The organism is uncultured Pseudophaeobacter sp. (genome assembly GCA_905479575.1).
Taxonomy (GTDB): Bacteria; Pseudomonadota; Alphaproteobacteria; order Rhodobacterales; family Rhodobacteraceae; genus Pseudophaeobacter.
Map to the genome: position 1 here is coordinate 1 of CAJQNB010000019.1, position 55,255 is coordinate 55,255.

56 protein-coding genes are annotated in these 55,255 nt (G+C 60.3%); 32 read left to right on the forward strand and 24 right to left on the reverse strand.

Annotated elements, in window-relative coordinates:
- Positions 1-128: 128 nt before the first annotated feature.
- The 4 genes from QZ268_RS07190 (at position 129) to QZ268_RS07205 (ending at position 4,599) form a co-directional block, all read left to right on the forward strand.
- A complete protein-coding gene (locus tag QZ268_RS07190) occupies positions 129-1,565 on the forward strand; it encodes a hypothetical protein (protein ID WP_295450249.1) in 1,437 nt (478 codons plus the stop codon).
- A 71-nt stretch (positions 1,566-1,636) separates the two neighbouring features.
- Positions 1,637-3,538: a PAS-domain containing protein gene (locus QZ268_RS07195; protein ID WP_295450252.1), complete on the forward strand. Its 1,902-nt coding sequence runs from the start codon at positions 1,637-1,639 to the stop codon at positions 3,536-3,538.
- Positions 3,535-4,239: a response regulator transcription factor gene (locus QZ268_RS07200; RefSeq protein WP_295450257.1), complete on the forward strand. Its 705-nt coding sequence runs from the start codon at positions 3,535-3,537 to the stop codon at positions 4,237-4,239. The genes QZ268_RS07195 and QZ268_RS07200 overlap by 4 nt, the downstream gene beginning before the upstream one ends.
- A 132-nt stretch (positions 4,240-4,371) precedes the next feature.
- Complete coding sequence (locus tag QZ268_RS07205) at positions 4,372-4,599, forward strand: WGR domain-containing protein (RefSeq protein ID WP_295450259.1); 228 nt, start codon at positions 4,372-4,374, stop codon at positions 4,597-4,599.
- 19 nt (positions 4,600-4,618) lie between these two features.
- On the opposite strand, the gene QZ268_RS07210 is transcribed toward QZ268_RS07205, so the two are convergent.
- Positions 4,619-5,812, reverse strand: a complete 1,194-nt coding sequence (locus QZ268_RS07210; protein ID WP_295450261.1) for a hydantoinase/carbamoylase family amidase — start codon at positions 5,810-5,812, stop codon at positions 4,619-4,621.
- Positions 5,813-6,110: 298 nt separating this feature from the next.
- Here QZ268_RS07210 and QZ268_RS07215 point away from each other — a divergent pair, with 298 nt between their 5' ends.
- The 8 genes from QZ268_RS07215 to QZ268_RS07250 all read left to right on the forward strand — a co-directional run bounded on the left by QZ268_RS07215 (position 6,111) and on the right by QZ268_RS07250 (position 12,768).
- A complete protein-coding gene (locus QZ268_RS07215; RefSeq protein WP_295450263.1) occupies positions 6,111-6,761 on the forward strand; it encodes a histidine phosphatase family protein in 651 nt (216 codons plus the stop codon).
- Between the two features lie 48 nt (positions 6,762-6,809).
- Positions 6,810-7,424: a glutathione S-transferase family protein gene (locus QZ268_RS07220; protein ID WP_295450265.1), complete on the forward strand. Its 615-nt coding sequence runs from the start codon at positions 6,810-6,812 to the stop codon at positions 7,422-7,424.
- A gap of 11 nt (positions 7,425-7,435) precedes the next feature.
- Positions 7,436-8,488, forward strand: coding sequence for a saccharopine dehydrogenase (locus tag QZ268_RS07225; RefSeq protein WP_295450267.1), 1,053 nt, complete (start codon positions 7,436-7,438; stop codon positions 8,486-8,488).
- The gene (locus tag QZ268_RS07230; protein WP_295450269.1) at positions 8,488-8,736 is read left to right on the forward strand and encodes a SemiSWEET transporter; all 249 of its coding nucleotides are present in this window, start codon (positions 8,488-8,490) and stop codon (positions 8,734-8,736) included. Before QZ268_RS07225 ends, QZ268_RS07230 begins: the two co-directional genes overlap by 1 nt.
- Positions 8,737-8,748: 12 nt before the next feature.
- Positions 8,749-9,891: a saccharopine dehydrogenase family protein gene (locus QZ268_RS07235; protein WP_295450271.1), complete on the forward strand. Its 1,143-nt coding sequence runs from the start codon at positions 8,749-8,751 to the stop codon at positions 9,889-9,891.
- Between the two features lie 163 nt (positions 9,892-10,054).
- Positions 10,055-10,648, forward strand: a complete 594-nt coding sequence (locus tag QZ268_RS07240) for a Crp/Fnr family transcriptional regulator (protein WP_295450274.1) — start codon at positions 10,055-10,057, stop codon at positions 10,646-10,648.
- Between the two features lie 89 nt (positions 10,649-10,737).
- Positions 10,738-10,929: a DUF2892 domain-containing protein gene (locus tag QZ268_RS07245; RefSeq protein ID WP_295450277.1), complete on the forward strand. Its 192-nt coding sequence runs from the start codon at positions 10,738-10,740 to the stop codon at positions 10,927-10,929.
- Positions 10,930-11,091: 162 nt separating this feature from the next.
- A complete protein-coding gene (locus QZ268_RS07250) occupies positions 11,092-12,768 on the forward strand; it encodes a U32 family peptidase C-terminal domain-containing protein (protein WP_295450280.1) in 1,677 nt (558 codons plus the stop codon).
- Between the two features lie 114 nt (positions 12,769-12,882).
- On the opposite strand, the gene QZ268_RS07255 is transcribed toward QZ268_RS07250, so the two are convergent.
- From QZ268_RS07255 to QZ268_RS07290, 8 genes are all read right to left on the reverse strand, one after another.
- Complete coding sequence (locus tag QZ268_RS07255) at positions 12,883-13,206, reverse strand: DUF3775 domain-containing protein (RefSeq protein WP_295450283.1); 324 nt, start codon at positions 13,204-13,206, stop codon at positions 12,883-12,885.
- Positions 13,207-13,312: 106 nt separating this feature from the next.
- Positions 13,313-14,599, reverse strand: coding sequence for an adenylate/guanylate cyclase domain-containing protein (locus QZ268_RS07260; RefSeq protein ID WP_295450286.1), 1,287 nt, complete (start codon positions 14,597-14,599; stop codon positions 13,313-13,315).
- Positions 14,599-15,810, reverse strand: coding sequence for a DNA recombination protein RmuC (gene rmuC / locus QZ268_RS07265; RefSeq protein ID WP_295450289.1), 1,212 nt, complete (start codon positions 15,808-15,810; stop codon positions 14,599-14,601). Before rmuC ends, QZ268_RS07260 begins: the two co-directional genes overlap by 1 nt.
- Positions 15,810-17,729 carry a DNA mismatch repair endonuclease MutL gene (mutL, locus tag QZ268_RS07270; protein WP_295450292.1) on the reverse strand — a complete coding sequence of 640 codons (1,920 nt, stop codon included), beginning with the start codon at positions 17,727-17,729 and terminating at the stop codon, positions 15,810-15,812. Before mutL ends, rmuC begins: the two co-directional genes overlap by 1 nt.
- 122 nt (positions 17,730-17,851) lie before the next feature.
- Positions 17,852-18,781, reverse strand: coding sequence for a metal ABC transporter permease (locus tag QZ268_RS07275; protein ID WP_295450295.1), 930 nt, complete (start codon positions 18,779-18,781; stop codon positions 17,852-17,854).
- The gene (locus tag QZ268_RS07280) at positions 18,778-19,983 is read right to left on the reverse strand and encodes a metal ABC transporter permease (protein ID WP_295450298.1); all 1,206 of its coding nucleotides are present in this window, start codon (positions 19,981-19,983) and stop codon (positions 18,778-18,780) included. The genes QZ268_RS07275 and QZ268_RS07280 overlap by 4 nt, the downstream gene beginning before the upstream one ends.
- A 13-nt stretch (positions 19,984-19,996) precedes the next feature.
- Positions 19,997-20,776 (reverse strand): metal ABC transporter ATP-binding protein, encoded by a 780-nt coding sequence (locus tag QZ268_RS07285; protein ID WP_295450396.1) that lies wholly within the window; start codon positions 20,774-20,776, stop codon positions 19,997-19,999.
- Positions 20,777-20,817: 41 nt separating this feature from the next.
- Positions 20,818-21,753 (reverse strand): zinc ABC transporter substrate-binding protein, encoded by a 936-nt coding sequence (locus QZ268_RS07290; protein WP_295450398.1) that lies wholly within the window; start codon positions 21,751-21,753, stop codon positions 20,818-20,820.
- Between the two features lie 236 nt (positions 21,754-21,989).
- Here QZ268_RS07290 and deoC point away from each other — a divergent pair, with 236 nt between their 5' ends.
- From deoC to QZ268_RS07305, 3 genes are read left to right on the forward strand one after another with little or no spacing between them, the layout of a single operon-like run.
- The gene (gene deoC, locus QZ268_RS07295; protein WP_295450301.1) at positions 21,990-22,979 is read left to right on the forward strand and encodes a deoxyribose-phosphate aldolase; all 990 of its coding nucleotides are present in this window, start codon (positions 21,990-21,992) and stop codon (positions 22,977-22,979) included.
- Between the two features lie 4 nt (positions 22,980-22,983).
- Complete coding sequence (locus QZ268_RS07300) at positions 22,984-23,241, forward strand: DUF1272 domain-containing protein (protein ID WP_295450303.1); 258 nt, start codon at positions 22,984-22,986, stop codon at positions 23,239-23,241.
- Positions 23,238-25,580 carry an aldehyde dehydrogenase family protein gene (locus tag QZ268_RS07305; protein WP_295450305.1) on the forward strand — a complete coding sequence of 781 codons (2,343 nt, stop codon included), beginning with the start codon at positions 23,238-23,240 and terminating at the stop codon, positions 25,578-25,580. The genes QZ268_RS07300 and QZ268_RS07305 overlap by 4 nt, the downstream gene beginning before the upstream one ends.
- A 125-nt stretch (positions 25,581-25,705) precedes the next feature.
- On the opposite strand, the gene QZ268_RS07310 is transcribed toward QZ268_RS07305, so the two are convergent.
- The 7 genes from QZ268_RS07310 to QZ268_RS07340 all read right to left on the reverse strand — a co-directional run bounded on the left by QZ268_RS07310 (position 25,706) and on the right by QZ268_RS07340 (position 34,550).
- Positions 25,706-27,031, reverse strand: coding sequence for a pitrilysin family protein (locus QZ268_RS07310; RefSeq protein ID WP_295450307.1), 1,326 nt, complete (start codon positions 27,029-27,031; stop codon positions 25,706-25,708).
- Positions 27,028-28,392, reverse strand: coding sequence for a pitrilysin family protein (locus QZ268_RS07315; protein WP_295450309.1), 1,365 nt, complete (start codon positions 28,390-28,392; stop codon positions 27,028-27,030). The genes QZ268_RS07310 and QZ268_RS07315 overlap by 4 nt, the downstream gene beginning before the upstream one ends.
- A 332-nt stretch (positions 28,393-28,724) precedes the next feature.
- On the reverse strand, positions 28,725-29,246 hold the full coding sequence (locus tag QZ268_RS07320) for a DUF3035 domain-containing protein (protein WP_295450311.1): 522 nt from the start codon (positions 29,244-29,246) through the stop codon (positions 28,725-28,727).
- A 55-nt stretch (positions 29,247-29,301) separates the two neighbouring features.
- The gene (gene lspA, locus QZ268_RS07325; protein WP_295450314.1) at positions 29,302-29,787 is read right to left on the reverse strand and encodes a signal peptidase II; all 486 of its coding nucleotides are present in this window, start codon (positions 29,785-29,787) and stop codon (positions 29,302-29,304) included.
- An 18-nt stretch (positions 29,788-29,805) separates the two neighbouring features.
- Positions 29,806-31,395 carry a bifunctional phosphoribosylaminoimidazolecarboxamide formyltransferase/IMP cyclohydrolase gene (gene purH / locus QZ268_RS07330; RefSeq protein ID WP_295450316.1) on the reverse strand — a complete coding sequence of 530 codons (1,590 nt, stop codon included), beginning with the start codon at positions 31,393-31,395 and terminating at the stop codon, positions 29,806-29,808.
- 31 nt (positions 31,396-31,426) lie between these two features.
- Positions 31,427-33,181: a heparinase II/III family protein gene (locus tag QZ268_RS07335; RefSeq protein ID WP_295450318.1), complete on the reverse strand. Its 1,755-nt coding sequence runs from the start codon at positions 33,179-33,181 to the stop codon at positions 31,427-31,429.
- 106 nt (positions 33,182-33,287) lie between these two features.
- On the reverse strand, positions 33,288-34,550 hold the full coding sequence (locus tag QZ268_RS07340; RefSeq protein ID WP_295450320.1) for a transcription antitermination factor NusB: 1,263 nt from the start codon (positions 34,548-34,550) through the stop codon (positions 33,288-33,290).
- A gap of 115 nt (positions 34,551-34,665) precedes the next feature.
- Between QZ268_RS07340 and QZ268_RS07345 the strand changes: the two genes are divergently transcribed.
- Both QZ268_RS07345 and QZ268_RS07350 read left to right on the forward strand, forming a co-directional pair.
- The gene (locus QZ268_RS07345) at positions 34,666-34,878 is read left to right on the forward strand and encodes a DUF1674 domain-containing protein (protein WP_295450322.1); all 213 of its coding nucleotides are present in this window, start codon (positions 34,666-34,668) and stop codon (positions 34,876-34,878) included.
- A gap of 28 nt (positions 34,879-34,906) precedes the next feature.
- Entirely contained in the window at positions 34,907-35,239 is a 333-nt protein-coding gene (locus tag QZ268_RS07350; RefSeq protein WP_295450324.1) for an antibiotic biosynthesis monooxygenase, read from the forward strand.
- Between the two features lie 110 nt (positions 35,240-35,349).
- Here QZ268_RS07350 and dapB read toward each other — a convergent pair whose 3' ends face one another.
- Entirely contained in the window at positions 35,350-36,159 is an 810-nt protein-coding gene (gene dapB / locus QZ268_RS07355) for a 4-hydroxy-tetrahydrodipicolinate reductase (protein WP_295450327.1), read from the reverse strand.
- A 111-nt stretch (positions 36,160-36,270) separates the two neighbouring features.
- Between dapB and rbfA the strand changes: the two genes are divergently transcribed.
- The 8 genes from rbfA (at position 36,271) to QZ268_RS07395 (ending at position 41,604) form a co-directional block, all read left to right on the forward strand.
- Positions 36,271-36,666, forward strand: coding sequence for a 30S ribosome-binding factor RbfA (gene rbfA, locus QZ268_RS07360; protein ID WP_295450330.1), 396 nt, complete (start codon positions 36,271-36,273; stop codon positions 36,664-36,666).
- Positions 36,667-36,710: 44 nt separating this feature from the next.
- The gene (locus QZ268_RS07365) at positions 36,711-37,430 is read left to right on the forward strand and encodes a phosphodiester glycosidase family protein (RefSeq protein ID WP_295450333.1); all 720 of its coding nucleotides are present in this window, start codon (positions 36,711-36,713) and stop codon (positions 37,428-37,430) included.
- Between the two features lie 105 nt (positions 37,431-37,535).
- Positions 37,536-38,450 carry a tRNA pseudouridine(55) synthase TruB gene (truB, locus tag QZ268_RS07370; protein WP_295450336.1) on the forward strand — a complete coding sequence of 305 codons (915 nt, stop codon included), beginning with the start codon at positions 37,536-37,538 and terminating at the stop codon, positions 38,448-38,450.
- A 71-nt stretch (positions 38,451-38,521) separates the two neighbouring features.
- Positions 38,522-39,028: a DUF1643 domain-containing protein gene (locus QZ268_RS07375; RefSeq protein WP_295450339.1), complete on the forward strand. Its 507-nt coding sequence runs from the start codon at positions 38,522-38,524 to the stop codon at positions 39,026-39,028.
- Positions 39,029-39,204: 176 nt separating this feature from the next.
- The gene (locus QZ268_RS07380) at positions 39,205-40,320 is read left to right on the forward strand and encodes a calcium-binding protein (RefSeq protein ID WP_295450342.1); all 1,116 of its coding nucleotides are present in this window, start codon (positions 39,205-39,207) and stop codon (positions 40,318-40,320) included.
- A gap of 227 nt (positions 40,321-40,547) precedes the next feature.
- Positions 40,548-40,817 carry a 30S ribosomal protein S15 gene (rpsO, locus tag QZ268_RS07385; RefSeq protein ID WP_009810119.1) on the forward strand — a complete coding sequence of 90 codons (270 nt, stop codon included), beginning with the start codon at positions 40,548-40,550 and terminating at the stop codon, positions 40,815-40,817.
- Between the two features lie 170 nt (positions 40,818-40,987).
- Positions 40,988-41,269 (forward strand): DUF6525 family protein, encoded by a 282-nt coding sequence (locus QZ268_RS07390; RefSeq protein ID WP_295450348.1) that lies wholly within the window; start codon positions 40,988-40,990, stop codon positions 41,267-41,269.
- Between the two features lie 167 nt (positions 41,270-41,436).
- Positions 41,437-41,604 (forward strand): hypothetical protein, encoded by a 168-nt coding sequence (locus QZ268_RS07395; protein WP_295450351.1) that lies wholly within the window; start codon positions 41,437-41,439, stop codon positions 41,602-41,604.
- Positions 41,605-41,635: 31 nt separating this feature from the next.
- On the opposite strand, the gene QZ268_RS07400 is transcribed toward QZ268_RS07395, so the two are convergent.
- A complete protein-coding gene (locus QZ268_RS07400) occupies positions 41,636-42,991 on the reverse strand; it encodes a pyridoxal-dependent decarboxylase (protein ID WP_295450353.1) in 1,356 nt (451 codons plus the stop codon).
- Positions 42,992-43,049: 58 nt separating this feature from the next.
- On the opposite strand from QZ268_RS07400, the gene QZ268_RS07405 reads away from it, so the two are divergent.
- A complete protein-coding gene (locus tag QZ268_RS07405) occupies positions 43,050-43,376 on the forward strand; it encodes a metalloregulator ArsR/SmtB family transcription factor (RefSeq protein ID WP_295450356.1) in 327 nt (108 codons plus the stop codon).
- Here the strand turns inward: QZ268_RS07405 and QZ268_RS07410 are convergent.
- Positions 43,373-43,801: a PACE efflux transporter gene (locus tag QZ268_RS07410; protein WP_295450358.1), complete on the reverse strand. Its 429-nt coding sequence runs from the start codon at positions 43,799-43,801 to the stop codon at positions 43,373-43,375. The two genes, QZ268_RS07405 and QZ268_RS07410, sit on opposite strands and share 4 nt — an antisense overlap.
- 307 nt (positions 43,802-44,108) lie before the next feature.
- Between QZ268_RS07410 and pnp the strand changes: the two genes are divergently transcribed.
- Together pnp and QZ268_RS07420 are read left to right on the forward strand one after the other, a co-directional pair.
- Entirely contained in the window at positions 44,109-46,241 is a 2,133-nt protein-coding gene (gene pnp / locus QZ268_RS07415; RefSeq protein ID WP_295450361.1) for a polyribonucleotide nucleotidyltransferase, read from the forward strand.
- Between the two features lie 164 nt (positions 46,242-46,405).
- Positions 46,406-47,119, forward strand: a complete 714-nt coding sequence (locus QZ268_RS07420) for a glycosyltransferase family 25 protein (RefSeq protein WP_295450364.1) — start codon at positions 46,406-46,408, stop codon at positions 47,117-47,119.
- A 50-nt stretch (positions 47,120-47,169) separates the two neighbouring features.
- Here QZ268_RS07420 and QZ268_RS07425 read toward each other — a convergent pair whose 3' ends face one another.
- On the reverse strand, positions 47,170-47,829 hold the full coding sequence (locus QZ268_RS07425; RefSeq protein ID WP_295450367.1) for an FkbM family methyltransferase: 660 nt from the start codon (positions 47,827-47,829) through the stop codon (positions 47,170-47,172).
- A gap of 215 nt (positions 47,830-48,044) precedes the next feature.
- A complete protein-coding gene (locus QZ268_RS07430) occupies positions 48,045-48,698 on the reverse strand; it encodes a peroxiredoxin (protein ID WP_295450370.1) in 654 nt (217 codons plus the stop codon).
- A 276-nt stretch (positions 48,699-48,974) separates the two neighbouring features.
- Here QZ268_RS07430 and QZ268_RS07435 point away from each other — a divergent pair, with 276 nt between their 5' ends.
- Positions 48,975-50,414 (forward strand): aldehyde dehydrogenase family protein, encoded by a 1,440-nt coding sequence (locus tag QZ268_RS07435; RefSeq protein WP_295450373.1) that lies wholly within the window; start codon positions 48,975-48,977, stop codon positions 50,412-50,414.
- Between the two features lie 331 nt (positions 50,415-50,745).
- On the opposite strand, the gene QZ268_RS07440 is transcribed toward QZ268_RS07435, so the two are convergent.
- Positions 50,746-51,183 (reverse strand): glyoxalase superfamily protein, encoded by a 438-nt coding sequence (locus tag QZ268_RS07440; protein WP_295450376.1) that lies wholly within the window; start codon positions 51,181-51,183, stop codon positions 50,746-50,748.
- A gap of 275 nt (positions 51,184-51,458) precedes the next feature.
- Between QZ268_RS07440 and QZ268_RS07445 the strand changes: the two genes are divergently transcribed.
- Together QZ268_RS07445 and QZ268_RS07450 are read left to right on the forward strand one after the other, a co-directional pair.
- Positions 51,459-51,995 carry a VOC family protein gene (locus tag QZ268_RS07445; protein WP_295450379.1) on the forward strand — a complete coding sequence of 179 codons (537 nt, stop codon included), beginning with the start codon at positions 51,459-51,461 and terminating at the stop codon, positions 51,993-51,995.
- Positions 51,996-52,104: 109 nt separating this feature from the next.
- Positions 52,105-52,953 carry an alpha-1,2-fucosyltransferase gene (locus QZ268_RS07450; protein WP_295450382.1) on the forward strand — a complete coding sequence of 283 codons (849 nt, stop codon included), beginning with the start codon at positions 52,105-52,107 and terminating at the stop codon, positions 52,951-52,953.
- Between the two features lie 34 nt (positions 52,954-52,987).
- On the opposite strand, the gene QZ268_RS07455 is transcribed toward QZ268_RS07450, so the two are convergent.
- Positions 52,988-53,641, reverse strand: a complete 654-nt coding sequence (locus tag QZ268_RS07455) for an RluA family pseudouridine synthase (RefSeq protein WP_295450386.1) — start codon at positions 53,639-53,641, stop codon at positions 52,988-52,990.
- Positions 53,642-53,776: 135 nt separating this feature from the next.
- On the opposite strand from QZ268_RS07455, the gene QZ268_RS07460 reads away from it, so the two are divergent.
- Positions 53,777-54,187: a nuclear transport factor 2 family protein gene (locus QZ268_RS07460; RefSeq protein ID WP_295450389.1), complete on the forward strand. Its 411-nt coding sequence runs from the start codon at positions 53,777-53,779 to the stop codon at positions 54,185-54,187.
- A gap of 83 nt (positions 54,188-54,270) precedes the next feature.
- On the opposite strand, the gene rarD is transcribed toward QZ268_RS07460, so the two are convergent.
- Positions 54,271-55,176 carry an EamA family transporter RarD gene (rarD, locus tag QZ268_RS07465; RefSeq protein ID WP_295450392.1) on the reverse strand — a complete coding sequence of 302 codons (906 nt, stop codon included), beginning with the start codon at positions 55,174-55,176 and terminating at the stop codon, positions 54,271-54,273.
- Positions 55,177-55,255: the final 79 nt, after the last annotated feature.

Consider the following 55,255-nt stretch of genomic DNA (forward strand, 5'->3'; position numbering starts at 1 on the left):
CCACCGCCTCAACGAAACGCCGCGCAAGTGCCTTGGCTACCGGACGCCCGCTGAGGTCTTTGAAAGCAACCTGATGGAAATTCAGAACCGGTTGGAGTAAAACGAGATATCAAGAACTGCACTTCACCGTGAGTTCACAGACCACTTGTTCGGATCATGTCTTTGCGCCCATCGCCGAGGCCTATTTGCGACTGCGCTGTGACCCCGCAGCGGTCTCTCCCTCGACCACTACGCAAACCCGAGCGCAGACATCCCCAGCCCCCCAGCCCCCCGCGGCGGTGACACCCGCGCAGCCAGATCCTGCGGCAGAGGCCCCCAGCCAGGTGGACCAATCGGCAGCAAACCCGGCTGCAGATCAGTTTGCGGCGCTGCTGTCCAAAGGAAAGGGCAATCGACCAGAGGTCGCAGTCCCCCCCCCTGCCTCTGCAGCCGCATCTGTTGCGCCCAGTTCGCCCTCGCCTGCTGCACTCTCACCAGCAGTGGCGACGCCGGCGTTCTCGGCCCAGCAGGCAGCCCTGCGGTCCTGCGCCGATGCCGCCGGGCATCCGCGCCACCCGCAGCTGATCAGCCAGCGCATCCAGTCTTCTGGGGTGGACTGGAAAGAACTGAACGCATTCTCTGCGATCCCGGCCTGCAAACGGGCGGCAAATCTCAACCCTGACACCCCTGCGGTGCAGGCGTTTTTGGCCCGGGCCTATGACAAGGCCGAAGATCTGCAGCAGGCCCTGTCCCATTACCGCACTGCAGCGGCGGCGCAGGATCCTATGGCGCAAACCAATCTGGCACTGATGTACCGCAAGGGTCAGGGCGTGACCCAGGACGATCAGATCGCCGTAAGCCTGCTTAAACGCGCCGCAGACCAAGGCTACCCCATTGCCGAAACCCAGCTTGGCTGGATGTATGAAAAAGGCCGCGCCGTGCCACAGGATGATGCCCTGGCCCTGTCCTGGTATCGTAGGGCCGCCAACAGGGATCACCCCCGCGCCCAGTATAATCTGGCCTGGATGTATGAAAAGGGTCGCGGCGTCAGCCAAAGCTATTCTCGCGCCTTCAGCTGGTATCAAAAGGCGGCGCAGGCGGAGCATCTGAACGCATTGTACAAGCTAGGCATCTTTTACCGCGAAGGGCATGGCGTGTCCCAGAACGACGTCGAAGCGGTGCGCTGGTTCCGCAGGGCTGCCAATCGTGACCTGGCAAAGGCCCAGACCTCGCTGGGGTGGATGTATGAAAAGGGCCGGGGCGTGCAGAAAAGCTACAGCCAGGCCCTGGAGTGGTACCACAAGGCGGCGGCGCAGGGACATGCAACCGCGACCGTCAACATCGGTGTCCAGTATGAGCTGGGGCGTGGGGTTTCGCAAAACGACCAGCGCGCGGTGTCCTATTACATCGACGGTCTGAAACTGGGCAGCGAGACCCCGTTGGGCTGGTCCAGCGATTCCTGGCGCCAAAGCACCCTGATGGCGATGCAACGCAGGCTGCGCGATATGGGGCTGTATTCGGGGGCGATTGACGGCAAGGTCGGCCCCGGCACCCGCTCTGCCATGCGCGCGCTCATAAACGGGTAACTCTTCCCCGCGTCAGCGCGCCGCCCTTGCTCTTTTGGGTCAGGATGGTACCCCATGCCCGGGGAGGCACCATGAATACATCCGACAAAACACGCGCCGCGATGACCACTGCCGGGCTGAACCTGATTGCCCAGGCGATCTCGATCTATGACAGTGAGCTGCGGCTGGCGGTTTGTAACAACCGGTTTCAGGAAATGTTCAACCTCCCCAATGATCTGGTCAGCCCCGGAGCGCATTTTGAAGACACCATTCGCCATATCGCCGCCAGCGGTGAATATGGGCCAATGGAGGATATCGAGGAATTTGTCAGCGCCCGGGTGGAACAGGCGTTGGATTTTGAACCCCACTATATCGAACGCACCCGCGCCAATGGTCAGATGATCTCGATCGAAGGCGCACCGCTGCCCCAGGGCGGTTGGGTTGCGGTCTACACCGATATCAGCCGCACCAAACGGGTGGAGCAGTTGTTGCGGGCCAAATCTGAGGAAATGTCAGACCGGTTGATCTCTCACACCGAAGAGCTCTCGGCGACCAACCGCAAGCTGGCCGCCACCATCACCGCCCTGGAAGAGGCAAAACGCCAGCTCACCGAAATCGAAGGCCGCACCCGGCTCACCACCGAGATGATGCCAGCCCATATCGCCCATGTCGACGGCGATGGCTATTACACCTATACCAACAGGCGGCTAAGCTCGGTGTTTCCCAGCCGCCCCTCTGAAATTCTGGAAATGCATATCTCCGAGGCGCTGGGGCCACAGGCATTTGCCAAGATCGAGCCACATCTGATGGCGGCCTACAAGGGCGGCAGTCCGGTGTTTGAATTCACCGAGGCCCATGACAGCCGCCGCATCCGGGTGGCCTTTACCCCCGACAAAAGCGGCGGCGTTTATATTCTGTCGATGGATGTCACCGAGGAAACCCAGGCCCGCGTTGCCCTGCAACAGGCGCGCAGGCGCGAAATGGCAGCGCAGATGACTTCGGGGCTGGCGCATGATTTCTCCAATCTCCTGACCATCATCCTTGGCATGCAGGGCAAGCTCGACAAGATGCAGCTGCCGCCCCAGGCCCAGGACATGATACGCGGCACCCTGGCCGCGGCGCGGCGCGGTGGCCGGTTGCTGAACCGGATCGCCGAGATGACCGGCCAACGCAGCCTGCGCCCACAGGCCACCAATATGCACGCGCTACTGTCCGAGCTGAAAATCCTCGCCACCCCTTCGTTGCCGCAGGGCATGGGGTTGAGCGTGCTGGACAATACCCCCGATGTCTTGTTGCTGCTGGATGCCGGCAAGCTGCAGGACGCGCTTCTGAACCTGATCCTCAACGCCCGTGACGCCTGCGGCATCAACGGGCAGATCACCGTAAGCGCCCATGTGGTGGGTCAAATCTGGCTGGAAATCAGCGTCACGGACACCGGCCCTGGCTTCTCCAGCGAGGCGCTCAAAAACGCTCTCAACCCGTTTTTCACCACCAAGGGCAGTGAAGGGTCAGGCCTGGGTCTGCCCATGGTCTATGACATGGCAAAATCGGCAGGCGGCGACATGCGGGTGGGCAACACGGTGTCCGGGGCCAGCATCACCCTGCGCTTGCCCTATCGGGTGGCCCCCGATGCCAAAGGCGGCCTGGCGCTTTTGGTCGAAGACAGCGAAGAGCTGCGCGCCACCTTCCGCGATATGCTGATTGATCTTGGCTATTCAGTGATCGAGGCCACCAGCGTCGACGAGGCCTCAGCTCTGGCCGCCGACCTGCCGGATATCGCATTGGTGCTGTCAGATGTGCGGCTAGAGGGGGAGGCAACCGGCATTGATCTGGCGCAACGCCTGAAAGGCACCCACCTGCCTATTGTATTGATGACCTCTTTACCGCCCAGTGATCCGCAGTACCGCATGGCTCTCAAGGCTGGACCGGTGCTGCAAAAACCCTTTACGACCCAGCAACTGTCGGCCCTCATCACTCCGGAGACACCAGCATGACCGCGCCCCTCGTCACCATTCTGGACGATGAACCCGAAATTCGTCAGATTCTCACCGATTGCCTGCAGGACGCCGGGTTCCGCACCCAAAGCTTTGCCCGCGCCCGCGAGTTTGAGGCCTCCCTCAAACGGGTGACACCGGATGTCTGCCTGGTTGACCTGTCGCTGCCGGATGTGGATGGGCTCGCCCTGGTGCATCGCCTGGCGCTGGAACAGGGCGCTGCCGTCATCATCATTTCGGGCCGCGCCCAGGTGCAGGATCGCGTCACCGGGCTGGAACTGGGAGCCGATGACTATATCACCAAGCCCTTTGATCCCGCCGAGGTGGTTGCCCGCATTCGCGCCCGCCTGCGCGCTGGCCCCCGCAGCCAGCCAGTCAGTGGCAACGCCGCCGAGTTTGCCGGCTGGACCGCATATTTTGACCGCTATCTGCTCGAAGATGACAAAGGCGTCGAAGTGCCGTTCTCCCATGCCGAAGGAGAGGTACTGCGGCTGTTTCTCGACAGTCCAAAGCGGCTGATTTCGCGGGCGCAGATGCAAGAAAGCCTTGGCGGTGGTGCTGGTGACAGCTTTGACCGGGCCATGGATGTGCGGGTGTCCCGCCTGCGGACCAAACTGCGTGAAGATCCCAAAAACCCGCGCCTGATCAAAACCATCTACGGGGCGGGTTATATTTTCCTTGGGGATGTGACCTGGCGCTAACAGGCATTAAGCCAGAACTGGCCCGGGGACAAACAACCAAGGGTGACGCGGTGCCAGCCTCTCACGGGTGCGGCGGGAAATCCTGACAGACCGCTCTTGCCGCAACGATTCGCTCTGGTATAGAATCACCCTATGGCCACCTGTCTGCTTTATTGCCAAACCCAAAACCGCCGTTCCCGGTTCTACAGGATCGAGCTGGCGTTGAACCTGTTTTCCGAGGTTTCGGTCCTCCGGGAGTGGGGCGTTGCAGGCCGCAATGGCCAAAGCACCATCAACATCTATGACAACCTGCGCGAGGCCTCGCTGGCGGCGGACAAACACCGCAACCGCATGCTGAAACGGGGCTACGCCCGCGACTGACCACGGCCAAAAGCTTAGCTCACAAAGACAATGCCGCCTGGTTCAGAACTTCCAGCCCCTTTACCAGGTCCGCCTCTTTGGTGTCCTCATCAAACGCGTGGCTGATGCCACCAATCGAGGGCACAAAGAGCATTGCACTGGGCATTACCTGAGACACATTGGCCGCGTCATGCAACGCCCCTGACGGCAGGTCCAGCCATTTTCCTGGCGCCAGATCCTCTGCTGCGGTGCGCAGCGCCTGTTTGAGGCGCGAATCCATCGCCGCGGGTTCAATACCGCCAACCTCCCCCAGTTCGATCTTGACCCTTTGCTCGCGGGCAACCTCTGCCGCCACCTCACGCATGATCTGTTCCATTTGGATCAAACGTTCCCGATCGCCATCGCGCCACTGCAATGCGAACCGCGCCAGACCTGGAACAACAGAGGAGGCATTCGGGCTCAGCTCCGCATGGCCCAGCGTCCAGACGGTTTCAGGCGTCGCCACCGCCGAGAACCGCTCGTTGATCCGCTGGTTAAAAGTGGACAGCGCCTGAAACGCATCCTGACGCAGCGCCATCGGCGTGGTGCCTGCGTGGTTCTGGCGACCCGTTATTGTGACCCGAACCTCGCGAATGCCAACAATGTCGCTGACCACGCCAATCTGATCCCCCGAGACATCCATGCCCGGCCCCTGTTCGATATGCATCTCGATAAAGCCGGTGAACATGTCATGGGGCAAAAACTCGCGGTTCCGACCGGCCATACGCGAGCGGGCCACGCTCAGCGTCAGGCCATCTGTGTCGGTCAGGGCATCCGCCTCTGCCAGCGAGATTTTTCCAGTCCAGACATCAGAGCCGGTAAGAATGCCAAACCGCCCCTCTTCGTCCTGAAAATTCACCACGGAAATAGGCGGGCCACCTGCTTCTTTGGCAGCGCGGGCGATTTCCAGCCCTGCCACCACCCCCAGCGCCCCATCGAGCCAGCCACCTTCAGGCTGACTGTCACTGTGAGAGCCGATCAACAGAGATTTTTCTCCGTTCAACCCGAAGAGATTGCCAACGGGATCAAGATGGGTTTTCAGACCTGCCTCCTGCATCCGAGAGGCCAACCAGCGGCGCGCCGCGATCTCCACTGCGGTAAAGGCCGGGCGGACAACGCCCTTTCCCTGTCCCGAAGCACCAAAGGACCGCAACCGGTGCAGATCCTCGAGAAAGCGATCAGGGTTCAGGGTCATGGGCGTACCTCTGTTGGGGATTGTCAGGCGTCGAGCGCCGGGCATCAGTCTTGTCGCATTCTGCGATACCTTGACTAATTCATGGCTTTGCCCCCAGTGCAATGGTCAAGACGTGGATCTGCAACATTTACATCTAATTGCGGCGAAATAGCCAAATCGAACATTTTCAGGCTCAAACCGGCCTAACAGGGGTGAACTTTTTCCATCCCATCAAAAAGCTGCACCCATCCCAAACACGCTCTTCCATGTCGCTGCTGGCTCACCTATGAAATTGAGGAACAGAAATAGGATCCGTCGCATGACACATATCACCCTGGTCCGCCACGGGCAGGCCAACACCGAGGCCCGCGATGAAGTCAGCTATGACCGGCTGAGCGAGCTGGGGCACCAGCAGGCGGCCTGGTTGGGGCGCTATCTGGATGCCAGCGGCAGCCATCACCCCCGCGTCTATTGCGGCACCCTGACCCGCCATATTGAAACTGCTGCGGGCATGGGCTGCGCCGAGGTCATTCAGGATGCCCGCCTCAACGAGATGGAGTATTTCACCATGGCCCAGGCCATGGAGGTCCAGCAAGGGCTGGCCGTTCCGCAGGAACGCGAAGGCTTTATCGCGCATCTGCCAAAGGTGTTCAAAGCCTGGTCAGCCGGAGAAATCAAAAATCCTCCCGAAAGCTGGGAAGACTTTGAAAACCGGACCCAATCAGTCCTGACCGAGATTGCTGACGGGGATGGTCCCGCCCTGGTGGTCACCTCGGGTGGCTTTATCTCAATGGCGATGCGTCAGGCCATGGGGCTTGATACCGACGGGATGGCCCGTATGGCCCTGGCGATCATGAATACCTCGATGCACCGGCTGTTTCCCATCGGCGGTCATCTGAGCCCGGTCCTGTTCAACGCGGTGCCGCATCTGGACACTGCGGATCGGCTCTACGCGCAGACCCACCTTTGATGCCCGGCCCACGCTCTGCCCCACCCTAGCCCCAACAGGAGATCTGACATGCAACTCTATTACGCCCCCGGGACAATTTCGGTTGCTGTCGCAATCGCGCTGGAAGAGGCTGGTCTCGACTATGAGGCTATCAAGATTGATTTTGCCAGCAAGGAACAGACCAGCCCCGCCTATGCCCAGATCAACCCCAAATCGCGGGTGCCTGCCCTGGCGGTGGACGGCGGCATCCTGACCGAAACCGGTGCCCTGCTGGACTATATTGCCGATATTGCCCCTGATGCAGACCTGCGCCCCACTGATCCGGTTCTTTTGGCCCGAATGCGGGAGGTGATGTATTATCTCGCCTCGACCATGCATGTGAACCACGCTCACAAGATGCGCGGCAGCCGCTGGGCCAGCAAGACCTCCAGCTACAAGGACATGCAGGCCAAGGTGCCACAGACCATGGCCGACAGCTGCGCTCACCTGAGCCAATACGGGCTGCGCGGTCCCTTTGTTCTGGGGGACAGGCTCAGCCTTGCCGATTGCTATCTCTACGTGGTCTGCACCTGGCTGCAAGGCGATGGCGTGACCCTTGCAGATTTTCCCAAAATACAGTCCTTCATGGCGGCAATGGAACAGCGCGACTCCGTGCGCGCAGTCACTGCCAAGGACATGCTCTAAAGGATCCCACAATGACACATCTCTGGGTACGGGCCGAACAGCGCCCCAATGAAGACCGCGTTGGCCTGACGCCCGAAGGCGCCAAGGCGCTCATGTCAGGCGGCATCAAGGTCACGGTGGAGGAGAGCGCGGTACGCGCAATCCCCCTGCAGGGCTACATCGATGCCGGCTGTGAGATCGCAGCCGAAAACTCCTGGCCCAGTGCCCCGGCGGATGCCATCATCTTTGGCCTCAAGGAACTGCCCGAGGATGGCACCCCGCTGCCCCATCGCCACATCATGTTTGGTCATGCCTTCAAAGGCCAGCATTCGGGCAAGGCGCTGCTGGACCGGTTTGCCGCTGGCGGCGGCACGCTGTATGATCTGGAATATCTGGTGGACGAGGCAGGCCGACGGGTTGCCGCCTTTGGCTATTGGGCCGGCTATGCGGGCGCTGCCGTCACCCTGAAAAGCTGGTGTGCCCAGCAGCGCGGCGACATCTGCGGCCCCGTGGGTGTCTACCCCGGCAAGGATGCCCTGCTGGCGGAATTGAACGCCGAGTTGAAAGCTGTGCAGGCAGATGTGCCCACCGCCATTGTCATCGGCGCCATGGGTCGCGTCGGCACCGGCGCTGCGGATCTATGCGAGGCAATGGGGATCACCGTCACCAAATGGGACATGGCAGAGACTGCAAGCGGCGGCCCCTTCCCCGAGATCCTGCAGCACGATCTGTTTCTCAACTGCATCTTTGCCCGCCCCGGCACCCCTGTCTTTGTGCCTGCCGAGGCGCTCTCGGCGGCGCGTAAACTGACGGCGATTGGCGATGTCGCCTGCGATCCCGACAGCGATTACAATCCGGTGCCGATCTATGATCAGGCCACCAGCTGGGAGGCCCCGGCGCTGCGCGTTGCCAGTGATCCGGTGATGGATGTGATGGCGATCGACAACCTGCCGTCAATGCTGCCGGTCGAAAGCTCCCATGACTACGCCGGACAGCTGCTGCCCTCGCTGCTGACGCTGGCTGATCTGAAATCCGGCGTCTGGGGTCGAGCCGAGGCCACATTCCGCGAATTTGTACCCGCCTGATGGAGCTGTATGTGGGATATCTCGCGGCCTTTATGGGGACCATCTGCTGGCTGCCTCAGGCCTGGAAGGCCTGGGCCAGCCGGGATACATCTGGTCTGTCTCTGGCTGCAAACTTGATGTTTCTGCTCACCGTCAGCCTGTGGTTTTTATATGGGATCATGGTCAACGACTGGCCGATCATGATTGCCAATATCTGTGCCATTCTCATTGTGGTGAGCATTGTCGCCGCCAAACTGCGTTATAAATAAGGGAGAACTCTCATGACTATTCATTGGTGCGGCACCGGCCTCTCCGCCATTCCCGGCCTGCGTCGCCTGCTTGAGGCGGGCCATGATGTTGCCGTCTGGAACCGCACGGCCGACAAGGCCCGCGCGGCGGTCGGCGATCTGACCTCCAATATCCATGCCTTTGACATCAACAACCTGGGCGAGATGCTGAGCCCCGCAGACGTTGTTGTCTCGATGCTGCCCGGCGACTGGCATGTAGCGCTGGCGGAGCTGGCGATCTCAAAAGGCGCCCATTTTGTTTCGTCCTCCTACATCGCGCCTGAAATGCGCGCGTTGGATGGCAAGGCCAAAGACGCCGGTGTGGCGCTGGTCAACGAGGTGGGGCTTGACCCTGGCATCGACCACCTGATGGCCCATGCGCTGGTGGATGAGTACAAGGCCTCAGCCGCCTTTGATCCGGCCAATGAGGTGAGCTTTCTGTCCTATTGCGGCGGCATCCCAAAGACCCCCAACCCCTTCCGCTACAAATTCAGCTGGTCGCCCCTGGGCGTGCTGAAAGCGCTGCGCTCACCCTCGAAATCAATTCGTGATTTCAAAGAGCTGGACGTCGCCCGCCCCTGGGACGCGATCTCTACCTTTGACGCGCCCCTGCCCACACCAGAGAGCTTTGAAGTTTACCCCAACCGCGATTCCCTGCCCTTTATCGGCCAGTATGAGTTTGGCGCTGACTGGAAAGTAAAAGAGTTCGTCCGCGGCACCCTGCGTCTAAATGGCTGGGCGCAGGCCTGGGACGCTGTGTTCAAAGAGGTAGAAACCCTGGAAGGCGAAGCCGGAGATGCCCGACTGAAGGAAATGTCAGATCAGTTCTGGGAAGAAAACTCCTATGATGAGGGCGAGCCCGACCGGGTTGTGCTCTGCGTCGATCTGAAGGCAGAAAAAGCAGGCGAGACCGTCTGGCACAAAACCTATGTGATGGATGCCTGGGGGGACGAACGTGGCACCGCCATGGCGCGTCTGGTCTCTTATCCGGTGTCCTATGCTATTGAGGCGGTGATGAACGGTAAGATCGACCCCGGCGTACACGCCGCCCCCAGCGATGCCGGGCTGGTCGCAGACTGGATGGGCAAGATCGGCACATTGGCGCAGCACTTGGAGGTCACCGACCGCCTCGCCTGAGACCTCGGATAATCGACATTTAAAGGGCCTGCGCAAGCGGGCCCTTTTTTGGTTCTCCCCTTTTTGATACGTCCCAAGTCTCGCTGGACTGCGGCTTGGATGTCGCTTGCACTTGCCAGCCTGCTGGTGTCGGGTAGACCCAGTTCTGTTAGGAGTGGCCCTGATGAAGATCGGTAGAAAATTCTCGGCGCCAAAGGGCACCACGCTGTTCAGCCCTGGACAGGAGTGCCCCGGATTTCTGGTCCTGAAACAGGGCTGTATCAAGGTCACCCTGACTGGCAGCAGCGGCCGCGAGGTGGTACTGTACCGGGTGCACCCCGGTGAGGTCTGCCTGCAGACCTTTACCTGCCTGATCGAGGATCAAACCTATGCCGCGGAGGGTGTAGTCGAAGAAGATCTGCACGGAGATCTGATCCCGGCAGGCCAGTTTCGACAGGTGATCGAACAGGATGAGGCCTTTCGCAATGACGTGCTGACCTCCGTTGCGCTGCGGTTCAGCGAATACCAGCAACTGATCGAAGACGTCGCGCTGACAGGGTTTGACGCCCGCCTTGCCAAGGTGCTGCTGCGTCTTGTCGATGCTACCGGGATCGTGCCTGTCACCCACACCGCGCTGGCGGCTGAAACTGCCTCGGGGCGCGCATATGTGTCGCGTCGCCTGGCGGAATTTGCCCGCCGTGGCCTGGTCGAACAGCTCTCGGACGGTATTCACATCTGCAATGCACCTGAGCTGGCGCAGATTGCCGAACAAAAATAGATTTCTTGGCCAATCTGGTGACTCTGTCACCGTCTGTCACATCTTGGTTTTGCTATACTATTCGCAGCACCGCAAAAGGAGATCTTCCCATGACCAAGAACGAAGGCAAAATCGACCGCATCCTGCGCGTCATCGCCGGTATCGTCCTGCTCTCGCTTGTCTTTATCGGCCCCCAGTCGCTTTGGGGCTTGATCGGGATCGTGCCTCTGGCCACTGGCCTGCTGGGCAACTGCCCGCTCTACACAATCCTTGGTATCAACACCTGCCCGCTGAAAAGCTGACGGCAGAAGGCGTATAATTTGGCGGAATTCTGCGCCCTTTGGCCAGCCTGTTTCACTGGGCTGGCCTTTGCAGATGCGCACCTCTTTGCGCTAGATCATATCTTTCTGTCCCGGCCCGTTCTATAGGCGCGCTTCCCCATTCCTGGTGAAGAGACCCAGCCTATGACCCGCGCCGCAACATCACCTATGAAACGCTCCGAGCTTTTGATGCCCGCAGGCAACCTGCGCAAGCTCAAGCTGGCCATTTTATACGGGGCTGATGCGGTCTATCTCGGCACCCCGGATATGTCCCTGCGCACCAAATCCGAGTTCTCGCTGGAGGAGGTGATCGAGGGTGTAGCCTTCTGTCACGCCCATGGGCGGCGCGCCTATCTGACCCTGAACCTGTTTTCCCACAACAAAGACATCGAAAAGCTGGACGAATATATCGACACCGTCCGCAAGGTGCGCCCCGATGGTTTGATCATCGCAGACCCCGGCGTCTTTCAATACGTCAAGGACCGCGCCCCCGAGCTGCCGCTGCATATTTCAACCCAAAGCAATATCTGCTCCTGGCTGTCGGTCAAATTCTGGCAGGATCAGGGGGCTGAGCTCTGCGTTCTGGCCCGCGAAGTTTCGTTTTCTGAGCTGAAAGAGATCCGCGAAAAATGCCCGGATATCAAGCTGGAGGCCTTTGTACATGGGGCCATGTGCATGACCTATTCCGGCCGCTGCCTGCTGTCGAACTTTATGGCCGAACGCGGTGCCAATCAGGGCAATTGCGCCAATTCCTGCCGCTGGAACTATAGCTTCCGCATGCGCCTGAAGGACGGCACCGTGCAGGATCTTCAGATCACCGATGACAACGCCGATATGTTCGAATTCCTGCTGGAAGAGGGCTGCCGCCCCGGTGAGCTGATGCCGATTGAGGAAGACGCGCGCGGCTCCTACATCCTCAATTCCAAAGATCTCTGCATCATGCCAAAGCTGAACGAATACCTGGAGATCGGCGTTGACAGTCTCAAGGTTGAGGGACGCGGCAAGTCTGAATACTACTGCGCCATCGTCGCCCGTGCCTACCGCATGGCGATTGATGACTACTACGCAGACCCGGAAAACTGGGACCCCAAACCCTATATGCGCGAGCTGGAGGCGGTGGGCAATCGCGGCTACACCCTGGCCTTCCATGAGGGCCGGTTGACCAATTACGCCCATAATTACGAACACACCGCCTCTCTAGCGCAGTGGGAGTATGCCGGTGTCGTCACCGAGGTGACAGAGGATGCCTTTCTGGTGGAGGTGAAGAACAAGCTGGTCGCCGGCGAGGTGCTGGAGTTTGTCTCTCCCATCGCGCGCGAGACTGTGCTGTTGCGGGTCTACGACTTTGAAAACGCCACCACTGGGCAAAGAACAGAGGTCGTGCAGGGTAGCACCAAGACGGTGATCCGCCTGCCCTTCACCCTGTTCGACCACGAAGACATCGACGCGCTAAAGCTGCGGTTCCCGCAGTATTCGGTGATGCGCAAGGAACGCGCCCTGACCGAGGAACAATGGAACCGGGTGCGGTTTGACAAGCTCACCCAGGGGTTGGAGATCAGCGGCAAGGAAAACCCCGCCGCCTATGCCAAGCGTCGCGATGCCCTAGCCAACAGCATCGAGGAAGACGGCAATACCCGCCGTTTTAAAACCAATCGTATTGGTGTCGAGGGCTGTTGCGGCAAAGGCTGCAACGGCTGCATGATCTTCTGGCAGGATGACCAATACGCCCGCGCCCGCGACGTGCTGCTCAAGCGCAAACAGGGCCAGCAGCTCAGCCGGGCCGAGGCCGCTGAGCTGAAACAGGCAGTCCCGCAGCTGTAGATGATCTGCCCGCCAATGCCCCAACTTCAGGGGCACAGGGTCCGGGGCCTCAGGTTACGCGACCTCGGATTTCGGGGGCTTAGTCCACTGGGTTCTGGCCCTCATCAGATCGGCCTAACGGCCGATCACATCATCCTCGACATCCTGCACATCGACGCCCAGCGCATCCAGACCAGCCTCTATGTTGTCGGCCAGATGTGGGGTGCCAATCAGATAGTCAGCCGTCGGGGTAGAGGCCTCAGATTTGGCTGTTGCAATGGCTTCGGCCAGTTCTTCCGGCTCAAAACTGCCCCGGCCAACCCACATGATTGCGGTGAGTTCCGCCTGCTCATCTATGCCCAGGCGGTCGATAAAGGCGCGCAGTTCGCCCTCTGCCCGTCCCAGCTCCCGTGCCATCAGGGCCACCTGTGCAATCTTGCGTGTGGAAATCTCCAGCATTTTCCGTCTCCCTCTGTTCGCCGTTAGGACCATCAGACAGCAGCACAACCCGAGGGTCTTTGATCTGGGGCAAGAAACCAGCGATGGAGCAAATGGCCCGGCGCGCTTAGCCCTCCAGTGCCCCACGTCCGAAGATTTCGACCCAGCTGCTGCGCCCGCGCAAATGCTCCGTCGGCAGCGCAGACCAACCCTCGCGCGCGGGCTCGCTTCCTGCCGCCTGCAGCACCGCCGCCGAGGCAATCACATCCACGCCTGCCGATTTGGTCAACTCTTCCAGACGCGCCGCCGTATTCACCGTATCGCCAAAAACCGAATACTCCAAACGCTGGGCATCGCCGACCACACCGGAAAAAACCTCGCCCAGATGCAGACCAATCCCCACACGCACCGGTTTGCGCCCCTCAGCCTGACGCTCCCTGCCCCAGTCCTTCAGCTCCGCCAGCAGATCATCGACACAGGCTAGGGACCGGGCCGCAGCGCTCTCGCCTTCAAACAGGATCATTGCAGCATCGCCGATGAACTTGTCGATCATACCCTGGTTCTGTCCCACCGCACGCTGCACGCGGCGGCGAAACTCGCTGATATAGGCGCCGACTTCTTCCGGTGCCCGGCCCTCGGACCACTGGGTAAAGCCGCGAATATCGACAAACATCACCACCATTTCCTGCTGGCGCCCTTTGCGCAGCTCGCTCAGCTCACCCGCCGCCAGCCGGTCCGCCATCTGCGCCGGTAGATAACGGGTAAGATTGGCGCGGGCGCGGGCATCCGTAATCGAACTATGCAACAGCTGCCGCGCCCGGTAGGCGGCCACAATCAACACCAACCCGCCCAGGGCAATCATCACAATCCGCACCATATTTGGGGGCAACAGCAGCATGAACTCGGCACGCGCAGCCAGGTCAGGTGTGATTTCTTCGGGCTGCCAGAGCGTCAGATAGAACAGACCTCCCACCGTCAGCACCACACAATAGGCCTGCAAATAAGGATTAAACCGCAACACTGCAAAGGCCAGAATAACCGGCACCAGCCAGGTGGGTGGCAACAAAAAGGTCAGCTCCCCGGGAAAGCCAGTATTGCTCAGTCCCGCCCATGTGTTCACCAGCATAAACAGACAATCCAGCGTCACCGCTGGCCAGACCATCCAGCGCCGAAACCGCCCCGAGGTGGCCAGCCAATAAGAGATCGCCCCCAGGACAAAATACGACAGCAGCGTGAGCAGCGCTAATAGCCACTGGATCCTCAGATAAGACTGGTCTGCGCCCTCTCCCTTTACCAGGATCAAGAAGGCGGCCAATAAACAACCAGCCACGGCGACACGCAGAACGGCCACCATCCGCTCAACCTTCACCTCCGCCTGACGCAGTAGTTTTGTATCCAGAGGTTCGCTTTTCATTATGGGGTCTGCTCCAGGGGCGCAATAGTGCCAGCGACATCGCCGGCGATCTCTTCAAAATCAAAATTATCCAAACGCTTGGCCCGTTTTCCGGCCTTTTCAGCGCTGACTTGGATCTCTGCAATATCCTTGGCGGCCTGGCCAAAATGGCGGTCCAGATTGCCCACCCGTTCCCCTAAGCGTTCCATATCCCGGTACAAAAGCCCCAATTCAGACCGTATCGCCCCGGCCTGTTCGCGCATCCGCGCATCCTTGAGAATCGCGCGCATGGTATTCAGTGTCGCCATGCAGGTGGTGGGAGAGACAATCCAGACCTTGGCGGCAAAACCTTCCCGCACCACGGCGGTGAAGTTGGCGTGCAGCTCTGCATAAACTGCCTCTGAGGGCAGAAACATCAACGCGCCTTCGGCGGTTTCACCGTCAATAATGTATTTTTCCGAGATCGCAGTGATATGCGCCCGCAGCGCCGCTTTCATTTGCCGAATGGCATAGGCTTTCTCGTCGCGGCTCTCGGCCCGGTGCAGCGCCTCATAGGGCTCCAGCGGGAATTTGCTGTCGATGACAATTGGCCCCGGCGGGTTGGGCAGATGCACCAGGCAATCAGCGCGTTTGCCGTTGCTCAGGGTGGCCTGCATTGTGTAGCTGCCCGCCGGCAGCGCCTTGGAGACAATGTCAAACAGCTGAATTTCCCCAAAGGCACCGCGAGTTTGCTTGTTGGACAAAATGTCCTGCAGCCCCAACACATCCCCCGACAGCTTGGTGATATTGTCCTGTGCCTTGTCGATCACCGCCAGACGTTCCTGCAACTGGGTGAGCGAGGTCACCGTGCGTTTGCTGCTGCCATGCAGGCTTTCCTGCATGCGCTCCTGCATCTGCGCCATGGACTGCGCCTGGCGCAGGGCATTGTCCGCCAGCCGGTCATTCATATGCTGCTGCACCGCAGTCAGGCGCGCCTCTACCGTCTGCACCATCTGCACCTGTGCGCTCGCCTGGGTGTCGGACACATGCTGCAAACCGCCCTGCAATTGATGCACAGATTGGCCCAGCTGGCCGATCTGCCCCGTGAGCGGCCCCATGGCCCGCGCCACCCGCGCCGAAGCCCGCAGAGACAGGATGAGCAGCAACACCAGCAGGGCAGAAAACCCGCCTGCCAGAAGGATCAGCAGCCCGACCTCATTCATTGCCTGAACTGCCTCCTCCATGCCCTCCATCAGCTGCGCCCAAACAGCCGTTCGATATCGGCAAGCTTCAGCTCCACATAGGTGGGGCGACCATGGTTGCATTGGCCGGAATGCGGTGTTGCCTCCATTTCGCGCAGCAGCGCATTCATCTCTTCGCCGCGCATGCGCCGACCGGACCGGATCGACCCGTGGCAGGCAACCCGGGACAGGATCGCCTCCAGCCGCGCCTGCACCAGCTGGCTTTCGCCCTGGTCGTCCAGCTCATCCAGAATATCTTTTACCATGGCCTCTGCGTTCACCTCTCCCAGCAATGCGGGGGTTTCACGCACGGCGAGGGCATTTCCGCCGAAAGCTTCCAACCCGAGGCCAAATTTCTTCAGCGCCTCCGCATGGGCGAGAATACGCGCGCAGTCATTGCTGCCCAACTCTACGATCTCGGGAATCAACAAGGCCTGGGCGGCGACACCATTCTCCGCCATCTGCTGCTTCAGATTTTCATAGACCAGCCGCTCATGGGCCGCATGCTGATCGACGATCACCATACCGTCAGCGGTCTGGGCGATGATGTAGTTTTCATGCACCTGCCCGCGTGCCGCCCCAAGCGGCAATTGCTCGGCCCCGGGCGCGGTGGTCTCGGGCGCATCCGACACGGGCCCCGGGGCCTCGGTTAGGCGGCCACTGTATTCTCCTTGCAGCTCGGCAAAGCCTTCGGTCTCCGGCGCGCCATATGTCGACGGCGGTGCTGGCGGAGACGCGGGGTGTTGCCCGGCATAGGACGCCGTCCGCGCCCCCATCGAGGGGCGATCCATCTGATAGACCCGTGCCGCGCCGCTGGCGGTTGGCGCCTCTGGCCGCATTGCTCCCAATGTGGCCCCGGCCACCGTGGTCGAGGCCCGATGCCCGGCCTCGGCCAGGGCGTGTCGCAGTGCCGAGACAATCAGCCCACGTGCAAGCCCAGGATCGCGAAAGCGCACTTCGGACTTCGCCGGATGTACATTCACATCCACCAGGGTAGGGTCGCAGTCGATAAACAGCGCCGCCGCCGGATGGCGATCACGGCTGAGAAAATCAAAATAAGCCCCCCGCAGCGCTCCGGTGAGCATCTTGTCCTTGACGGGCCGCGAATTCACAAACAGGAACTGCGCCACCGCGGCCCCCCGCGAATAGGTCGGCAGGGCTGCATAGCCAAACAGGCGAATACCCTCGCGGGTGGCATCTATACGCAGCGCGTTTTCCGCAAATTCCCGCCCCAGCACCGAGGCCAGGCGCCCATGCAGCGCGTCAAACAAATCGCCGGTCAGCGGATCCGCGCGAAAGGTCACACGGCCTTCACCGCCACCAGAAACATCGCGCAGGGTGAACCCCACCGAAGGCTCTGCCATGGCGAGCCGTTTAACCACATCGCCAATCGCCTGAGATTCCGCCCGGTCCGTACGCATGAACTTCAACCGTGCCGGGGTGGCATAAAACAAATCACTCAGCTCGACGATGGTGCCGGAGCGCAGGGCGGCTGGCCGCACCGGCTCCATCTTGCCCCCCGCCACCCGGATCTGCGCCGCATCATGGCCTTCGGCCCGGCTGGTGATGGTCAACCGCCCCACCGCGCCCAGACTTGGCAGCGCCTCGCCGCGAAAGCCGAAGGTATGGATATTCAGCAGATCGGTGCCATCAATTTTTGAGGTCGCATGACGTGACAGCGCCAGCGGCAGATCGCGGGAGGTCATGCCACAGCCATCATCCGTCACCCGGATCAGGGTCTTGCCGCCATCTGCGATCTCGATGGTTATCCGCTGCGCGCCGGCATCAATGGCGTTTTCCACCAATTCCTTGACGGCCGAGGCCGGGCGTTCCACCACCTCGCCAGCGGCGATCCGGTTGATTGCACTGTCATCAAGCTGACGAATGGTCGGGCGATCATGATCGCTGATATGGGGGGCTTGGCTGCTCATACCGCTAAATTTAGCAGCTTCCCACGATTCTACCACAGGGTCTGGTGCAAAAACGAACAAGAGGGGAACAAAAATATGCTCCCCACTCTGTGGTCTAACCTGTCAGCCTGCTGCGGTCTGCGTCAGACGCCCACCGGCGCGCCGGACCGGCCACGACAGGGACCAAAACGGGCGGCAATGGCCAGGATCACCCCAGAAACCGTGGCAATCATGCCCGCAGCGCTAACAGCATCCGCCGCCCCCAGCCACAGCGGCCCAAAACCCGCCAGGACATAACCCAGCACCGCCGAGAGCACCGCAAAGAGAACACTCCAGGCGATCTGCGCTTCCAACCGGTTGGTCATCATGCGCGCCGCCGCGGGCGGGCAGATAAACATGGCGATCACGATGATCGAGCCCACCGCATCAAAAGCGGCCACAGCGGCGACAGCGGCGGTGATCACCAGCCCCAGCCCCAACAGATTGGTGCGGATCCCCATGGTGCGGGCAAAGCCTTCGTCAAAGGTGGAGATTTTCAACGCCCGCCAAAACAGTGCAATGAACAGACAAACCCCGACCAGCGTCAGCGCCATACGCGGCAGCTCAGCCGGGATATAGCGCAGCGCCTCCGGATCCAGCAGCGAGACCCAGCCGGTGGCATCCAGCCAAATCAGGCTTTCCAGGTTGCCATAAAGCGCATGTTCCACATCCAGATGCACCGCTGAGGTATCACTTTGTTCCAGCAACAACACCCCACCGGCAAACATGGAGGTGAACACCACGCCCATGGCTGCGCCGGGCTCAATCCGGCCCAGACGGCGGATTGCTTCGATCATCACCACGGCAAAAACCGCTGCCGCCGCCGCGCCCAGCATCATCGGCCAGGCGGCGATCATCCCGGTCACCAAAAAGGCCACAACAATGCCCGGCAGCACCACATGGCTGATGGCATCGCCGATCAGGGCTTGCCGCCGCAACAACAGGAAGTTCCCCGGCAAGGCACAGGCCACGGCGGCAAAAATGCCAATCAGCATTGGCGTCAGCGACAGGGGGACAAACTCTTCACCGCTCATGACATAACCTCGCGTGGGCCACCGATCTGGCGGTCAATTTCCTGAATTTGATCCTGCGTCAGCACCGTTTCAATGTCGCGTAGCCCATCATATAGCGCCGCTGCCGCCTCGTGGGTGATATCACTGCGCACCACTTGCCAGCGGCGCTCGTCACGCAGCGCCTTGGCAGCGCGGGCGCGGCCCCTGGCGGTTGCCACCCCATCGGCGCGGGTCAGGCCTGCGCGGCGCAACAATCGCAGGGTGAGACTCTCGTAGATTGCCTGGCCCTGTGCCAGCGCCAACAGCCCCTGACGCAGATGCACCCGACGCTGAAACCGCAGATGGCGCAGCACTGCCGCCAGCACACCGCGGTTGGGTGCCAGAAACAGGGACAGCACAAAGAAGGCAAAACTAACCAGAACAATCAGCGGCCCCGTCGGCAGGTTGGGCGCCGAGGCGGACAGGGCCGCCCCCAGATAGGCAGCCACACCGCCAAACAGGCCGGCAAGAAAGACCACATGGTCGGATCGTTCCGACCAGAACCGCGCGGTAACAGCGGGAATGATCAGCAGCGCCACGATCAGGATCAGTCCGACAATTTTCAACCCCACAACAGTGACCGCCATGACCAGCCCCATCATCAGCATGTCGATACGATCTACCGGCAGGCCACGGGCGGCGGCATATTCGGGATCAAAAGCCACCAGGGTCATCGGCCTGCGCATCAGCAAAACCAGCAACAGCGTCACCGCACCGCCTGCCGCAATCACCACCGCATCGCTATACAGCATGCCCGCAGTAGAGCCGAGCAGGAAGCCCTCCAGCCCCGCCTGACGTCCGACACCAAGCGTTTGAATAACCGTCAGTAATACAATGCCAAGGCCAAAGAACACCGACAGAACCGCACCAATAGCGGCGTCCTCGGCCAGGCGTGTGTTGCGGGTCAGCCAGTTCATGCACCACAGGCCAATCGCGGCAGAGACCGCCGAGCCCAGCAAAAGCCCCGCCAGATTGCGACCATCCCCCCCGGCGAAGGCCATCACCAGAAAGGCGATGCAGACACCGGGCAAGGTGGCGTGGCTGACCGCGTCCGAGACCAGCGCGCGTTTGCGCAGAAACAAGAAGGTGCCCGTGATCCCCGCCGAGGTGCCCAAAAGCGCGGCCCCCAGGGCAACAAGCGTGGCGTTATAGCCGAGCTGAAGCAGCAAAGCGTCCAGTAGCATAGGGGTGCTCCTCTCAAACCTTGGCCAGTTGATCAATTTGCGAGGTTGCCAGCCGCCCGCCATAGGCCGCCTGCAGGGTCTCTTCGGTAAAGGCCTGGGCCACCGGGCCTTCGGCAATGCTGCGGGTGTTGATCAGGAAGACATTGTCGAAATACTCGGTGACGGTGGCCAGATCGTGATGCACCACCACCACGGTTTTCCCGGCCTCACGCAGGGATTTCAAAACCGCGATAATCGCCTTTTCAGTGGCCGCATCCACCCCGGCAAAAGGTTCGTCCAGCAGATACAGGTCCGCCCCCTGTGCCAGAGCACGGGCCAGAAACACCCGCTGCTGCTGACCACCCGAAAGCTGGCCAATCTGGCGGCTCGCAAAATCCGCCATGCCAACACGGGCAAGACAGTCCAAAGCTTTGGCGCGATGGGCGCGTTTGACCCGCCCCAACAGGCCCAGTTCGCGGTACAGCCCCATCAGCACCACATCAATCACCCGTGTCGGGAAATCCCAATCAACGCTGGCGCGCTGCGGCACATAGGCGATCCGGGCGCGTTGCTCTGCCAAAGAGCGGCCAAAAACCGTCACCCGGCCAGAGACAGGTGGAACAATGCCCAAGGCCGCTTTGAGCAGAGTTGATTTCCCCGCCCCATTGGGGCCGATGATCGCTGTCATCTGTCCCGGTTCAACGGTCATATCTACCGAGAATACCGCCGGTTTTTCACCGTAAGTTACGGTAAGGCCGCGAATGGCAAGGGGGCTTTGGGCGATCTTTGCATTCTGCGCCGCGCCGCTGTCCATATGGGCCGCAACCGGTGTTTCTACAATTTCTACTGTCACAGTCATAATCCCGCCGAAAGCTTTCCATCCATGCCGCGGGCCGGGGTTTCTACCGCCCCAAGCGCCCTGGCAATGCTTGTCATATTATGATCCAGCATCCCGAGGTATGTGCCCTCATAGGTGCCGTCAGCGCCCATCGCATCGGAAAACAGCTCCCCGCCGATAGAGACCTCATGCCCCTGGGCAGCCGCTCCTTCGATCAGGGCCCGCATGGAGCGATCAGAGACCGAGCTTTCGACAAAAACCGCTTTGATATCGCGTGAGACCAGCAGATCAACAAGTTCGCCAATCCGGTTCAACCCGGCCTCTGACTGGGTGGAAATACCCTGGACTCCCAGAACCTCAAATCCAAAGTCCCGGCCAAAGTAGCCAAAGGCATCATGGGCGGTCAGCAGGACGCGGTTGTTTTCCGGCACCTGAGACAGGACATCTGTCCCATAGGCGATCAGCCGGTCCAGATCTGCCAGATGCGTCGCGGCATTGGCGGCAAAAACCTCCGCCGATTCGGGGCGTGCCGTGGTCAGGGCCTCTTGCACCTCTGCGACAACCAGTTTCCACAGCACGGGGGTCATCCAGACATGGGGGTCATATTTGTCGGCATAGTCATCATGGCCCCGCAGCAGATCCTTTGGCAGCCCTTCCGCCACCGCCACCACTGGCCGCTTGCGTTCCAGATCATGGAAAAAATCCTGCATCTGCGCCTCAAGGTACAGACCATGCCACAGCACCAGATCAGCCCGGGTCATGGCCACAATGTCCGAGCGCGTCTGACGATAGCCATGGGGATCCACCCCCGGTCCCATCAGGGCCTGGATCTTTACCGCATCGCCGCCAATCTGACGCGCCGCATCTGCGATCATTCCAGTGGTCGCCACGACTTTGAGCGGCGCCTCGGCCAGCACCCGGCCTGCGGTCATCGGCAAAGCCAGAAGCATCATCAGGCCCAGATAGGCAAAGTGTCTCATACGCATGGGCCGGAGCCTCCTGTTTGTAGCGGTTGGGTTGAATATGAGAATGATTCTCAACTTAGTCAATGAAATTGCGACTTATTCGCAAGAAACTTCTCTGACGTTTGTCCAAAAGGTCAAAATCAGCCCCACCTCCTGCGTGGTTTACTTGCCAAGATGCCGCACCCGTGCGACTTTTGCGCAGAACTCTGTTGAGGATCCCCGGAATGGAAAGCCAAACCTTGCAAGATACAAAACCGCTGGCACTGGCCCAGGAGCCCCGCAACCCGGGCATGGACCTGGATCTGGATTGGGTCGCAGGCGTGCAGGCCAATACCTCTGCGATCGAACGTCGCTGCGCCACGCTGCCTGCACGGCGCAGCGTCAAAAAGGACTATCAGGCCGCCTGGTTGCTCAAGGCGGTGACCTGCATCGACCTGACCACCCTGTCCGGGGATGATACCGAAGAGCGCGTGCGCAGGCTCTGCGCCAAGGCGCGTCAGCCGGTGCGCGGGGATATCCTGCAGGCGCTCGACATGCCGCCACTCACCACCGGGGCGGTCTGCGTCTATCACGAAATGGTCGCAGCAGCGGTTCAGGCACTGAAAGGCACCGACATTCCCGTCGCGGCGGTCTCAACCGGTTTTCCAGCCGGGCTGTCGCCCTTTCACCTGCGGGTCGCCGAGATCGAGGAAAGCGTCAAGGCGGGCGCCAAGGAGATCGACATCGTGATCTCGCGCCGCCATGTTCTGGCGGGCAATTGGCAGGCGCTGTATGATGAAATGCAGGCCTTTCGCGCGGCCTGCGGCGAGGCCCATGTCAAGGCGATCCTCGCCACCGGAGAGCTGGGGTCGTTGCGCAATGTGGCGCGGGCCTCGCTGATCTGCATGATGGCCGGGGCGGATTTCATCAAGACCTCCACCGGCAAGGAGAGCGTCAACGCCACCCTGCCTGTCAGCCTGGTGATGATCCGCGCCATCCGCGACTATTACGACCGCACCGGCTTCCGCGTTGGCTACAAACCCGCCGGAGGTATTTCCAAGGCCAAGGATGCGCTGGTCTATCTGTCGTTGATCAAGGAAGAGCTGGGAGATCGCTGGCTCCAGCCCGATCTGTTCCGCTTTGGCGCCTCCTCCCTGCTGAACGACATTGAACGTCAGCTGGAACACCACACCAGCGGCGCCTACTCTGCCAGCTACCGCCATGCGATGGCCTGAGCAGATGCTGGAGCTGAGACCAAATTGTGAGTGCTGCGACCGCGATCTGCCGCCGCAGAGCCCAGAGGCCCGTATCTGCACCTTTGAGTGCACCTTCTGCGCCGATTGCGCCGACAACATCCTCAAAGGCGCCTGTCCAAACTGCGGCGGCAATCTTGTGCCGCGCCCTCTTCGTCCCGCAGCGGCCCTGCTGCGCCATCCTGCCTCCAGCCAACGGGTGCTAAAACCCCAGGGCTGCACGGCTAAGGAGCCGATACAATGACCATCAAAGAGAAGTTCGACGCCATGGATTACGGCCCTGCCCCCGAAAATGCCGCCGAGGCCTTGGCTTGGCTGATTGATCAGGGCGACCGGTTTGGCCATTTCATCAACGGTGCCTTCACCGCGCCTCAGGATGGGTTTGACAGCCGCAATCCCGCAACGGGTGAGGTACTGGCCACCCTGAGCCAGGCAACCCAGGACGATGTTGATGCGGCGGTAAAATCCGCGCGCACAGCGCAGCCAAAATGGGAAAAGCTCGGTGGGCCGGGACGCGCTCGCTATCTCTATGCTATTGCCCGACTGCTGCAGAAACACGCCCGCCTGTTTGCGGTGCTGGAAACGCTCGACAATGGCAAACCAATTCGCGAAAGCCGTGATATTGATATCCCGCTGGCGCAGCGCCATTTCTACTATCACGCCGGCATGGCCCAGCTGATGGAAAGCGAACTGCCCGAGGCCCAGGCGCTTGGGGTCTGTGGCCAGATCATCCCCTGGAACTTCCCGCTCTTGATGCTGGCCTGGAAGGTCGCGCCTGCGATTGCCATGGGCAATACCGTGGTGCTGAAACCGGCAGAATATACCTCGCTCACCGCGCTGCTGTTTGCAGACATCTGCCAACAGGCTGGCCTGCCCAAGGGCGTGGTCAATATTGTCACCGGCGATGGCGCCGTTGGTGAAATGATCGTCGCCGCAGAGGTGGACAAAATCGCCTTTACCGGCTCCACCTCTGTGGGGCGCCGCATCCGCGAAGCCACCGCAGGCACCGGCAAGGCGCTGACCCTCGAGCTGGGAGGGAAATCGCCCTATATCGTGTTTGACGATGCCGATCTGGACTCCGCTGTGGAAGGCCTGGTCGATGCCATCTGGTTCAATCAGGGCCAAGTCTGCTGCGCCGGCTCGCGGCTGTTGGTGCAGGAAAACATTGCCGATCGGTTCTATACCAAGCTCAAAGCCCGCATGGACAAGCTGCGCATCGGCAACCCGCTGGACAAATCCATCGACATCGGCGCGGTGGTGGATCCAGTGCAGCTGGAAACCATCACCACGCTGGTTGCCGGCAATCAGGCCGGGGAAACCTATCAGCCCAGCCTGCGTCTGCCGCCCCAGGGCTGCTTCTTCCCACCCACCCTGATCCAGGGTCTGGCCCCGTCAGATCCGCTGATGCAGGAAGAGATCTTTGGCCCGGTGCTGGTCTCCTGCACCTTCCGCACCCCCGCCGAGGCGGTGGAGCTGGCCAATAACAGCCGCTACGGGTTGGCGGCCACCGTCTGGAGCGAGAATATAAATCTGGCGCTGGATCTGGCGCCAAAACTGGTGGCCGGCGTGGTCTGGATCAATGGCACCAATATGTTTGATGCCGCAGTCGGGTTTGGCGGTGTCCGTGAAAGCGGATTTGGCCGCGAAGGCGGCTGGGAGGGGCTTAGCGCCTATACCCGCCCCAAAGGCAAAACCAAACCGCTGGCACCTGTCGCGGCCTTTGCCGGCAAACAGGATAGCCACAGCGCCGATCCGGTGGACCGCACCGCCAAGATGTATATCGGTGGCAAGCAGGCACGACCCGACAGTGGCTATTCAAAGCCCGTCTTCAACAGTCACGGCGGGCTTTTGGGTCATGTAGGCATGGGCAGCCGCAAAGACATCCGCAACGCAGTTGAGGCCGCCGCCGGAGCCAAGGCCTGGTCCAAGACCACCGGCCATCTGCGGGCGCAAATTCTGTATTACATCGGCGAGAACCTGTCAGCACGGGCGGATGAATTTGCCCATCGCATTGATGCCATGACTGGTAAAAAGGCAGGGGCCAAAGAGGTTGAGACCGCGATTGAACGGCTGCTCACCGCTGCCGCCTGGGCCGACAAATACGACGGTCAGGCCCATGCTGTGCCCATGCGGGCGGTTGCCCTGGCCATGAAAGAACCCGTCGGGGTGATTGGCGCGCTCTGCGCCGATGAGGCGCCGCTGTTGGGGCTTGTCTCGGTCATGGCGCCTGCCCTGGCCATGGGCAACCGGGTGGTGCTTGCCGCCTCGGGTCCCTTCCCGCTGGCCGCCACTGATTTCTATCAGGTGCTGGAAACCTCGGATGTGCCCGCCGGCGTGGTCAATATTCTGACCGGCGAGGCCACTGAGCTGGCACAGCCCCTGGCCGCCCATATGAATGTGGATGCGGTCTGGAGCTTTTCTTCAACCGATCTGGCGCAGACAATCGAAGAGGCCTCGGCGCTCAACCTCAAACGGACCTGGGTCGCCCATGCCGCGTCGCTCGACTGGAGCCACGATCACAGCCGCAAGTTCCTGTTGGAAGCCACCGAAGTGAAAAACATCTGGGTGCCCTACGGCGAATAGAGAAAACCCCCAGATTCAGGCCCGGCGAAAGCGCGGGTGCAAAACAACAAGGCCGGGGAAATCCCCGGCCCTGAACGCTATGCTGTGTCGCCTTTTGTTGGCCCTACGCCTGAGCGCTTGACCCGTCAGGGGCTGGCGATCAGCCCCTCAGGTCGGCCAACCACAACAAAATGTAGCGCCTCGGGCAGCAGAATTTCACTGGCCACCTGATTGATCTCCTCCAGGGTGACCGCGTTGACCTTATCATTGCGGGTCTGGACATAGTCGATGGGCAGGTCATCTATCTGCATCCCCACCAGGATTGAGGCAATCCGGCCATTGCCGTCAAAGCGCAGCGGATAGGCCCCAGTGAGATAGGTCTTGGCGTCTGTCAGCTCTTTCTCGGTGACGCCATCGCTGGCAAGCCGCTGCCATTCGCCCTGAATTACCTCCACCGCTTCGGCCATTTTGCCATTCGCAGAGCCCAGCTGCCCCATATAGACAGAGGCCAGATCCTGCGGCACCAGATAGGAATAGACCCCATAGGTCAGGCCCCGCTTTTCGCGCACCTCTGTCATCAGGCGACTGTCAAAGGAGCCACCGCCAAGGATCTGATTCATGATATAGGCGGCAAAGAACCGGGGATCATCCCGGGTGATCCCCATATGACCAAACAGCGCCACCGATTGCGGCGTGTCGTAATCAACAATGCTGATGCCGCCAGAAATCGTCACCTCGGCCGGGCCGGGCAACGGCGCGCCCGTAGGCGCCATGCCCCCCAATAGCCGGTCCAACAGCGCGCCCAGCTCATCTGGGGTGATATCACCGACAGCACTGACATAAAGCCTGTCGCGGGCAAAAACTGCCTCATGGGCGGCAAAGACATCCTGACGGGTCAGCGCGGAAACACTGTCTATGGTGCCCTTGCCGGAGCTGCCATAGGGGTGATCGCCATAGGCCATTTCGGCAAAGGCCCGACTGGCGATCTTGTTGGGGTCTTTCAGATCCGACCGCAGCCCGGCCAACACCTGCGCCCGCACTCGGTCAAGCGCATCCTGATCAAAGCGCGGCTCTTGCAGGGTTTGGCGCAGCAAACCCACAGCCGCATCGCGGTTTTCACTGAGAAACCGCGCCGAGACCGACAGGCTGTCCCGGTCAGCGTCATAGCCAAAGCTTGCCGCCAGATTTTCAACCGCACGGGCATAGGCCTGCGCCCGCATCTCGCCAGAGCCCTCTTCGAGCAATCCGGCCATCATATAGGTGGCGCCGCGTTTCCCCGGCGCATCCAGCGAAGTGCCGCCGCGAAAGCGCAGTTCAAGCGCAGTAAAGGGGATCGAGTGGTCCTCGACCAGCCAGGCGGTAATCCCGCCGGGAGAGGTCACTTCGTTGATTTTAATCTCGGCCTGCGCGGGCAGGACCAACAGGGAAACCCAGGCAACAACTGCCATCGTCAAAGCTGTAAGACGCATCATTCGCCCTCCTCCTGCCGCATCATCCAGCCCGTCACCGAGGCCTCGGGGCGGAGCAAGTTTTGCGCTGCGGCAATGATTTCATCCGAGGTGACAGACTGCAGTATCTGCGGCCAGTCCTGTACATCCTGCACCGTCAAGCCCGAGGTCAGCGCCCGGCCATAGCGATTGGCAATCCCGTCCACATTATCGCGGGCATAGATTTCCGACGCACGCAGCTGCAGCTTGATCCGCTCCAGCTGTTCGGCATCGACGCCCTCGGCCAGGAAGGCACTCACGGTGGCATCCAGCGCCGCTTCGGCCTGGTCCAGGCTGACGCCCTCGGCAGGTACAATCAGAAAGTCAAAACTGGTCTTGTCCAATGACACACCCGAATAAAACGCCCCGGTATAGACCGCGACCTGCTGGTCAAATTGCAGCGCATTGGACAGGTAGGAGGTGGACCCACCCCCCAACAGCTCTGCCAGCAGATAAAGCGCTGCCGCCTCTTCCTGGGCTCCGGCGTTGCGCTCGGTTGCCAGATAGGAGCGCTGAACATAGGGCTGGGCCACGCGGGGATCGCGAAAGATCAGCCGCCGCTCGGCGTTTTGCGGCGGCTCTTTGCTGCGGGCCCGCACCTTTGGCAGATCAGGGTTGGCCGGAAGGCTGCCATAATAGGTCTCGGCCAGGGATTTGACCTCTGCGGGGTCAACGTCCCCTGAAACCACCAGAATGGCGTTATTGGGCGCATAGAATGTGCCGTAAAAGGACAGGGCATCGTCGATGTCCAGAGCTTCCATCTCGTGGCGCCAGCCAATCACCGGCTGACCGTAACGATGGTTGAGATACTGCGCCGCGTTCAGCTGCTCGCCAAATAGTGCACGGGGATTGTTATCGGTGCGCTGGTTGCGCTCTTCCAGAATGACTTCCCGCTCGGTGACAATCTCTTCTTCGGAAAGACGCAGATTGACCATGCGGTCGCTCTCCATCCGCATCATCAGCTCTAGCCGATCCGAGGCAACGCGCTGGTAATAGGCGGTGTAATCGTAGCTGGTAAAGGCATTGTCGCGGCCACCATTGGCCGCCACGGTCGCCGAGAGCTCACCAGGGGCAAGGGTATCGGTGCCCTTGAACAGAAGATGTTCCAGAAAATGCGCCACCCCGGATTGACCAATGGGTTCATCCGCGGAGCCGGCGCGATACCAGACCATATGCTGCACCACCGGCACCCGGTGATCCTCGACGACGACAACTTCCATGCCATTGTCCAAGGCAAAACTGGTCACCATATCATCCGGTCCCGCAGCGCCATCCTTCGTGTCGGCCAGAGCCGCCGTCAGGCTGAAGCTTAGCACGGTGGCCGCCAAAGCAATCCTTGGGAACATTCGGCACTCTCCTCATTGTTGACCTTGCGGCCCTTGGGCCAGGCCCCATATTTGGGGCAGCCCTGTACTCTATTCAACCTACGCCCCTGACATCTGGGCGCAAGCGACACTCTCGCAAAGGTGAATACTGGCAGAGCCTCTTGCCCCAGCCCATTTCCAGCCCAATTTCCGTCGTCATGACGGTAGCAAGACCGGGTGAATCATAGATGAAACACCGGGAAATGAAGCAGCCGAGACAGCAGCGCCAGACAGACCCGCTAACGCATACGGGGCCGCGCAAGCAGCCCCATCAAGCCAGGTCAATCAAACCCATTTCAGTAGAGAAAACGCCGTTATTCTTCGTTCCGGGGCGGTGCCGAAGGTGTTGCAACCCCAGCCCGGCGAAAGGCTTCATTGGCCGCAAAGGGATCAAGCGTTTGTTTGGAATAGATCTGTTCGTAGCGATCAACAGGCGCAATCTTGATCCGCCCACCGCGACGTCTGCGTTTGAGGAAAGCTGCGTCCTCGCTGGCCAGCACCTGGCGCACATCCGCGGACACACCATAACGGCTGGAGGCGGTGACCAGACCAGAATCGCTGGCAGGGATCGCGTTGCCGGGCAGCAGGGCAGCAGGTTTGCCTCCCAAGGCAACAACAGCCTCGGCCTGCGGGTTCACATCACTGCGGTTTTGCCCACCCGGAGTTGGGGTTGGCAGGGCAGTATAGTTCTCAGGGGCGCTCAAAGGTTTGGGCGGTAAGACAAGGAACTCATCCGGTCCGGTGCCGGTACTGCGGATATCCCGCAGCTCTTTTCGGCCGCAGCCAGATACAGCCACAGCACAAATCAGACCGATAATCGCCAGAGGAATTCGCATTTCCCCAATACTCCCGACAGTTTCAACGCGGTTTTAGCCTATTTCCCAATGGAGGTCACGCAGGCTTTTTGATGCGCCCCTCAAACAGGATCAAACCCGCTGCTCCGGCAAAGATGAACACATCCGCCAGATTAAAGACATAGGGATTGTTCAGCCCACAACAGGACATGTTGAGAAAGTCGAGAACATAGCCATAAAGCAGACGATCGGCAACATTGCCAAGCGCACCGCCAATGACCAGCCCCGCAGAGACCTGCATCAGGGCGCCCTTGTCGCGCCCGCGCCCGATCCACAGCACCAGCGCCAGGCAAATCGCCAGCGACAGAGCAATCAAAATCCAACGGGCACTCTCGGTGCCATCGCCAAACAAGCCAAAATTAATGCCGGTGTTTTCGCCATAGCGAAAATTCAGCAGCGGCGGCAGCACATCAATGCTGAGACGCCGTGACAGGCCCATCCAGTGGATGACCAGGTATTTGCTGGCCTGATCCAACAGAAAGGCCCAGAAGGCGCCCCAAAATATCATACGTGCTGCTGCCATGTGTTGCTCGTGTCTGGTTTAGTGACGGAAGTGGCGCATGCCGGTAAAGACCATGGCGATGCCCTGGGCATTGGCTGCCGCGATCACCTCATCGTCGCGCATCGAGCCACCGGGCTGGATCACGCAGGTCGCGCCTGCAGCCGCCGCTTCCAGCAGGCCATCCGCAAAGGGGAAGAAGGCGTCTGAAGCCACAGCCGATCCTTTGGCGAGGCTTTCGTCCAGGCCCAGCTCATCCGCCATGCGCTGCGCCTTGGAAGCGGCCACATTGGCACTGTCCAGGCGGCTCATCTGGCCGGCGCCGACGCCAACGGTGGCATTGCCTTTGACATAGACGATGGCGTTGGATTTGACGTGTTTGGCAACCTTCCAGGCAAAGAGCAGATCCTGCATCTGTTCCTCGGTCGGTGCTTTTTCGGTGACAACCTTCAGATCATCCAGGCCGACATAGCCCACGTCCTTGTCCTGCACCAGAACACCGCCGCCAACCTGTTTGTAGGCGGTTTGGGCCGCGCGGGTGTCTGGCAGACCATCGGTCAGCAGCAGGCGCAGGTTTTTCTTGGCGGCAAAGATCGCCTTGGCCTCATCCGAGGCACCGGGGGCAATCACCACCTCGGTGAAGATCTCGACGATTTTGGTGGCGGTTTCTGCGTCCAACGGCTGGTTCAACGCCACAATGCCACCAAAGGCAGAGGTGCGGTCGCAATCAAAGGCCTTTTGGTAGGCCTCTGTCAGCGTGGCGCCCTTGGCCACACCGCAGGGGTTGGCGTGTTTGATGATGGCCACGGCGGCGGTTTCAGCCGGGTCAAACTCGGCAACCAGCTCATAGGCGGCGTCGGTATCGTTGATATTGTTGTAGGACAGTTCCTTGCCCTGCAACTGCTGCGCGGTGGCAACGCCGGGGCGGTCGGTGCCATCGGTGTAAAAGGCCGCTTTCTGGTGGCTGTTCTCACCATAGCGCAGGGTCTGTTTCAGCTCACCGGCAAAGGCACGGCGACGGGGCGCTTCCAGCTCCAGCGCGCCAGCCAGCCAGGTCGACACAGCCGCATCATAGGCCGCGGTGCGGGCATAGGCGATTTGCGCCAGCTTACGGCGGTATGCGGGGTCGGTGGCCCCGTTGTTCTGGTCCATGTCAGCCAGGACCGCGTCATAGTCGGCCACATCCACCACCACGGTCACATCACCATGATTTTTTGCAGCGGCGCGAATCATTGCCGGGCCACCGATGTCGATGTTTTCGATGCAGGTGTCATAGTCGGCACCCTTGGCGACGGTTTCCTCGAACGGGTAGAGGTTCACCACCAACAGGTCGATGGGGCCAATGCCGTGCTCGTCCATGGCTTTGACGTGATCGGCATTGTCGCGCAGCGCCAGCAGCCCGCCATGCACCATCGGGTGCAGAGTTTTCACCCGGCCATCCATCATTTCAGGAAAGCCGGTGATATCAGCCACATCTTTGACCGTGAGGCCCGCCTCGCGCAGGGTCTTGGCGGACCCACCGGTGGACAAAAGCTCAACGCCGCGGGCGCTCAGCGCCTTGCCCAGATCGATGAGACCGGTCTTGTCGGATACGGAAAGCAGGGCGCGGCGGATGGGGGTCTGGTCGGTCATGGCAGGGCGGTCCTTTACAGGCTCATTAGGCTCAGTCAAAAATTTCGGGCTCATCCCGATTCAGGTCGCGCACGGCAATCGCAGTCTCCTGCGCCTTGCTGAGCGTCCACCGGACGCGTGTCGCATACTCGATTGCGCGACCAGATAAAACGATCTGCTTTGACGCACGAGGCTTTAATCGCGTTTTTTCCAGATAAACACTAGGTTCCAGCTTCAAATCGCAGCTGCCGTCGTGGCGAAACACCCAAATCTCGCCGCTCTTCAGTGCCATCGACACCGCCGAGCCCCCCAGATCCAGCGCAGAATCCACCTCAGGGTGGAGATGCAAGCGCAGCTCAAACCCGACGCCCTTGGTCCCCGAGTGATCCAGCACCTTGGAAAAGACCCGTTTGGCCGGGTCTTCGATGGCCACCAGCAGATCTTCGCCAGACAGGCTGCGGCCATCATCCGACAGCACCAATGTGCGGGCATGGGTCAGGCCAAAGCCTCGCAGATAGCCGTCATGCCCGCCCTGAAAGCGATGACCTTCGGCCTGCTCATCCAAAGCGACCTGCACCTCGCCGGGGCCTTCCACCAGCAGTTCCTGGCCAGTGGTGCGATCCGGAGCCGCCAGTCGGGCGCTGGAATGCCCTGCAAGACACAGGGTTGAATGCGACGGCGTTGCCCGCCCGGCGCGACGCCATTCCAGACCAAAGGTCTCTCCCGAGCCGCAGTTGACAATCAAAGGCCGCCGCCCCGAAGTCAGTTCAAACGCCAGTGTCGATGCATGGCCATTGCTGGAGGCCGCACCCTGTGGGGGCACCGCAGCATCAATCACCACAGAGGTTCTGCGCGCCGCCAGACGGGCATACCCCATGGCCAGCCCGTCACGGTGATCTCCTGTCACGTGGCTGGCCGCCAGGGCATGATCCAGCCAGCCTTCCAAGCCACGCCCGCCACCATGAAACCGCGCCAGCCCGCCATCCGCATGACGCAGCGTGCGCAGCGCCGGGGCAATCCGCTCGATCGCCGCTGTCTGTGCCGAAGGCACCGTGCGACCGGCCTCATGCAGGGCGGCGGCGGCCCAGGTCAACAGGGTAAAGACTTCCAGCAGCTCTTCGGGATTGCGCGTCGGCACGCCGCCCTCGGCATCTATCTGGCGCTCGCATTCCGCCGCCAGGGCCCGGATCGCCGGATCCGCCAGCTCTTCGCGGCCCTGCAGCGCCAGACCGGCATAAATCAGGCCTGTCAGGGCCTCAAACCGGGGCAATCCCGGCGAGGCTCCCTGCCAGCGCTGGGACAGAAACCAAGTCTGCTGCGACAGGGACTGATAGAACACTTCGGTCTCGGCGCGGTCTTTGCTGCTGAGCAGGAACAGAGCATGGTTGATCCAGCGGATCACCCGGCGCCCGGTCAGATCCGGCGACCAGGCCAAAGCCGCCCCCCGCCCATTGCCAGCGCCATGGGTTTCGATCCAGCCCCAGACCCATTTCTGCGCCTTGACCCGTGCCCTGATATCGCCAACCGCCGCCAGATCATCGAGCCAGCCAAAGCCCTGACGTTCCGCCTCAAAGGCCGCATCCGGTGCGTTGACGTCCCACAGGCCGGTGGTTTCTGATTCGACCAGATAGCCGGCAAACAGCAGATTGCCCGCCACCAACTGGCGGCCACGGGCAAAACTGCCAATGGTGCGAGGTTCGGGTTGCGAGACAAACCCGGTGGCTGCTGGCTGCTTACGGGCGCGCCAGGCGTATAGCCTATTCATCATGCGAGTCCCGCGACCCGCTACTCTGTCGTATCTGGACATGCTCTCTGCCTCACGCCTGTGTGCCTGTGATTGGCCGACGTTTTGGCAAAAGGATAGCCGCCTTGGCGCATCAAGTCACCGATGAAAGCGACCTCACGGTGCAGCCCTAGGCAGATTTGCGCAAAAGCGCCATGTAAAACCCGTCTATCCCGCCCTGCTGGGGCCAATAGTCTGGCCGCAGACGCAAGCCACCTTCTTCGGTGATCCAGGCCGGATCAATCCCCAGCGGCGGCAGCACATCGCGGTCCACGGTCATATCCGGGAACATCTCCAGCGCCTCCTCTACTTGGCACTCGCCCTCATCCGGCAGCAACGAACAGGTGCAAAACACCATGCGACCACCGGGTTTTACCAGGCTCCAGGCATGGGCCAGCATCTGCGCCTGCAGCTCGATCAGCGCACCAAAGGCGCTGCCGTCTTTGGCATGGGGCAGGTCCGGGTGGCGCCGAATAGTGCCGGTTGCCGAACAAGGCGCATCCAGCAACACCGCATCAAACTGCCCGTTCTGCTCCAACGCATCCCCCACAACCAGATCAGCTGTCAGCCCGGTCCGGGTGAGGTTTTCCTGCAACCGTTCCATCCTGGCGGCCGAGGTATCCACGGCCGTCACGCTGGCACCGCTGGCCGCCATCTGCATGGTCTTGCCCCCAGGTGCAGCACAGAGATCCAGCACCCGCTCGCCCGCTTTGGCCTGCAACATCTGGGCGGGCAAGGCGGCGGCAGCATCCTGCACCCACCAGTCACCTGCACCATAGCCGGCCAGGGCCGAAACCTGACCGGCCTCTTGCAACCGGAGTGATCCTGTCGCCAGGGCAGTCCCGCCCAACGGCGTCAGATCCGCGCCCGGCTTGCCGGTGATATCCAGGGGCGCCCCGGCATAGTGCGCAGCCTCGATCTCCAGCATCGCCTCAGCCCCCCAGGCCTCCGCCAGGGGCTTGCGCAGCCATTTGGGCAGGCGCGGCACCCGCAGCTTTGCCCATTCCGCCGGGCCTTGCTCCGCCACTTTGCGCAAAACCGCGTTGACCAGGCCTTTCAGCTGTCCATGGCGGCGATGCTTAGAGATAATTGCCACCATATCGTTGACCACACCATGCGCCGCCGCCCCGTGGCACAGCTCAACCGCGCCCAGACGCAGCGCATTCTGTACGGTCAGCGGTGTCGATTTCTTCAGGTGTTTTTGCAGCACCCGATCGGCGCGTTCCAGGCTGCGCAGGGTTTGCAGGGTCAACCGCTGGGTCCGGGCGCGATCTTCGGGCGTCAGACGCTCCAAGGCGCCCGCCGCATAACATTCCGCCAGAAGGCGCCCTTCACCCAGAACCTGATCCAAAAGATAGATCACCGTACGGCGGGCCTGAGTTCCATCGGACATTGCTGCTCTCCTTGGCATAGACGCGCGCCCCGCTTGCCACAGCGCCGACGCCAGAGGTGGCTTGTCCCCACCAAAAAGGGGCGTATATCATGGCCACAGCATAAAGGAACCCGCCATGAGCGCCGAAACCCCGCCCGCCAAACAGGCTGAACCAACCATTGATCCCGATCTGCCCGCCGCCGCCCAGCGCGCCCTGGCAGAAGCCGCCGAACGACGCAAAGCCGCAGAGGCCAAAGCCAAGCCACCGGTAGAGCTGGGCGGGCGCGACGGCCTGGACCCGGCCCGCTACGGCGACTGGGAAAAAAAAGGCATCGCCATCGACTTTTGAGGCCCTGTTTTTGCAAGGATCACCGCTGATGATTCTGGAAATCCGCCGCTACACCCTGCACCCAGGCCAGCGCGAGACCTCTATTAAGGTCTTTGAAGAGATGAACCGCGCCGCTCTGCGCGAGGCCGGCATGTTGGTCTTTGGCCCACTGCGCGACCTCGACGATCCAGACAAAGTCCATTGGATGCGCGCCTTTCAAAACCTTGAACACCGCGATGCAATCAAACAGGCCTTCTACGACGGTCCGGTCTGGGCGCAAGACGTCGAACCCTTGGTGATGCCACTCATTGCCCATTATGAGGCCTCAGTGGTGGAAACCACCCAGGGTTTTGAGGGCTTTAACGAGACCGCCTCACTCTGATCCCGGCGACAAAGCCCATATCCAGATCAATAGACTAGGGCTTTCATCTTTCTAAAAATACCTCCGCCGGAGGCAGCGGCCTGCAAAGGCCGCCCCTGCAACCTGGCCTGTCAAAGCCCCAGAACATCCAGCATGTCATATTCGCCCGGTGCCTTATCCTGGCCCCACAACGCGGCTTTCAAAGCGCCACGGGCAAAGATCGCCCGGTCAGTGGCCATGTGGCGCAATACGATGCGCTCCCCAGCGGCGGCAAACAGCACGTCATGCTCCCCGACGATGTCACCACCCCGGATGGCGCTAAACCCGATATCGCCGCGCTTGCGCGCGCCCGTAATGCCATCACGCCCAGAGTCCGAGACATCCGACAGGGTCACACCGCGCCCCTCGGCGGCGGCCTCGCCCAGCATCAGCGCGGTGCCCGAGGGCGCGTCGACCTTGTGATGGTGATGGGCCTCGATCACCTCAATATCAAAATCCTCATCCAGGGCTGCGGCGACCTTTTTGGTCAGCTGCACCAAAAGATTGACCCCCAGGCTCATATTGCCGGCCCGCACCAGAACCGCATGGCGTGCTGCGGGTTCCAGCTGGGCGATCTGCGCCTCGGACATGCCGGTGGTGCCAATCACATGCACCGCCCGTGCCTGCGCCGCCAGTTTGGAGAAGGCAAGCGTCGCCTCCGGTGAAGTGAAATCAATCACCGCCTGGGCCTTTGAAAAGGCCTCCAGCGGATCATCGGTGACCACGACACCAATGGCGCTGCCCCCCATGGCAAGCCCCAGATCCTGACCAACCCAGGCATGGCCCGCGCGTTCCACTGCCCCAACCAGCCGTGCCTTGTCGCTGTCCAGAACCGTCTTGATCAACATCTGCCCCATACGGCCAGAAGCCCCTGTAATCACGATGCCTGGTGTCTCGGTCATTGCTGTGGTCCTCGCCCTTGGATGGATGGATCGTAGAAAAACTCTGCTGGTTTTCTCCTACCCGCTTGGCGATGACTTGGCAAAGGGGTGGTTTCGGCTTAGATCCAAGATATGGCAAAGAACAAATCTCCCGAGGGGCGCGCCCCCTCCCAACGGCAGCTGCGCGTCGGCGAGCTGATCCGCCGGACCCTGTCCGAAGTCCTGTCCCGTGGTGAACTGCACGATCCCGAGCTAAACCGCATGTCGATCACCGTTGGCGAGGTACGGGTGACCCCGGATCTGCGTATCGCCACCGCCTATGTGCTGCCTTTGGGCGGCAAGGGGCAGGAGGATCTGCTCAAGCTGCTGGCCCGCAACAAATGGGAGTTGCGCACCCTTGCGGGCAAGAAACTGGGGATGAAATACACTCCCGATCTGCGGTTCCAGCTGGATCTTACCTATGATCAGATGGATGCCACCCGGCGGATGCTGGAACAAGACGCGGTGCGCCGCGATCTTGAGGATTGATCCTTAGGGCTCTCATACTGCTGGCGGCCCTCTGGGTCTTGCCAGTGGTCGGGCCTATCGTTGGACCGGCAGACGCCGGCGACAGCAGCGCGGTCAGCTGCAGCGATCTCAGCTACGAAGGCAATCGCTATACGATCTGCGACGTTGATGCGACCCGGGCCCAGCTGAAACTGTTCCTGCGCGACGACAAAGACCAGGTATTTGGCCATTTCTCCAACATCGCAAAGGCGCTGAAATCTGAAGGCAAAGAGCTGGTCTTTGCCACCAATGCCGGGATGTATCACGCCAATCGCGCCCCTGTTGGCCTGTATATCGAAGACGGCAAGCAAGAAATGCGGCTGATCCCCAATGCCGGCCCTGGCAACTTTGGCCTGCTGCCCAATGGGGTGTTCTGCCTGCGCCAGGGGCGCGCCGATGTGTTTGAAACCCTGGCTTTTCGCGATGTCGGCATCAGCTGCAACTCAGCCACCCAATCGGGGCCAATGCTGGTGATCAACGGCGAGCTGCACCCGCGATTTCTGCCCAATTCGACCTCTGCCTACATCCGCAACGGCGTTGGCACCTCAGCCGATGGCAGCCGCGTGGTTTTTGCCATTTCACGCAATGCGGTGACCTTTCACCAGTTTGGCAGCCTGTTTCGCGACCACCTGCAGCTGCCCAACGCGCTTTATTTTGATGGCAATATCTCGCGGCTGCATGCGCCGCAGATCGGACGCAGTGATGCGGGTTTCATGATGGGGCCCATTGTGGGCGTGGTTGAGTAAACCATCAGCGCCCAGGGGAGGCCTGCCCCAGTGAGCGACAGCAGAATTGACAGGGCTACTTCCTTGGGATAGGCCGCGCGCCTCACTAGAATTTAGGGAACAGGCATGGCACGCAAACGCAAAGGCCGCGATATTTCGGGTTGGCTGGTGGTGGATAAACCCGCCGGGCTGACTTCCACCGCCGTGGTGAACAAGGTGCGCTGGGCGCTGGAGGCCAAGAAGGCCGGCCATGCAGGCACTCTGGATCCCGAAGCAACCGGCGTGCTGGCCATTGCCCTGGGGGAAGCCACCAAGACCGTTCCCTATATTACCGATGCGCTAAAGGCCTATAGCTTTACCGTGCGGCTGGGTCAGGCCACCAATACCGATGACGCCGAGGGCGAAGTCATTGCCGCCAGCGAGGCGCGGCCCAGTGACGATGAAATCAAAGAGGCCCTGTCGCAGTTCATTGGCGACATCCAGCAAATCCCGCCCAAGTTTTCTGCCGTCAAAATCGACGGTCAGCGCGCCTATAAACTGGCCCGCGACGGGGATGAGGATTTTGAAATCGCCGCGCGGCCCCTGTGGGTCGAAGAGCTGGTGCTGGTGGACCGCCCCGACGCCGATCACGTGGTGCTGGAAATGACCTGTGGCAAAGGCGGCTATGTGCGCTCCATCGCCCGTGATCTGGGCGCCGCGCTGGGCTGCCATGGCCATGTAAAAGTGCTGCGCCGCATCTGGTCCGGCCCCTTTGAGGCCGCCGATGGGCTGACCCTGGACGAGGTATTGCGCATGGAGCGCACCCCCGAACTGGACACCCATCTGCGCCCATTGGAAGAGGGACTGGCCGAGTTGCCCGAGCTGAAATGCACCCCCGAAGGCGCCACCCGTCTGCGCAATGGCAACCCCGGCATGGTGCTGGCCTCAGACCTGGAATACGGCGATGAAGCCTGGGCCTCGCTGGATGGCAAGGCCGTCGCCGTGGGCATCTACAAGGCGGGCGAGCTGCATCCCTCCAGGGTGTTCGTGCAGCCCGACTGAAGCCGCCCCGAGCAAGCCCGCTCTTAACGGCTGGGCTTGCCTCGTGACGACGGGACTGGCAGGACAGCGCCATGATCACCCGCAGCCATACCAAGGGCGACGCGCCCTCCACCGCCGTCTATTCCGATTGCGAGACCTTTCGCTACAGCCTCACCCGTGTCTGGGACCCAGCGGGGCAGCGGGTGATGTTTGTCATGCTGAACCCCTCCAAGGCGACCGAAGTGCAGAACGACCCCACCATCGAGCGCTGCGAACGGCGCGCCCGCGCCCTGGGCTTTGGTGGGTTTCAGGCCACCAATATTTTTGCCATCCGCGCCACCGATCCAAAGGTGATGCGCAGGGCTGCCGACCCGGAAGGTCCCGACAACAGGGCGGCGATCCTTAAGGGGCTGGACTGGGCCGATGTGGTGATCTGTGCCTGGGGCACCCATGGCGCCCACCGCGACCAGGGCGTCGAGATCGAGACCCTGCTGCGTGCCAGTGGCAGACCGTTGCACCACCTGGGTCTCAGCAAACACGGTCACCCCAAACACCCGCTCTATATTGCCTACAGCCAACGCCCCCTGCACTGGGATTAATGCATTTTTAACGGCGGACACATGACTGAATTTACCCCAAGCCTTTGAATTTTAGCGAAAAATATCGTTTACCGATGTTCTCTATTTGTTTGGATACAATTAGGGAAAATATGGCAAACTGATCACAAATGAACGGTCAGGATGCGCCCTGCGCTGACTGGTTTTGGAGAGATGCTATGTTGTGGATCGCGGGCCTTTTGGGCCTCATGGGAATCGGTGGTGCTGCCCTGCTGGATTTTGGGGACGACGGGTCCGCAGATGCGACCGACGAGACCCAGACCTCTGGCGATGGGTCGGGTCCCAATTCTTCCGACGACATCCCAACCACGCCTGCAGATGAATTCCTGGATGGCGCGACCAGCGGCTCCGATCAGGGGCTAGAAATTTGCGATTTCATCGACATGGAAAGTGGCGATTCAACCGATCCTGATGACACTGGCGACACCGGCAGCGATACAGGACGGCGACTGATCTATGATGGTGACCAGCTCACTGGTTCCGAAATTGCGGATATCCTTGGCGGTAGCGACTTCGACGACGAGCTCCTCGGAGAAGACGGCGATGACCAGATTAACGGCTATGGCGGCAGTGATTCCATTGACGGCGGCGCCGACGACGACAGGCTGCACGGCGGGACGGGCGACGACACGCTGATCGGCGGCAGCGGCGCTGACCTGCTGCACGGCGAATACGGTGATGTCAGCCTGGCAGGCGGCGCAGGCAGCGACAGCCTGTTTGGCCATTTTGGTGCCGATACGCTGATAGGCGGCGATGGCGATGATCGGGGCCATGGCGGCCAAGGGGATGATTCGCTTAACGGTGAGGACGGCAACGACGCCCTTCACGGCAATGACGGCAACGACAGTCTGCAAGGCGGCGCCGGTCAGGACAGCCTGTTTGGTGGCGTGGGAAATGATTTTGTCTGGGGCGCCGATGATGGCACCGACGTGGATTACCTCAATGGCGGCGCTGGCGACGATACACTGGTTGCCGGAGCTGGCGATATCGTCACTGGCGGCGACGGAGCCGATGAAATCTGGACCGAAGATCTGGCTGGCAGCGGCGAAGCCGTCCAGCTGATGGATTTTGACAGCGCCGAGGATCAGCTGGTGGTGTTCTGGAACCCGGACAGCGAACCCGAGCCCGAGATTTCGATTGAGCCAGACAGTGACGACCCCGACCAGCAGATCATTCGCGTCAACGGAGCAGAGGTTTTGCGCCTCACCGGGGCCGAAGGGCTGAGCGTTGGGGATATTGCTTTGGTGGATGCCCAGCTTGGCCTCACAGTCTAGGCTGGTCGGGTCGCATGCCAAATAGGTAAGGCCGGATGATCTAGCCCGGAAAAGGCAGGCGTTTTGACTGCAATTGCAGTTCTGCTTTGCCTTTTCTTACAGTTCCGCCTATACGCCCGCATCTGCCTCGGCTTCCCAAGGGATTCGCGGCGGTTTCTACTCCATGGGCCTGCGCTGGACGACATCCCGGCCTGTGCCATCACTCTAACCTTTTAAAGGAGACCCCGATGTCGATCACAGCTGAAGAAAAAGCACGCCTGATGAAAGAATTCGCAACCAAAGAAGGCGACACCGGTTCGCCCGAAGTCCAGGTTGCTATCCTTACCTCGCGCATCAACACCCTGACCGAGCACTTCAAAACCCACAAGAAAGACAACCACGGTCGTCGTGGCCTTTTGAAAATGGTTGCTCTGCGTCGGAAACTGCTGGACTACACCAAAGGCAAAGATGTGGCCCGTTACCAGGACCTGATCAAACGCCTTGGCATCCGCCGCTAAGAATACCAATCCTTCTGGATTATCAACGCCCGCTCAGATTTGAGCGGGCGTTTTTTTGTCTTTTGTCTCCCCCCGACTCAGGCGCGCTTGCATCGGGTGGGACCGAGCGGTAAGAGGTTCTGATACGTTATAACATTTGTGTACTCATGCAGCCTCACCCTCTCCGCCATATGGCCAAACGTAACCTGGGCGAAACGCGGGTAAAACGCCGCCGACGCCGCGAAGATCCGATGCAGGTCTACGATCAATTGCCGCGCGACCTGCGCCTGTGGATGCAGAGCGCCAAATTGCCCTGGTCACCAGCCTCCTGCCGCAGGGTCTGGCTCAAAACCAAAGCCAGGGGCGACAGTCTGGAACAGGCCCTGGCGAGTCTCGACCGGGCCGAGGCCGCAACGCTGGCCCGCAGCGAAAAGCCTCTGCAGGGGCAGGCTTTGCCAGACAGGCGATCATAGCGCTGGCGGCGGCAGCACGGTGCAGAACATCTCCCAATGCGCCGCCGACCCCTACACTTTTGGATATACCCTGCCCCTATCGCTCCCCAAAACCTCCCCCTGCATATCTTAGCCGGGGCAAAGAAATCAGGTACTCAGGTCGTACAACAACTACGAGGAGACGTACCTTGACCTTTTCACTGAGCCTGCACAGATCCATGCAAAAAGGCGATTTCAAGCCTTTGATCCTGAAACGCACCAGAGCAAAAACCAGCCCGGCCCAGCCCTTGGGACCTGTCTATGGCCCCGCCACGCGCAAGGTGCGACTGCCAAAGTTCAAACAGACCGCGGTATAAGGATCGCCCCGCCCTCCTCTGCGCTATTCAGTCAGCCCGCGCCATTTGCGCCGATCCTGACCAGCAGAGAGATAAGCTGATCCACATGGCTGTCCTGGGTGCGGAAAGAGGAGAGGCTGATGCGAAAAGCCGGGCGGTCCTGCCAGATGGTTCCCCCAAACCAAGAAGTGCCGCTTTGCTGTACTTTCTGCAAAATGGCCTCGGTCGCAGCGTCATCCCCACCGCGCACCAAGACCTGATTGAGCACCACCCGGTTCAACACCTCAAACCCTGCAGCCTCCAGGGCAGCCCCAATGCGACGGGCCTGATTGTGATGGCCCGTAACCAGATCTGCGACACCCGCCTTGCCCAGGGTGCGCAGAGCTGCCCAGATCGGAATACCCCGCGCCCGGCGGGAAAACTCCAGCGTCAGGTTTTTCTGCGCATCTGCCGAGGCAGTGGAATAGGCCGCATCGCTGTTCATCACCCGGGCCAGCGCCTGGGGATCACGGCAAATGGCCATCGCGCCGTCATAAGGCGTGTTGAGCCATTTATGGCCATCGGTTGTCCAGCTGTCGGCGTCCTCGATCCCTCTGGTCAAGTCGCGCAATCCCGGCGCAGCCCGGGCCCAAAGCCCAAAGGCCCCATCCACATGCACCCAGGCCCCTGCGGATTTGGCGCCAGGGATAATCGCGGTAAAATCATCAAACTCGCCAGTATTGACCTCGCCGGCCTGCAACACCAACAGGGTTGTGGCATCCATCTCCGGCAACTGGTCCGGCAGGATCCGCCCCTGATCATCCACCGGCGCCTTGATCACCTGGTTCCAGCCAAAGCCCAGCACCTGCAGCGCCTTACGCACGGTGACATGGGTGTTGGCAGGCACCACAACCTTGACCTGCGGTGCCCCATGCAGCCCGTCATTTACCACGTCCCACCCCTGCCGCGCCAACAGCGCGGCCCGGGCAGCGGCCAAACAGCTGAGCCCACAAGCAGTGGCAGAGGTACCAAAGGCCACGGCGCTGCTGCGCGGCAAATCCAGAATATCCAACAGCCATTTGCTGGCCTGCTGTTCCAGGGCATAGGCCGCCGGGCTGCCATCCTCGGCCGAGGCGCATTGATCCCAGGCTATCGCCAGACGTTCCGCCGCTGCTGCCACCGGCAGGCTGGCGCCAATGACAAAGCCAAAATAGTTCGGCCCGTTGGAGGCCACCGTGGCCGGGGAGCCAAGATCATCCATCAAGGCAATGGTTTCCGCCGCCGGTCGCCCCTGGTCTGTCAGGGTCTCATCGAATCCCGCAAGCGCCGCAACATCCTGATCACGGGGGAAAACCCGACGTGCGTCTGCCCCCGCCACATAGTCGCGGCCGCGCCTGTCGGCTTCCTGTAGCAACTGATCTTCATTCATGGCAATCTCGTCCTATTCGATGCAATATCGAGAATATTCTATATAGAAGATCTACTATATGAACAAGTCGCTTGTCACCCACCTTGCCGCGCTGCGTGCCCTGGCCAACCCACACCGGGTTCAGATCATGGAATGGCTGCTGGATCCCCAAAGCCATTTTCCGCCGCAGCGCGATGGCGACCTGGTGGAGGATGGCGTTTGTGTTGGCTTTATCACCGACAAAACCGGCCTCAGCCAACCGACAGTGACCAGCCATATGAAAAACCTGGAACAGGCCGGATTGGTGAGCTCAAAAAAGATCAAGAACTGGGTCTTTTACAAGGCAAATCAGGCAGCGCTGCAACACATCGCCAGCAGCTTCACCCAAGCGGGCCAGACGCTTTAGTCACGGATGGGCTGCCTCGGGATGGGAAAGATCACATCATAGGCCCAGTTAAAGCAAAAGGCGTAGACGAGGTAAAATCCGGAAAAACCCAGATCCATGATCAAGGCGGTCCACAGCCCAATCTGCAAATACCAAGCGGTAAAGGGCAGCAAAACAGCCAGCAACCCGGCCTCCAGCAACAGCGCGTGCAAAACCCGCATCAGCAGCGATTTGTGGCAATGGCCAAGCCACCGCAACATGGTGTGGTCAAAGCCCAAATTATAGATATAGGTCCAAACAGTCGCGAGGCTCGCTCCGGCCAGTACCACCACACCAATCGCATGTATCTCCATGCCAAAAACCCAGGACCCAAGCGGTGTCACCGCCAATAATCCTATTACCTCAAAGCTGATCGCGTGGCGAATTCTGTCTGCTGTACTGCGCATGAGATACCTGTTGCCCTGCCCCACGGGATGCCTGTGATCGGGGCCGTCCCCTGCGCTGTCCCACCACTGTGAGGGAGGTCGTCCTCTCATCCTGGTACTATATCGCCAGTGCGAAGGGCCACAAGAGACAGCAACCGGCTCTTTTGCTTTCTTTTCGGGCCAATCTCATGTATGGGCGGCCTATCTGAGACACGTGCTTGGCTTCGACACGCGAAATAAAGATGGAAGAAGCCGGCGGCAATGCGGCCGCTATATGCAACGGGAGACCCGGGATCCGCCTGGGAGTGCTCCCAATTAGGATGCTGACATGTTCAACGTTACGAAAAAATCTATGCAGTGGGGCGAAGAGACGCTGACACTGGAAACGGGCAAGGTTGCCCGTCAGGCTGATGGCTCTGTCATCGCCACACTGGGTGAAACCAGCGTTATGGCCAACGTGACTTTTGCCCGTAAGCAAAAGCCCGGTCAGGACTTCTTTCCCCTGACAGTCCACTACCAGGAAAAATACTATGCCGCGGGTAAAGTACCCGGCGGTTTCTTCAAGCGCGAAGCGCGCCCAACCGAAAAAGAAACACTGACTGCGCGCCTGATCGACCGTCCGATCCGCCCGCTGTTTGTTCCCGGCTTCAAAAACGAAGTTCTGGTCATGTGCACCGTGCTGAGCCACGACCTGGTCAATGACCCGGACATGGTTGCAATGATCGCGGCCTCCGCCGCGCTGACCCTGTCTGGTGCACCCTTCATGGGTCCAATCGCAGCGGCCCGCGTTGGTTTTGAAGGCGGCGAATACGTTCTCAACCCAACCGTTGACGACATGCAGGACCTGCGCCTGAACCCTGAACAGCGCCTGGATCTGGTTGTTGCCGGCACCAAAGACGCGGTGATGATGGTTGAATCCGAAGCCTATGAGCTGTCGGAAGCCGAAATGCTGGGCGCGGTTAAATTCGCCCATGACGCCATTCAGCCGGTGATCGACCTGATCATCTCGCTGGCGGAAGACGCGGCAAAAGAGCCGTTTGACTTTGCAGCACCTGATTATGCAGATCTGTTTGAAGCGGTAAAAGCTGCCGGTGAAACCGAAATGCGCGCTGCCTTTGCAATCAGCGACAAGCAAGAGCGCACCAGTGCTGTTGCCGCTGCCCGCGAAACCATCAAGGCCGCTCTGAACGAAGAGCAGCTGGACGATGCCAACCTTGGCTCGGCGATGAAGAAGCTGGAAGCTGGCATTCTGCGTGGCGACGTTGTCAAAACCGGTAAGCGTATCGATGGCCGTGCCACCGACGAAATCCGCGACATCGTGTCTGAAACCGGCCTGCTGCCACGGACCCACGGCTCTGCCCTGTTCACCCGTGGTGAAACCCAGGGTCTGGTTGTGACCACTTTGGGCACCGGCGACGACGAGCAGTTCATCGACGCGCTGCACGGCAACTTCAAATCCAACTTCCTGCTGCACTATAACTTCCCTCCCTATTCGGTTGGTGAAGTTGGCCGTGTGGGCGGCCCCGGCCGTCGTGAAATTGGTCACGGTAAGCTGGCATGGCGTGCGCTTCAGGCGGTTCTGCCTGCGGCGACCGACTTCCCCTACACCATCCGCGTGGTCTCCGAGATCACCGAATCCAACGGCTCCTCCTCGATGGCCTCCGTTTGTGGTGGCTCCCTGTCGATGATGGATGCGGGCGTTCCGCTGAAAGCACCGGTTGCTGGTGTTGCCATGGGTCTGATCCTGGAAGACGACGGTTCTTATGCGATCCTGTCCGACATTCTGGGCGACGAAGATCACCTGGGCGACATGGACTTCAAAGTGGCCGGTACCGAAGCAGGCATCACCTCGCTGCAGATGGACATCAAGATCGCAGGCATCACGCCCGAGATCATGGAAAAAGCCCTGGAGCAGGCCAAAGCTGGCCGTATCCACATCCTAGGCGAGATGAACAAAGCGCTGTCCGGTGCTGCGGACTTCTCGATCCACGCGCCACGCATTGAAACAATGCAGGTCCCCACCGACAAGATCCGTGAAGTGATCGGGTCCGGCGGTAAGGTCATCCGTGAGATCGTCGAAGTCTCCGGCGCCAAGGTCGACATCAATGACGAAGGCATCATCAAGATCGCATCGCCCAACGGCGACTCGATCAAGAAAGCCTACGACATGATCTATTCGATCGTGGCCGAGCCCGAAGAAGGCAAAATCTACACCGGTAAAGTTGTCAAAATTGTCGACTTTGGTGCCTTTGTGAACTTCTTTGGCAAGCGCGACGGCCTGGTGCACGTGTCCCAGATCGAAAACCGCCGCCTGAACCACCCTTCGGATGTTCTGAAGGAAGGTCAGGAAGTGAAAGTGAAGCTCTTGGGCTTTGACGATCGCGGCAAGGTGCGTCTGTCGATGAAAATGATCGATCAGGAAACCGGCGAAGAAATGGCTCCTGAGAAAAAAGAAGACTAATCCCGTCTTCTGACAATTAGGAAAGGCCCCGGAGCAGTGTTCCGGGGCCTTTTTGCTTACAGGGGCCTCCCCGCCACTCCCCGCCACCCCGGTGAGTCCACACGCGATTCCGCCTGGCGGTCAGAACGCTTTTCTAACGCGCCTTTCTGCGGTAGATGCAGCCCATGCATTCGCTGATCATTCATATGCCTGGCAGCGGCAAACGTGCCGCCAATGTGGAGCACCTGCTGTTTACGCTCCCCGATGCCGAAGTCATTGAGGCCGTGAACGGGCGCGCGGTGGCTGCAGAGGTCAGTGACATCCTGCACCCTGGTGATCTGCACAAGCCAAGCTACCCTTTCCGCCTCTCCCCCGGAGAAATCGGCTGCTTTCTGTCGCATCGGCGCTGTTGGCAGCGCATTGTCGATGCAGGGTGGGACTATGCCCTAATTGTCGAAGATGATCTGGCGCTTGACCACTCTCTTTGGGCTGATGTGCTGACGCTGATCACAGAACAGGCCAGTACCGATAGCTTTATCCGGCTGCCAGCCAAGCGCCGGGAGGTGCCTGTGGCGCAACACGCGCAGCAGGGGGAGAGCAAGCTATTCCTGCCCAGGGTCATCGGCCTGCAAACCGTTGCACAGATCGTGGGTCGCTCCGCTGCCAAGCGGTTGCTGGCGGCCACCGAACAGCTGGACCGCCCCGTCGATACCTTTTTGCAGATGCATTGGATTCATCAGCAGCAAATCCAGACCATCCTGCCCAATGGGGTCTCGGAACAGACAGAGGCCCTTGGCGGCTCCACCATTCAAAAACGCAAATCCGGCAGTAAGCTGGGCCGCGAATTCAAACGCAGCCTCTACCGGGCGCAGGTTTCGACCCGGCCGCAAAGAGACTGATCTTTAATACGGGCCTGAAAAACTGACCTGAAAAGCTGCCCGGACAGCGCCTATTTCAGGCGCCATTCCTCCCAGACGAAGGTATAACACCAGGCGCAGGAATGGGTTGCATCCAGCTGCTTTCTAATGGCGTCGCGATCGGCGCTCCACGAGGGATCAAACAGGTGAAACTGCACCTGAAGCCGTTTGATCCGCCCGATCAGCCCGGTATCAATCAACCCCGGCAGCAGATCGTATTCCCCGCCTTCGATATTGATCTTGGCCAGATCAACGCTTTGCAAACCTGACGCGGCAAAGAAATCCGCAACCGAGCGGACCTCGGCCACATAGGTCTGGCCGGATTTTGCCCCAAAGGCAGAGGAGGCATCCGCAGAATCGCTCAGCGTTATCTGCCCCGGCTGTGCGCCAATGGCGCACTCGTGGACCGTGATGTTTGCATTGGCAGAAAACTTGCGACGCAGCTCTTTGGCAAAACCTGGGTGAGGCTCAAAAATATGAATGATCGCCGCAGGCCGAACCGCCAGGACCACGTCACTCCAGCCGCCTTCATAGCCACCGATATCCAGCACAACCGGCTGCTCAGGCAGGTCGTCATACTGCAACAGATGGCTATCCGAGGCCTTGTCAGCTTTCCAGGCCTTCATCCCCTTGTGCAGCGGCGCCTTCCATGGGTTTCGCTTGAGATCGATCCAACGCTTAAGAGATGCCACCTGTTTTCCTCTTCCAGATCACTTCAGAGCCACACCACTCCCGGATAAGCGTTTTTGCGGCTGATGCCAACCAAACAGCAGCATCCAGACGGCGCGACACGGGACGGGTTGCCCAAGTGGTAGAAAAGCGGGCCAGCCAAAACTGACCGGCCCGCTCATTTCTATTCATCGGCTTGCATGCCCGGTTCGCTTACCAGGGAGCTTATTCCGGCGTCTTATTCCGGCGCTTTGGTTTTGCGCAGATAGGGGAAGATGCTTTCGAACTCGCCAAACTTTGCTGTGGCGTCCTCGTTCGACACAGTGGGCGGGATGATCACATCTTCACCAGGCACCCAGTTGGCCGGAGTGGCCACGCCATTGCCGGTCGCCATCTGCAACCCGTCCAGGGCGCGCAGGATTTCGGCAAAGTTACGCCCCACGGACATCGGGTAGGTCATCGACAGCTTCAGCTGTTTGTCTGGCCCAATGATAAAGACCGAACGCACAGTGGCGCTATCGGCAGGGGTACGACCGTCGGGCAAATAGGCTTCGGCGGGCAGCATATCAAAGGCCTTGGAGACCGCCAGACCTTCATCCGCGATGATCGGGAAGCCAGCGGCGGCATTGCCGTATTTCTCGATGTCGCCTTTCCACTTTTTGTGGTCCTCAACGCCATCAACGGAAACACCAATCACCTTGGTGCCGCGCTTGGCCCATTCGTCATTCAACTGCGCAACAGCGGAAAACTCGGTGGTGCACACAGGGGTGAAATCCTTGGGGTGGGAAAACAGGATGGCCCAGCTGTCACCGATCCAATCGTGAAAGCTGATCTCTCCCTGGTCGGTGTCAGCCGTGAAATTTGGAACGACATCATTAATGCGCAAACCCATGACGGTCTCCTCTCATGTTTAGTCCGGGCTGCAAAACAGCCCGCTGTCTGTGATGCCGCAACGTTACAGCCCGAGGCTGGATTGGCCAGCCCAAAAGGCAAAGACTATGGCGGAATGCACCGTACTTTGCGAAACTTCGCTTGCGCCCGTTTCTCTCCCGAATAATATGATCAAATTATTGCAGCTGATCGCTTGCCCCTCCGGAAGCGCGGTGACACACTGCTATCTGACGTCCGGCCAGCCTGCCGGATTCTGCGTCTGAATGGGAGACCGGACATGATTGAGAAACGCGACTTTTACATCAACGGTGCGTGGGTTGCCCCCGCGCAGGCAAATGATTTTGAGGTAATCGACCCCTCAACCGAAGAAGCCTGTGCGGTGATCTCGTTGGGCGACAAGGCTGATACCGACGCAGCTGTTGCCGCCGCCAAGGCCGCTCTGCCAGGCTGGATGGCCACACCCGTGGCCGAGCGTATCGCCCTGGTTGAGAAACTGATCGAGATCTACGGCAAGCGCAGCGAAGAGATGGCGCAAGCCATGTCAATCGAGATGGGGGCCCCGATTGATATGGCCCGCAGCCAGCAGGTTGGCGCCGGCAGCTATCACCTGCAAAACTTTATCAACGCCGCCAAGGCCTATGACTTTGACGCGCCGCTGGGCGATCATGCCCCAAATGACCGTATCATCCACGAAGCCGTGGGTGTTGCGGCGCTGATCACCCCGTGGAACTGGCCCATGAACCAGGTGACGCTGAAAGTCGGTGCGGCTGCGGTTGCCGGCTGCACCATGGTGCTGAAACCCTCCGAGCAAAGCCCGCTCAACGCGATGCTCTTTGCCGAAATAATGGACGAGGCCGGCTTCCCCAAGGGGGTGTTCAACCTGGTCAACGGCGACGGCACCGGTGTTGGCTCTCAGCTGACCGCGCATCCTGACGTGGATATGGTCTCCTTCACCGGCTCGACCCGCGCCGGTACCGCAATCTCCAAATCGGCAGCGGAGACCTTGAAAAAGGTGCACCTGGAGCTCGGCGGCAAAGGCGCCAACGTGATCTTTGATGATGCCGATGACAAGGCCGTCAAGCGTGGCGTGCTGCACATGATGAACAACACTGGCCAAAGCTGTAACGCCCCCAGCCGCATGCTGGTTCAGAAAGGCATCTACGATCAGGCAGTTGCCACAGCGGCCGAGGTTGCCTCCAAGGTTACCGTTGGTCCCGCCTCCGAGAGTGGTCGCCATATCGGCCCGGTGGTGAATGAGCTGCAGTGGAACAAGATCCAGGATCTGATCCAAAAGGGCATTGACGAAGGCGCCAAGCTGGTTGCTGGCGGCACCGGACGCCCAGACGGGTTGAATAAGGGCTTTTATGTCAAACCCACGGTGTTTGCGGATGCCAACAACCAGATGGTGGTGGCCCGCGAAGAGATCTTTGGCCCGGTTCTGACCATGATTCCCTTTGACACCGAAGAGGAAGCCATCGAGATCGCCAATGACACCCCCTATGGTCTGACCAACTACGTGCAGACCCAAGACAGCGCCCGCGCCAACCGTATGGCCCGTGTGCTGCGCTCTGGCATGGTTGAAATCAACGGCAAATCCCGCAGTGCTGGCGCGCCTTTTGGCGGCATGAAACAATCTGGCAATGGCCGCGAAGGCGGCAGCTGGGGGATTGAGGATTTCCTCGAGGTGAAAGCCGTCGGCGGCTGGACTCCAGAATAAAGACCGTCTCGCGAGAGACGGACATTTAAAAAGGTCGCCCAAGGGGCGGCCTTTCTTTTTGTCTGTCATCGAACTCTTATCCCAGCTTCCTGGTCTGCACAGATCAGACCGAAATTGGAAAAAGGTAGCCCAATTTAGGAAAGGTAGCTCTCCCGCGTCCCGCCGCTGTCCTGGCTTTGCCAGAACAATGGCGGATCTTGGGCCCGGCGCCGCGCTAAAGCGCGGCGCCGGGCCCAAGGGGAGGAAGGGTTTCGCCAGAAACACTGCCGACGCGCGGGAGCTCCCCCTTTTTTGAACGCGCAGGTTCAAAGCCTGTAGGGCTATGCCCTCTTCAGGCCGGGCCTTCGACAATAAGCTGCGGCACTCCATCAGAGGTTTTCTGTGGCGAACAGCCCCCCCAACCGATCACCCCTTTGACCCGCTGGCGCAGCGCCGAAAAGCTCTCGAACTGCACCACATCGACTGGAGTGTCAAAATGCAGCGTGACCTGGCGGTGTTCACCATCCCCCATCAGGGACAACCCGCGTATTTCGCCGGTAAAGGCCTGTCCGAGGTAGCGTCCACGCACCCGGTCGCCAACCCGCAGCTGCAACCGGTTTGAGGACCGCGCCTGCAGGGTATTCCAGTCACGGGCACCATATTGCTGCGCCACCAATTCCAGAGATTTGGAATGGCCGACCTCAACGCCGTTCGTTTTCAGTTGTTGACGCAGGCGCTTTGCCTGCAGCTTCAACGCATCCGTTGAAGGTACATTAGAAAAATCAGTCATCTGTTTCTCGTCCCATAAAGGGCACGCAAGTCACGATGGTCACCGCATTGCCATCCAGCGCGCCATAGGTTGAGCGATAGATGTCGTCTTGATCTTCTCAGGGTTTCACCATGGCCCTCAAAACGGGCTGCGGCAGGCAGGAGACCCAAACCTCGCGCCTCGCTTACGCCAGTTACCCCGTCTCCGTCAAGTCGCACAGATGACTAAAATTGTGCCTTGACCTAAAGCCGGGTTGAGACAGCACAGTCAAATGCATCTCAATCAAAGGCACACCAATGACATCACATCAGCTGCAACACCCTGACCCCGCCCCTGACTGCGAAGGACAGCCCAATCAGATCTCTGGCACCATCACTGGGCTGTATGAAACCCATATTCCGGTTGCAAATCTGGCGCGTGCCCGGGCCTTTTATCAGGATATCCTTGGCCTGAAGCTGGCCCATGATCTGCCACAACGCCGGGTGACCTTTTACTGGGTCAGCAGCCCGGAAACCGCCATGCTGGGCCTCTGGGAGACGGGCAGCGCGCCGCTTTCCATGCAGCTGCATTTTGCCTTTCGCATGGCCGCCCGGGACATCCACGGGCTCTGTGATCAGCTCAGCCAGCGCGGTATTCAGCCTCTGGGACTGACAGGAGAGGCGATCAGCGAGCCCACCGTCATTGGCTGGATGCCTGCCCTATCGGTCTATTGCAAAGATCCCGACGGCCACTCAATCGAGTTCATCGCCAAATTGCCAGAACCGCCAGATCCTGCATTCAACCACGGCCCCTTTAGCCGCTGGCAACAGCGCCCCACCCCGTCGCGCGGCTAGTGTTTCGCGTGCGAAACACTTGGGGCACCCGCGCAAACTGGTCACCGGATCAAAAGCACTCTATGGAGAACAGGCGCCCTATTGCCTGCCATCTGATGAGGAACCCGCCATGATCACTGCCCGTCTGCACGGTCGTCTCGGCAACCAGATGTTTCAATATGCTGCCGCCCGCGCGCTGGCGCATCGGTTGCACACCACCGTCGCGCTGGACAGCCGCGGGGCCGAGCTGCGCAATGAGGGCGTGCTTACCCGGGTGTTTGATCTTGATCTTTCCCCCGCCGCCAAGCTGCCGCCGCTCAAACAGCAGGCGCCGCTGCGCTATGCCCTCTGGCGTGGGCTGAGGCTGGCACCACGGTTTCGCCGCGAACGCGGCCTTGGCTACAATCCAGCCTTTGAAACCTGGGGAGATGACAGCTACCTGCACGGCTATTGGCAAAGCGAGAAGTATTTTCACGGCATCGCTGATCTGATCCGGTCAGCCTTCACCTTCCCGGATTTCAGCAATAGCCAAAACGCGGAAATGGCTGCGCAAATTGCCTCTGGCCCTGCCATTTCCCTGCATGTGCGACGCGGAGATTATGTGGCGCTTGCGGCCCATGTGCTCTGTGATCAAGCCTATTACGAGGCCGCCCTGGCCCGCATCCTAGACGGCCTGCCGGATGCGGCGCCGACCGTCTATGTCTTTTCCGATGATCCCGATTGGGCCAAGGCCAATCTGCCGCTGCCCTGCCGCAAGGTGGTAGTGGATTTCAACGGGCCGGAGACAGATTTTGAAGACATGCGCCTAATGAGCCTGTGCAATCACAACATCATCGGCAATAGCTCGTTTTCCTGGTGGGCCGCCTGGCTCAACCAAAATGCGCAGAAACGCGTCGCCGGGCCAACCAACTGGTTTGGTGACCCCAAGCTCAGCAACCCCGACATTCTGCCCAACAACTGGTTGAAAATCACCGCCTAGGCCGATCAGTCGCAGGGGGGGGCCGCAGTTGCGGTCAGAAAGGCGCCTTGGCGCGGAACTTCATCGATTCCCCGCTGTCAGGATGTTTGATCCGCAATTCTTCTGAATGCAGCATCATCCGGGGAAATTCACGCGCCGCCCCGGTGGCATAGAGCGGATCCCCAAGGATCGCATGGCCCAATGCCATCATATGCACCCGCAGCTGATGGGTGCGTCCGGTCTTGGGCGTCAGTCGCACGCGGGTCTCACCCTCACCGTATTTCACCACCCGGTAGTCGGTGACAGCGGGCTTACCCGTGTCATGGCAGACCATCTGCCGGGGCCGGTTGGGCCAGTCCACAATCAGCGGCAGATCTACCTCTCCGGCGCGGGGCTCCAGATGGCCGGTGAGCCGCGCAACATAGGCTTTGCGGGTGGTGCGTTTTTCAAACTGCATCGACAGATGCCGCTGCGCATGGGGCGTCACCCCAAAGACCAGAACCCCCGAAGTATCCCGGTCCAGACGATGGACCAGCAAGGCTTCGGGAAAGGCCAGCTGTAGGCGACTGACCAGGCAGTCGGCCAGATGTTCGCCGCGCCCAGGCACGCTCAGCAGCCCCGCCGGTTTGTTCACCACCAGAATCTGCGCGTCGTGATGCAGGATCTCCAGCGGGTCCTGCGGCGGGGTATAGTCACTTGAAACAGCCATAGGCGCCTGCCTACTGTGCCTTGCCCGCCACGGCAAGTTCCCGTGACGTCGCGCTTGCCCCGATTGGGCAGGAGCCGCAGAGTTCCCCCAACAGAGACATGTCAAACACATGTCAAAATTTGAGGGAGAGAGACCATGCATCCAACCATCACCCGCATGCAGGAGGTTGTTGCCAAAGGCGACGAAAGCCTTATCGCCGATCTGCTGGCCGAAGACGTGAGCTTCCTGCCGCCGACCTATTGGAAAACCTGGACAGGCCGCGCACCGGTTGCCGCGGTGCTGGGCCATGTGGGCAAGGTGTTCTCTGAGTTCCGCTATCGCCGCATCATGGGCGAGGGCAAAGACTGGGCGCTGGAGTTCCAATGCAAGGTTGGCGATCTCGACACTGTCGGCGTTGATCTGATCACCCTGAATGACGACGGGCTGATCCAGACCTTCGAAGTGGTTATGCGCCCCCACAAAACCATTGGCGCCCTGCGCGACGCCATCAATGCGCGGGTCAGCACAGATGCCCGCTTTTTGGAATTCCGCAAAGCCCTGAGCTGAGCAAATCCTAAACCTGTCAGGGCTGCCTTCGCAGGCAGCCCCCGGCGGCGGTATGGCGGTCGTGTGGCAGGGTCGCCCCGGCGTTAGACGGCGGGCTTGGGCTGGCTACGCAGTTGTCGGATCAGCGGGATCGAATAGATCACCAAGGCCATCCAGATCATCGGGAAGGCAATCATCCGGGCGCGGCCAAACTCCTCACCAAAGACAAAAACCGCGATCAGGAAAATCATCGTTGGCGCGATGTACTGCAAGATGCCAATGGTCGAAAGCCGCAGCAGTTTTGCCCCATTGGCATAGACAATCAGCGGCACTGCTGTCACCAGCCCACAGCCCATCAACAGCCAGATATCCACGCCCTGGAAATGGGTTCCGCCGGTGGCCGAAGCATAGGCCAGATACCCCAGCGCCGGAGGTGTCAGGATCAGCACTTCCAGCATAAAGCCCTGATTGGGGCCAACCGGTAGCTGTTTCTTGAAGAATGCATAAAAGCCCCAGCTCAGCGTCAGCGCAATTGCCACCCAGGGCAGCCGCCCGGCCTCGACCGTCAGGACCACCACAGCAGCAGCAGCCAGAGCGATGGCAACCAGTTGCGTCGGCGTCAGTCGCTCGCGCAGCAGCAGGGAGCCCAGGGCAATACTGAACAGCGGGTTGATGTAATAACCAAGGGCAGCATCCAGCGCATGGCCCGAGGCAATCGACCAAACGTAAATCCCCCAATTCACCGAGATCAGCGCCGCCGTCACACAGGCCATGGCCAGTGTGCGCGGGCTTTTAAGCGCGGCGCGCAGATCCCTGGTTCGCCCCAACAGCACCAACAGCAGCCCCGCCACCGGCACCGACCAAAGCACCCGATGCGCCACCACCTCCGCCGCAGGAATATGGGACACCAGTTTCATGTATAGCGGCAGGAACCCCCACAAAACATAGGCGGAAATAGCAAAGGCCAACCCCTGCGGAGTATCAATGTTTTCGCGCGTTTTCTGGGACATGGTCGGGCTCCTCTGACACACCTTTATCGCAGCTCATGCGCAAAGAAGAAGCACAGTTTCTGTTAAAGGCGCATCACCA

What these genes read in the sequence shown, in the direction of transcription:
- QZ268_RS07340 (WP_295450320.1), bottom strand. Translation starts at nt 34,550, where the DNA reads ATGTCCGATGGAACTCAGGCCCGCCGTACGGTGATCTATCTTTTGGAT.
- QZ268_RS07215 (WP_295450263.1), top strand. Translation starts at nt 6,111, where the DNA reads ATGACACATATCACCCTGGTCCGCCACGGGCAGGCCAACACCGAGGCC.
- QZ268_RS07380 (WP_295450342.1), top strand. Translation starts at nt 39,205, where the DNA reads ATGTTGTGGATCGCGGGCCTTTTGGGCCTCATGGGAATCGGTGGTGCT.
- QZ268_RS07305 (WP_295450305.1), top strand. Translation starts at nt 23,238, where the DNA reads ATGACCATCAAAGAGAAGTTCGACGCCATGGATTACGGCCCTGCCCCC.
- rbfA (WP_295450330.1), top strand. Translation starts at nt 36,271, where the DNA reads ATGGCAAAGAACAAATCTCCCGAGGGGCGCGCCCCCTCCCAACGGCAG.
- QZ268_RS07240 (WP_295450274.1), top strand. Translation starts at nt 10,055, where the DNA reads ATGAAGATCGGTAGAAAATTCTCGGCGCCAAAGGGCACCACGCTGTTC.
- rpsO (WP_009810119.1), top strand. Translation starts at nt 40,548, where the DNA reads ATGTCGATCACAGCTGAAGAAAAAGCACGCCTGATGAAAGAATTCGCA.
- QZ268_RS07250 (WP_295450280.1), top strand. Translation starts at nt 11,092, where the DNA reads ATGACCCGCGCCGCAACATCACCTATGAAACGCTCCGAGCTTTTGATG.
- QZ268_RS07440 (WP_295450376.1), bottom strand. Translation starts at nt 51,183, where the DNA reads ATGACTGATTTTTCTAATGTACCTTCAACGGATGCGTTGAAGCTGCAG.
- QZ268_RS07205 (WP_295450259.1), top strand. Translation starts at nt 4,372, where the DNA reads ATGGCCACCTGTCTGCTTTATTGCCAAACCCAAAACCGCCGTTCCCGG.
- QZ268_RS07445 (WP_295450379.1), top strand. Translation starts at nt 51,459, where the DNA reads ATGACATCACATCAGCTGCAACACCCTGACCCCGCCCCTGACTGCGAA.
- QZ268_RS07300 (WP_295450303.1), top strand. Translation starts at nt 22,984, where the DNA reads ATGCTGGAGCTGAGACCAAATTGTGAGTGCTGCGACCGCGATCTGCCG.
- rmuC (WP_295450289.1), bottom strand. Translation starts at nt 15,810, where the DNA reads ATGGAGGGCATGGAGGAGGCAGTTCAGGCAATGAATGAGGTCGGGCTG.
- QZ268_RS07390 (WP_295450348.1), top strand. Translation starts at nt 40,988, where the DNA reads ATGGCCAAACGTAACCTGGGCGAAACGCGGGTAAAACGCCGCCGACGC.
- QZ268_RS07345 (WP_295450322.1), top strand. Translation starts at nt 34,666, where the DNA reads ATGAGCGCCGAAACCCCGCCCGCCAAACAGGCTGAACCAACCATTGAT.
- QZ268_RS07260 (WP_295450286.1), bottom strand. Translation starts at nt 14,599, where the DNA reads ATGAAAAGCGAACCTCTGGATACAAAACTACTGCGTCAGGCGGAGGTG.
- QZ268_RS07245 (WP_295450277.1), top strand. Translation starts at nt 10,738, where the DNA reads ATGACCAAGAACGAAGGCAAAATCGACCGCATCCTGCGCGTCATCGCC.
- QZ268_RS07290 (WP_295450398.1), bottom strand. Translation starts at nt 21,753, where the DNA reads ATGATGCTTCTGGCTTTGCCGATGACCGCAGGCCGGGTGCTGGCCGAG.
- QZ268_RS07420 (WP_295450364.1), top strand. Translation starts at nt 46,406, where the DNA reads ATGCATTCGCTGATCATTCATATGCCTGGCAGCGGCAAACGTGCCGCC.
- QZ268_RS07230 (WP_295450269.1), top strand. Translation starts at nt 8,488, where the DNA reads ATGGAGCTGTATGTGGGATATCTCGCGGCCTTTATGGGGACCATCTGC.
- QZ268_RS07310 (WP_295450307.1), bottom strand. Translation starts at nt 27,031, where the DNA reads ATGATGCGTCTTACAGCTTTGACGATGGCAGTTGTTGCCTGGGTTTCC.
- dapB (WP_295450327.1), bottom strand. Translation starts at nt 36,159, where the DNA reads ATGACCGAGACACCAGGCATCGTGATTACAGGGGCTTCTGGCCGTATG.
- QZ268_RS07375 (WP_295450339.1), top strand. Translation starts at nt 38,522, where the DNA reads ATGATCACCCGCAGCCATACCAAGGGCGACGCGCCCTCCACCGCCGTC.
- QZ268_RS07195 (WP_295450252.1), top strand. Translation starts at nt 1,637, where the DNA reads ATGAATACATCCGACAAAACACGCGCCGCGATGACCACTGCCGGGCTG.
- QZ268_RS07315 (WP_295450309.1), bottom strand. Translation starts at nt 28,392, where the DNA reads ATGTTCCCAAGGATTGCTTTGGCGGCCACCGTGCTAAGCTTCAGCCTG.
- QZ268_RS07225 (WP_295450267.1), top strand. Translation starts at nt 7,436, where the DNA reads ATGACACATCTCTGGGTACGGGCCGAACAGCGCCCCAATGAAGACCGC.
- QZ268_RS07430 (WP_295450370.1), bottom strand. Translation starts at nt 48,698, where the DNA reads ATGGGTTTGCGCATTAATGATGTCGTTCCAAATTTCACGGCTGACACC.
- pnp (WP_295450361.1), top strand. Translation starts at nt 44,109, where the DNA reads ATGTTCAACGTTACGAAAAAATCTATGCAGTGGGGCGAAGAGACGCTG.
- mutL (WP_295450292.1), bottom strand. Translation starts at nt 17,729, where the DNA reads ATGAGCAGCCAAGCCCCCCATATCAGCGATCATGATCGCCCGACCATT.
- QZ268_RS07435 (WP_295450373.1), top strand. Translation starts at nt 48,975, where the DNA reads ATGATTGAGAAACGCGACTTTTACATCAACGGTGCGTGGGTTGCCCCC.
- QZ268_RS07335 (WP_295450318.1), bottom strand. Translation starts at nt 33,181, where the DNA reads ATGTCCAGATACGACAGAGTAGCGGGTCGCGGGACTCGCATGATGAAT.
- QZ268_RS07235 (WP_295450271.1), top strand. Translation starts at nt 8,749, where the DNA reads ATGACTATTCATTGGTGCGGCACCGGCCTCTCCGCCATTCCCGGCCTG.
- QZ268_RS07275 (WP_295450295.1), bottom strand. Translation starts at nt 18,781, where the DNA reads ATGAGCGGTGAAGAGTTTGTCCCCCTGTCGCTGACGCCAATGCTGATT.
- QZ268_RS07220 (WP_295450265.1), top strand. Translation starts at nt 6,810, where the DNA reads ATGCAACTCTATTACGCCCCCGGGACAATTTCGGTTGCTGTCGCAATC.
- QZ268_RS07350 (WP_295450324.1), top strand. Translation starts at nt 34,907, where the DNA reads ATGATTCTGGAAATCCGCCGCTACACCCTGCACCCAGGCCAGCGCGAG.
- QZ268_RS07460 (WP_295450389.1), top strand. Translation starts at nt 53,777, where the DNA reads ATGCATCCAACCATCACCCGCATGCAGGAGGTTGTTGCCAAAGGCGAC.
- QZ268_RS07255 (WP_295450283.1), bottom strand. Translation starts at nt 13,206, where the DNA reads ATGCTGGAGATTTCCACACGCAAGATTGCACAGGTGGCCCTGATGGCA.
- purH (WP_295450316.1), bottom strand. Translation starts at nt 31,395, where the DNA reads ATGACCGACCAGACCCCCATCCGCCGCGCCCTGCTTTCCGTATCCGAC.
- deoC (WP_295450301.1), top strand. Translation starts at nt 21,990, where the DNA reads ATGGAAAGCCAAACCTTGCAAGATACAAAACCGCTGGCACTGGCCCAG.
- QZ268_RS07200 (WP_295450257.1), top strand. Translation starts at nt 3,535, where the DNA reads ATGACCGCGCCCCTCGTCACCATTCTGGACGATGAACCCGAAATTCGT.
- QZ268_RS07285 (WP_295450396.1), bottom strand. Translation starts at nt 20,776, where the DNA reads ATGGACAGCGGCGCGGCGCAGAATGCAAAGATCGCCCAAAGCCCCCTT.
- QZ268_RS07455 (WP_295450386.1), bottom strand. Translation starts at nt 53,641, where the DNA reads ATGGCTGTTTCAAGTGACTATACCCCGCCGCAGGACCCGCTGGAGATC.
- QZ268_RS07400 (WP_295450353.1), bottom strand. Translation starts at nt 42,991, where the DNA reads ATGAATGAAGATCAGTTGCTACAGGAAGCCGACAGGCGCGGCCGCGAC.
- QZ268_RS07320 (WP_295450311.1), bottom strand. Translation starts at nt 29,246, where the DNA reads ATGCGAATTCCTCTGGCGATTATCGGTCTGATTTGTGCTGTGGCTGTA.
- QZ268_RS07210 (WP_295450261.1), bottom strand. Translation starts at nt 5,812, where the DNA reads ATGACCCTGAACCCTGATCGCTTTCTCGAGGATCTGCACCGGTTGCGG.
- rarD (WP_295450392.1), bottom strand. Translation starts at nt 55,176, where the DNA reads ATGTCCCAGAAAACGCGCGAAAACATTGATACTCCGCAGGGGTTGGCC.
- truB (WP_295450336.1), top strand. Translation starts at nt 37,536, where the DNA reads ATGGCACGCAAACGCAAAGGCCGCGATATTTCGGGTTGGCTGGTGGTG.
- lspA (WP_295450314.1), bottom strand. Translation starts at nt 29,787, where the DNA reads ATGGCAGCAGCACGTATGATATTTTGGGGCGCCTTCTGGGCCTTTCTG.
- QZ268_RS07280 (WP_295450298.1), bottom strand. Translation starts at nt 19,983, where the DNA reads ATGCTACTGGACGCTTTGCTGCTTCAGCTCGGCTATAACGCCACGCTT.
- QZ268_RS07450 (WP_295450382.1), top strand. Translation starts at nt 52,105, where the DNA reads ATGATCACTGCCCGTCTGCACGGTCGTCTCGGCAACCAGATGTTTCAA.
- QZ268_RS07410 (WP_295450358.1), bottom strand. Translation starts at nt 43,801, where the DNA reads ATGCGCAGTACAGCAGACAGAATTCGCCACGCGATCAGCTTTGAGGTA.
- QZ268_RS07405 (WP_295450356.1), top strand. Translation starts at nt 43,050, where the DNA reads ATGAACAAGTCGCTTGTCACCCACCTTGCCGCGCTGCGTGCCCTGGCC.